Annotated in this window: 54 protein-coding genes and 2 pseudogenes (1 of these 56 cut by a window edge); 30 read left to right on the plus strand and 26 right to left on the minus strand. The window is 70.7% G+C overall.

The window, feature by feature from the left end; all coding sequences use genetic code 11:
• Positions 1-2 precede the first annotated feature (2 nt).
• From ACXJKD_RS12255 to ACXJKD_RS12265, 3 genes and pseudogenes are all read left to right on the plus strand, one after another.
• Positions 3-74 (plus strand): annotated as a pseudogene (locus tag ACXJKD_RS12255) (DUF7507 domain-containing protein); the annotation flags it as partial.
• A gap of 66 nt (positions 75-140) precedes the next feature.
• Positions 141-983, plus strand: coding sequence for a DUF7507 domain-containing protein (locus tag ACXJKD_RS12260; protein WP_457255188.1), 843 nt, complete (start codon positions 141-143; stop codon positions 981-983).
• 205 nt (positions 984-1,188) lie between these two features.
• On the plus strand, positions 1,189-1,470 hold the full coding sequence (locus ACXJKD_RS12265) for a hypothetical protein (RefSeq protein WP_457254863.1): 282 nt from the start codon (positions 1,189-1,191) through the stop codon (positions 1,468-1,470).
• Positions 1,471-1,590: 120 nt separating this feature from the next.
• Here ACXJKD_RS12265 and ACXJKD_RS12270 read toward each other — a convergent pair whose 3' ends face one another.
• The 6 genes from ACXJKD_RS12270 to ACXJKD_RS12295 form a co-directional block, all read right to left on the minus strand.
• Positions 1,591-2,169, minus strand: a complete 579-nt coding sequence (locus ACXJKD_RS12270; RefSeq protein ID WP_457254864.1) for a hypothetical protein — start codon at positions 2,167-2,169, stop codon at positions 1,591-1,593.
• Positions 2,170-2,173: 4 nt separating this feature from the next.
• The gene (locus ACXJKD_RS12275) at positions 2,174-3,526 is read right to left on the minus strand and encodes a glycosyltransferase family 2 protein (RefSeq protein WP_457254865.1); all 1,353 of its coding nucleotides are present in this window, start codon (positions 3,524-3,526) and stop codon (positions 2,174-2,176) included.
• On the minus strand, positions 3,523-3,705 hold the full coding sequence (locus ACXJKD_RS12280) for a hypothetical protein (protein ID WP_457254867.1): 183 nt from the start codon (positions 3,703-3,705) through the stop codon (positions 3,523-3,525). The genes ACXJKD_RS12275 and ACXJKD_RS12280 overlap by 4 nt, the downstream gene beginning before the upstream one ends.
• A gap of 17 nt (positions 3,706-3,722) precedes the next feature.
• The gene (gene wecB, locus ACXJKD_RS12285; RefSeq protein WP_457254868.1) at positions 3,723-4,826 is read right to left on the minus strand and encodes a non-hydrolyzing UDP-N-acetylglucosamine 2-epimerase; all 1,104 of its coding nucleotides are present in this window, start codon (positions 4,824-4,826) and stop codon (positions 3,723-3,725) included.
• A 32-nt stretch (positions 4,827-4,858) separates the two neighbouring features.
• Positions 4,859-6,265: a GEVED domain-containing protein gene (locus ACXJKD_RS12290; RefSeq protein ID WP_457254869.1), complete on the minus strand. Its 1,407-nt coding sequence runs from the start codon at positions 6,263-6,265 to the stop codon at positions 4,859-4,861.
• Between the two features lie 203 nt (positions 6,266-6,468).
• Positions 6,469-7,098: an RNA polymerase sigma factor gene (locus tag ACXJKD_RS12295; RefSeq protein WP_457254871.1), complete on the minus strand. Its 630-nt coding sequence runs from the start codon at positions 7,096-7,098 to the stop codon at positions 6,469-6,471.
• A gap of 262 nt (positions 7,099-7,360) precedes the next feature.
• On the opposite strand from ACXJKD_RS12295, the gene ACXJKD_RS12300 reads away from it, so the two are divergent.
• A complete protein-coding gene (locus tag ACXJKD_RS12300) occupies positions 7,361-8,404 on the plus strand; it encodes a fatty acid desaturase family protein (RefSeq protein WP_457254872.1) in 1,044 nt (347 codons plus the stop codon).
• Here ACXJKD_RS12300 and ACXJKD_RS12305 read toward each other — a convergent pair.
• Positions 8,388-9,503, minus strand: a complete 1,116-nt coding sequence (locus ACXJKD_RS12305; protein WP_457254874.1) for a DNA glycosylase AlkZ-like family protein — start codon at positions 9,501-9,503, stop codon at positions 8,388-8,390. The two genes, ACXJKD_RS12300 and ACXJKD_RS12305, sit on opposite strands and share 17 nt — an antisense overlap.
• A 10-nt stretch (positions 9,504-9,513) precedes the next feature.
• Positions 9,514-10,242: a hypothetical protein gene (locus ACXJKD_RS12310; RefSeq protein ID WP_457254875.1), complete on the minus strand. Its 729-nt coding sequence runs from the start codon at positions 10,240-10,242 to the stop codon at positions 9,514-9,516.
• On the opposite strand from ACXJKD_RS12310, the gene ACXJKD_RS12315 reads away from it, so the two are divergent.
• From ACXJKD_RS12315 to ACXJKD_RS12330, 4 genes are all read left to right on the plus strand, one after another.
• On the plus strand, positions 10,229-10,495 hold the full coding sequence (locus ACXJKD_RS12315) for a hypothetical protein (RefSeq protein ID WP_457254876.1): 267 nt from the start codon (positions 10,229-10,231) through the stop codon (positions 10,493-10,495). The two genes, ACXJKD_RS12310 and ACXJKD_RS12315, sit on opposite strands and share 14 nt — an antisense overlap.
• A 91-nt stretch (positions 10,496-10,586) precedes the next feature.
• Positions 10,587-11,885, plus strand: a complete 1,299-nt coding sequence (locus ACXJKD_RS12320) for a flavin-containing monooxygenase (protein ID WP_457254877.1) — start codon at positions 10,587-10,589, stop codon at positions 11,883-11,885.
• Positions 11,886-11,897: 12 nt separating this feature from the next.
• On the plus strand, positions 11,898-12,458 hold the full coding sequence (locus ACXJKD_RS12325; RefSeq protein ID WP_457254878.1) for a DinB family protein: 561 nt from the start codon (positions 11,898-11,900) through the stop codon (positions 12,456-12,458).
• Between the two features lie 180 nt (positions 12,459-12,638).
• The gene (locus tag ACXJKD_RS12330; RefSeq protein ID WP_457254879.1) at positions 12,639-13,655 is read left to right on the plus strand and encodes a GTP pyrophosphokinase; all 1,017 of its coding nucleotides are present in this window, start codon (positions 12,639-12,641) and stop codon (positions 13,653-13,655) included.
• A 25-nt stretch (positions 13,656-13,680) separates the two neighbouring features.
• Here the strand turns inward: ACXJKD_RS12330 and ACXJKD_RS12335 are convergent, their stop codons facing one another.
• The gene (locus ACXJKD_RS12335) at positions 13,681-14,994 is read right to left on the minus strand and encodes a hypothetical protein (RefSeq protein ID WP_457254881.1); all 1,314 of its coding nucleotides are present in this window, start codon (positions 14,992-14,994) and stop codon (positions 13,681-13,683) included.
• 143 nt (positions 14,995-15,137) lie between these two features.
• On the opposite strand from ACXJKD_RS12335, the gene ACXJKD_RS12340 reads away from it, so the two are divergent.
• Entirely contained in the window at positions 15,138-15,563 is a 426-nt protein-coding gene (locus tag ACXJKD_RS12340; RefSeq protein WP_457254882.1) for a VOC family protein, read from the plus strand.
• A 31-nt stretch (positions 15,564-15,594) separates the two neighbouring features.
• On the opposite strand, the gene ACXJKD_RS12345 is transcribed toward ACXJKD_RS12340, so the two are convergent.
• The 5 genes from ACXJKD_RS12345 to ACXJKD_RS12365 all read right to left on the minus strand — a co-directional run bounded on the left by ACXJKD_RS12345 (position 15,595) and on the right by ACXJKD_RS12365 (position 20,656).
• Complete coding sequence (locus ACXJKD_RS12345; protein WP_457254883.1) at positions 15,595-17,250, minus strand: glycoside hydrolase family 13 protein; 1,656 nt, start codon at positions 17,248-17,250, stop codon at positions 15,595-15,597.
• 139 nt (positions 17,251-17,389) lie between these two features.
• The gene (locus ACXJKD_RS12350) at positions 17,390-18,877 is read right to left on the minus strand and encodes a DHA2 family efflux MFS transporter permease subunit (protein WP_457254885.1); all 1,488 of its coding nucleotides are present in this window, start codon (positions 18,875-18,877) and stop codon (positions 17,390-17,392) included.
• A 187-nt stretch (positions 18,878-19,064) separates the two neighbouring features.
• Positions 19,065-19,535 carry a VOC family protein gene (locus tag ACXJKD_RS12355; RefSeq protein WP_457254886.1) on the minus strand — a complete coding sequence of 157 codons (471 nt, stop codon included), beginning with the start codon at positions 19,533-19,535 and terminating at the stop codon, positions 19,065-19,067.
• 114 nt (positions 19,536-19,649) lie between these two features.
• Positions 19,650-20,180, minus strand: a complete 531-nt coding sequence (locus ACXJKD_RS12360; RefSeq protein WP_457254888.1) for a hypothetical protein — start codon at positions 20,178-20,180, stop codon at positions 19,650-19,652.
• Positions 20,177-20,656, minus strand: coding sequence for a hypothetical protein (locus ACXJKD_RS12365; RefSeq protein ID WP_457254889.1), 480 nt, complete (start codon positions 20,654-20,656; stop codon positions 20,177-20,179). The genes ACXJKD_RS12360 and ACXJKD_RS12365 overlap by 4 nt, the downstream gene beginning before the upstream one ends.
• A gap of 320 nt (positions 20,657-20,976) precedes the next feature.
• Between ACXJKD_RS12365 and ACXJKD_RS12370 the strand changes: the two genes are divergently transcribed.
• Entirely contained in the window at positions 20,977-21,897 is a 921-nt protein-coding gene (locus ACXJKD_RS12370) for an amidohydrolase family protein (RefSeq protein ID WP_457254890.1), read from the plus strand.
• The gene (locus ACXJKD_RS12375; RefSeq protein ID WP_457254891.1) at positions 21,890-22,792 is read left to right on the plus strand and encodes a hypothetical protein; all 903 of its coding nucleotides are present in this window, start codon (positions 21,890-21,892) and stop codon (positions 22,790-22,792) included. The genes ACXJKD_RS12370 and ACXJKD_RS12375 overlap by 8 nt, the downstream gene beginning before the upstream one ends.
• Positions 22,793-22,810: 18 nt before the next feature.
• Here ACXJKD_RS12375 and ACXJKD_RS12380 read toward each other — a convergent pair whose 3' ends face one another.
• Complete coding sequence (locus ACXJKD_RS12380; RefSeq protein ID WP_457254892.1) at positions 22,811-23,308, minus strand: DUF427 domain-containing protein; 498 nt, start codon at positions 23,306-23,308, stop codon at positions 22,811-22,813.
• 98 nt (positions 23,309-23,406) lie between these two features.
• Here ACXJKD_RS12380 and ACXJKD_RS12385 point away from each other — a divergent pair, with 98 nt between their 5' ends.
• From ACXJKD_RS12385 to ACXJKD_RS12395, 3 genes are all read left to right on the plus strand, one after another.
• On the plus strand, positions 23,407-23,757 hold the full coding sequence (locus tag ACXJKD_RS12385) for a UBP-type zinc finger domain-containing protein (protein WP_457254894.1): 351 nt from the start codon (positions 23,407-23,409) through the stop codon (positions 23,755-23,757).
• A gap of 125 nt (positions 23,758-23,882) precedes the next feature.
• Complete coding sequence (locus ACXJKD_RS12390) at positions 23,883-24,995, plus strand: lysylphosphatidylglycerol synthase transmembrane domain-containing protein (RefSeq protein ID WP_457254895.1); 1,113 nt, start codon at positions 23,883-23,885, stop codon at positions 24,993-24,995.
• A 49-nt stretch (positions 24,996-25,044) separates the two neighbouring features.
• Complete coding sequence (locus tag ACXJKD_RS12395) at positions 25,045-25,341, plus strand: hypothetical protein (protein WP_457254896.1); 297 nt, start codon at positions 25,045-25,047, stop codon at positions 25,339-25,341.
• A 94-nt stretch (positions 25,342-25,435) separates the two neighbouring features.
• Here ACXJKD_RS12395 and ACXJKD_RS12400 read toward each other — a convergent pair whose 3' ends face one another.
• From ACXJKD_RS12400 to ACXJKD_RS12420, 5 genes are all read right to left on the minus strand, one after another.
• On the minus strand, positions 25,436-27,721 hold the full coding sequence (locus tag ACXJKD_RS12400; RefSeq protein WP_457254897.1) for a heavy metal translocating P-type ATPase: 2,286 nt from the start codon (positions 27,719-27,721) through the stop codon (positions 25,436-25,438).
• A complete protein-coding gene (locus tag ACXJKD_RS12405; RefSeq protein WP_457254898.1) occupies positions 27,718-28,659 on the minus strand; it encodes a hypothetical protein in 942 nt (313 codons plus the stop codon). The genes ACXJKD_RS12400 and ACXJKD_RS12405 overlap by 4 nt, the downstream gene beginning before the upstream one ends.
• Positions 28,656-28,874, minus strand: a complete 219-nt coding sequence (locus tag ACXJKD_RS12410; RefSeq protein WP_457254899.1) for a heavy-metal-associated domain-containing protein — start codon at positions 28,872-28,874, stop codon at positions 28,656-28,658. Before ACXJKD_RS12410 ends, ACXJKD_RS12405 begins: the two co-directional genes overlap by 4 nt.
• Before the next feature lie 46 nt (positions 28,875-28,920).
• The gene (locus ACXJKD_RS12415) at positions 28,921-29,220 is read right to left on the minus strand and encodes a metal-sensitive transcriptional regulator (protein WP_457254900.1); all 300 of its coding nucleotides are present in this window, start codon (positions 29,218-29,220) and stop codon (positions 28,921-28,923) included.
• 166 nt (positions 29,221-29,386) lie between these two features.
• Positions 29,387-30,655 carry an NAD(P)/FAD-dependent oxidoreductase gene (locus ACXJKD_RS12420; RefSeq protein ID WP_457254901.1) on the minus strand — a complete coding sequence of 423 codons (1,269 nt, stop codon included), beginning with the start codon at positions 30,653-30,655 and terminating at the stop codon, positions 29,387-29,389.
• 102 nt (positions 30,656-30,757) lie between these two features.
• On the opposite strand from ACXJKD_RS12420, the gene ACXJKD_RS12425 reads away from it, so the two are divergent.
• Complete coding sequence (locus tag ACXJKD_RS12425) at positions 30,758-32,314, plus strand: PucR family transcriptional regulator (protein WP_457254902.1); 1,557 nt, start codon at positions 30,758-30,760, stop codon at positions 32,312-32,314.
• Here ACXJKD_RS12425 and ACXJKD_RS12430 read toward each other — a convergent pair.
• Both ACXJKD_RS12430 and ACXJKD_RS12435 read right to left on the minus strand, forming a co-directional pair.
• Positions 32,299-32,787, minus strand: coding sequence for a cupin domain-containing protein (locus tag ACXJKD_RS12430; RefSeq protein ID WP_457254903.1), 489 nt, complete (start codon positions 32,785-32,787; stop codon positions 32,299-32,301). The genes ACXJKD_RS12425 and ACXJKD_RS12430 overlap by 16 nt on opposite strands.
• 68 nt (positions 32,788-32,855) lie before the next feature.
• Complete coding sequence (locus ACXJKD_RS12435; protein ID WP_457254904.1) at positions 32,856-33,311, minus strand: MarR family winged helix-turn-helix transcriptional regulator; 456 nt, start codon at positions 33,309-33,311, stop codon at positions 32,856-32,858.
• 142 nt (positions 33,312-33,453) lie between these two features.
• Here ACXJKD_RS12435 and ACXJKD_RS12440 point away from each other — a divergent pair, with 142 nt between their 5' ends.
• Complete coding sequence (locus tag ACXJKD_RS12440; protein WP_457254905.1) at positions 33,454-34,638, plus strand: MFS transporter; 1,185 nt, start codon at positions 33,454-33,456, stop codon at positions 34,636-34,638.
• A gap of 71 nt (positions 34,639-34,709) precedes the next feature.
• Here the strand turns inward: ACXJKD_RS12440 and ACXJKD_RS12445 are convergent, their stop codons facing one another.
• A complete protein-coding gene (locus ACXJKD_RS12445; protein ID WP_457254906.1) occupies positions 34,710-36,128 on the minus strand; it encodes an FGGY family carbohydrate kinase in 1,419 nt (472 codons plus the stop codon).
• A 120-nt stretch (positions 36,129-36,248) separates the two neighbouring features.
• On the opposite strand from ACXJKD_RS12445, the gene ACXJKD_RS12450 reads away from it, so the two are divergent.
• From ACXJKD_RS12450 to ACXJKD_RS12500, 11 genes are all read left to right on the plus strand, one after another.
• Positions 36,249-37,190 (plus strand): sugar-binding transcriptional regulator, encoded by a 942-nt coding sequence (locus ACXJKD_RS12450; RefSeq protein WP_457254908.1) that lies wholly within the window; start codon positions 36,249-36,251, stop codon positions 37,188-37,190.
• A gap of 146 nt (positions 37,191-37,336) precedes the next feature.
• Positions 37,337-38,359 carry a LacI family DNA-binding transcriptional regulator gene (locus tag ACXJKD_RS12455; RefSeq protein ID WP_457254909.1) on the plus strand — a complete coding sequence of 341 codons (1,023 nt, stop codon included), beginning with the start codon at positions 37,337-37,339 and terminating at the stop codon, positions 38,357-38,359.
• Positions 38,360-38,451: 92 nt separating this feature from the next.
• Positions 38,452-39,723, plus strand: coding sequence for a sugar ABC transporter substrate-binding protein (locus ACXJKD_RS12460; RefSeq protein ID WP_457254910.1), 1,272 nt, complete (start codon positions 38,452-38,454; stop codon positions 39,721-39,723).
• Between the two features lie 2 nt (positions 39,724-39,725).
• Positions 39,726-40,682, plus strand: coding sequence for a carbohydrate ABC transporter permease (locus ACXJKD_RS12465; RefSeq protein WP_457254911.1), 957 nt, complete (start codon positions 39,726-39,728; stop codon positions 40,680-40,682).
• A 10-nt stretch (positions 40,683-40,692) separates the two neighbouring features.
• On the plus strand, positions 40,693-41,520 hold the full coding sequence (locus tag ACXJKD_RS12470; protein WP_457254913.1) for a carbohydrate ABC transporter permease: 828 nt from the start codon (positions 40,693-40,695) through the stop codon (positions 41,518-41,520).
• A gap of 81 nt (positions 41,521-41,601) precedes the next feature.
• Positions 41,602-43,239: a glucoamylase family protein gene (locus ACXJKD_RS12475; RefSeq protein WP_457254914.1), complete on the plus strand. Its 1,638-nt coding sequence runs from the start codon at positions 41,602-41,604 to the stop codon at positions 43,237-43,239.
• A gap of 112 nt (positions 43,240-43,351) precedes the next feature.
• Positions 43,352-45,202 (plus strand): glycoside hydrolase family 3 protein, encoded by a 1,851-nt coding sequence (locus ACXJKD_RS12480; RefSeq protein WP_457254915.1) that lies wholly within the window; start codon positions 43,352-43,354, stop codon positions 45,200-45,202.
• Between the two features lie 25 nt (positions 45,203-45,227).
• Positions 45,228-46,424, plus strand: a complete 1,197-nt coding sequence (locus tag ACXJKD_RS12485; RefSeq protein WP_457254916.1) for an ROK family transcriptional regulator — start codon at positions 45,228-45,230, stop codon at positions 46,422-46,424.
• Between the two features lie 92 nt (positions 46,425-46,516).
• Positions 46,517-47,608 (plus strand): substrate-binding domain-containing protein, encoded by a 1,092-nt coding sequence (locus ACXJKD_RS12490; protein ID WP_457254918.1) that lies wholly within the window; start codon positions 46,517-46,519, stop codon positions 47,606-47,608.
• A 147-nt stretch (positions 47,609-47,755) separates the two neighbouring features.
• Positions 47,756-48,607, plus strand: coding sequence for an ATP-binding cassette domain-containing protein (locus ACXJKD_RS12495; protein WP_457254919.1), 852 nt, complete (start codon positions 47,756-47,758; stop codon positions 48,605-48,607).
• Positions 48,604-49,881: a sugar ABC transporter permease gene (locus tag ACXJKD_RS12500; RefSeq protein WP_457254920.1), complete on the plus strand. Its 1,278-nt coding sequence runs from the start codon at positions 48,604-48,606 to the stop codon at positions 49,879-49,881. The genes ACXJKD_RS12495 and ACXJKD_RS12500 overlap by 4 nt, the downstream gene beginning before the upstream one ends.
• A 167-nt stretch (positions 49,882-50,048) precedes the next feature.
• Here the strand turns inward: ACXJKD_RS12500 and ACXJKD_RS12505 are convergent, their stop codons facing one another.
• On the minus strand, positions 50,049-51,092 hold the full coding sequence (locus ACXJKD_RS12505) for an SGNH/GDSL hydrolase family protein (RefSeq protein ID WP_457254922.1): 1,044 nt from the start codon (positions 51,090-51,092) through the stop codon (positions 50,049-50,051).
• Between the two features lie 301 nt (positions 51,093-51,393).
• Between ACXJKD_RS12505 and ACXJKD_RS12510 the strand changes: the two genes are divergently transcribed.
• The 3 genes from ACXJKD_RS12510 to ACXJKD_RS12520 are packed head-to-tail and all read left to right on the plus strand — an operon-like array spanning position 51,394 to position 53,879.
• The gene (locus tag ACXJKD_RS12510; protein ID WP_457254923.1) at positions 51,394-51,711 is read left to right on the plus strand and encodes a hypothetical protein; all 318 of its coding nucleotides are present in this window, start codon (positions 51,394-51,396) and stop codon (positions 51,709-51,711) included.
• Between the two features lie 27 nt (positions 51,712-51,738).
• Positions 51,739-52,980, plus strand: a complete 1,242-nt coding sequence (locus ACXJKD_RS12515; RefSeq protein WP_457254925.1) for a cupin domain-containing protein — start codon at positions 51,739-51,741, stop codon at positions 52,978-52,980.
• On the plus strand, positions 52,977-53,879 hold the full coding sequence (locus tag ACXJKD_RS12520) for a sucrase ferredoxin (protein ID WP_457254926.1): 903 nt from the start codon (positions 52,977-52,979) through the stop codon (positions 53,877-53,879). The genes ACXJKD_RS12515 and ACXJKD_RS12520 overlap by 4 nt, the downstream gene beginning before the upstream one ends.
• 92 nt (positions 53,880-53,971) lie before the next feature.
• On the opposite strand, the pseudogene ACXJKD_RS12525 reads toward ACXJKD_RS12520, so the two are convergent.
• Together ACXJKD_RS12525 and ACXJKD_RS12530 are read right to left on the minus strand one after the other, a co-directional pair.
• Positions 53,972-54,634: pseudogene (locus tag ACXJKD_RS12525) on the minus strand (DUF5701 family protein); the annotation flags it as partial.
• Positions 54,635-54,652: 18 nt separating this feature from the next.
• On the minus strand, positions 54,653-55,939 hold the 3' portion of the coding sequence (locus ACXJKD_RS12530; RefSeq protein WP_457254927.1) for a metallophosphoesterase family protein. 366 nt of this gene lie beyond the right edge of the window; the window shows 1,287 of its 1,653 coding nt (coding positions 367-1,653); the start codon falls outside the window, past its right edge; it ends in the stop codon at positions 54,653-54,655.

Consider the following 55,939-nt stretch of genomic DNA (forward strand, 5'->3'; position numbering starts at 1 on the left):
TGGTGACCCAGGCCGACGTGGACACCGGCGCGGTCCGCAACACCGCGACCGCGGCCGGGACCCCACCCACCGGCCCGCCGGTGGTCACCCCACCCTCGACCACCATCACCCCCACCCCCACCGGGTCGGGCCTGACCCTGGTGAAGTCCGCCACGATCAGCACCGACACCAACAACGACGGCCTGGCCGGCGTCGGTGACCAGGTCACGTTCTCCTTCACCGTGGCCAACACCGGCGACGTCACCCTGACCTCGGTCGGCGTGGCCGACCAGCTGGTCGCCCCGGCCGGCCCGGCCGTGACGGTCACCTGCCCGGGCACCACCCTGGCCCCGGGCGCCACCATGGTGTGTTCGAGCAGCCCGTATGTGGTGACCCAGGCTGATGTGGATGCGGGCGCGGTGCGGAACAGTGCGACCGCGTCCGGGACCCCGCCGACCGGCGGCCCGGTGACGACTCCGCCCTCGACGACCGTCACGACGGCTCCTGGGCCTGGGATCAGCATCGTGAAGTCTGCTGATCTCCGCGATCGGGATGGCGATCGCTTGGCCGACGCCGGCGAGCCGATCGTCTATCACTTCGCCGTGAAGAACATCGGGGCAACAACACTGCGTGCTGTGATGATCAACGATGACCGGCTGGTCAGGATGGGCCTCACAGTGACTTGCCCGGCCACCACCCTGGCCCCGGGCGCCACGATGGTGTGTACATCCTCGGCGTATGTGGTGACCCAGGCTGATGTGGACGCGGGCGCAGTGCTCAATGTGGCAACGGCCACGGCTACCAGCCCCGACGACACGGTCGTGACGTCGCCACCGTCGAGCACCAGAACGCCTACCGACCGAGGGCCTGTTCGGGACATCCTTGCCTTCACCGGCGCTAATGCGCCCCAGATCCTGCTGTACGCGATGCTGCTTCTGGGCCTGGGCGTGCTTCTGCTCATCGGACGACGAGCAATGGCTTCACCAATCCACGAGACGAAGTGAAAGAGAAATGATCGCGATGAGTACCACGACGGCCGGCACGCTTCCCCGACTGTTGACCAGGACAAGCACGAGCGTCGCAGTCTGCCTCATGGCTGCCGGTCTGGTGACGGGATGCACTGGCAGCGACGGTGGGTCAAGGACGACGACTCCCACCCCGACGGGCAGCACAATGACAGGGAAGGTTTCCGAGGGGACCGGAACAGTCGTGGGCGCCCGGAGGGAGCTCGAAGACTTCACGTGTTCGGCCGACTCCAAGGGTCAGTGGGCCGCCAAGGGCACCGTGACCAACACGGGCGACTCGAAGCAGCGCTACACCGTTCAGGTGCTGGTCGCGAACGCCAAGACGTCGACCGTCATCGGGAGCGCCGACAAGTCATTCGAGCTGGCACCGAAGAAGTCCACGGAGTTCACGCTTGCGAAGGTTGTCGTCTCCACCGCCAAGGGCCTCGCGTGCACGCCGGTGGTCACCAAGGAGCCGGCGAAGTAGTCGGTCTGGTGCCGGTCACGGATCGACCCGTCCTACTTCGGCCTCCAGCTCTCGTTCAGTCATGCAGGTCTCCTATTCATCAGAGACCCGGACTGTCAACAACCTCCGTCAGTTTTACAACTAGCTCCTGCGGTGTCGTCCGACGTGCGCGTCTCGTCGGGATCGGACTGGCCGGGATCGGACCGAGCGGGAGCCGGTGAGGATCCTGACGGAGAGCATGAGGGTGGCGGCGAAACCCATGATCGCGAAGATCGACCCCACGAGGTAGTGGCTGATCTCGAATCCCGGGTGGATGCCCCACGTGGAGGTTGCCCAGGCGATACCGCTGAGCCGCACGAGGTTGACCCCGGCCAGGACGACGGCGCCGATGGACGCTGCCGCCATCACCCGAGGGATCCGCACGGTGCTCTTTCCCGCGACGGCAGCCATGATCGTCAGGAACGGCGCGATGAGCACGGACGTGGAGCACCCGGGGGTGATCTGGAGACCGAGAGCGGAGCGCGTGCCCAAGCCGAAGGTGACGACATCCTGCGTGGCGGCCACTCCGCCGCCGGTCACCCACGCGACCAGGGGTTGGGCTGCCCAGGCCTCCACGGCACGGAACTGCCCGTTGGCAGCGACGATGACGACCACGACCGCGAGAAGCCCGAGTGCCGGTATCCAGCGCGTTGTTCGCGAGTCGCTCACGGTGGAGGACACGCCGTCACGCATCGACCGCCACCGGACCTGCCAGCACCGGCTCGGCGTTCCGGCGGGTCTTGGCCCACCCGGTTCGGCCAGTCACGAGGCGTCCGAAGGCGCGCGCCGTGGTCGGGTACGTGTAGGTGAGGAAGAGGGCGTACTCGAGCCCGAGCCACACCGCCCGGAGCCGGCCCATGCCCGGATCGGCGACGCGTCGGTACAGCGGTCCCCACACCGCGAAGGGCGCGATGCCCGTGACGGCCGTGAGGACGGCCAGGAACCAGTAGTCGGTGGCGAAGGTGAGCGGACCCGCTGGGTAGGTCAGGCACTTGACGGACAGCAGGATGTACATCGCCGGCCAGTAGAGCACTCCGAACAGCTGGGTCCAGGGGGCGACGAGGAAGTAGGCGGCCTCCAGGGCCCCGGCGGTGCTCAGGTGCCTGGACTGCAGGATCCGGCCGAGGTAGAGCCGGGAGCACTGCATCCCGCCCTGGGCCCAGCGGGCCCGTTGGGCGATCAGGCGGCGGCCGCTCTCGACGGCCTCCTGGTAGACCTCCGCGGAGAAGACGAACCTGTTCTTGTACCCAGCCAGGAGGATGTGCAGCCCCAACTCGTAGTCCTCGAGGAGCGCGCCATGCCACGGGGTGCCATCGCCATCCCGGAGGACGTCGAGGACGCTCAGCCGGCTGAACTGGCCGTTGCCCCCCAGCCCCACGGTGCCCGTCTTCTCCCGCAGCATCTGCATGGCGGAGATGGTGCCCACGAACTCGAGGTCCTGCATACGGACCAGGAAGCGGGCGAACCACCCGCCCAGCGCGGAGGAGGCGACACCATCACCCCGCGTGTGCCGGTTGGACATGCGCACCGAGATCTGGACCCCGCCGACGTCGGGGTCGCCGAAGACCCCAGGACCGGCAACCAGGTCCAGCACGTCGGGAGCCAGCGCCCCGTCGGCATCCACGACGCCGACGATGACCCTCGTCCTGTCGCTGTCGACGGGCAGCCAGGTGCTCAGTGCCGAGTAGGCCGCGTTGAGCGCGTCGCCCTTGCCCGTCCGGGCTTCGGGGCGACGTCGCTGCACGAGGTGGACCCGTGGGTCGGCGGACAGGGCGCGGACGATGCGTGCCGTGCTGTCCTCACTGTCGTCGTCGATCACCCAGACGTGGGCCGCGGGGAACTCGAGCAACCGACGGATCGTCGGCTCGATGACGGCCTCCTCGTCCCGGGCCGGGACGAAGACGTGCCACTGGTATGCGGTGGAGTCACCCGGGACGTCAGGGCCTCGCCGCAGATAGGGGAGGACGATGGTGGCGACATACCCGGTGAACACCACGACCGAGAACAGCGAGAGGCCTTGCAGGAGGGTCCCTATCACTGTCGCAGCCCGCGGCGCCGGTATCCGAGGAGGAGCAGGATGGCAGCTCCACCCAGCAGCAGGCTGAGTCCCAGCCCGATCGTCAGGGGCAGGCCGTCAGTGCCGGTCATGGCCAGGCTGCCGCCGGTGGAGGCCACGCCGAGTCCGGCGCCTGAGATCTTGATTCCGCTTCCGTACATGCTTTTCCGCTACTTCCTCATGCTGACGTGAGCGACGGCGCCAAGTGCGACGTCCCCTGCTGGGTGGAAAGGCGAATGACCTCGACGACCCGCTTCGCAGAGCCCGCATCCCCGAACGGGCTCGGCAGGCCGGCGAGGCGGTCGAGCCACCCGTCGAGGTCGCCCCACCGGGCCCGAACCGCCGCGCCGATGTCGGGCCCCGGCCGCACGAGGACGGCGAAGTCGGCGAGCGCCTCGGGTCGTTCGGTCGACCGCCTCACCACGACCAGCGGACGCTTGAGCACGGTGCACTCCTCCTGGACTCCGCCGGAGTCAGACACCAGGACCGCAGCGTGCGCGGCCAGGGCCAGGAACTGACGCGAGCCGACCGGCGCGATGACGCCGAGAGCGCCGAGCTCGCGCTCGGCGCCAGCCCGCCGCGCTGCCGCCTGCGTGCGCGGGTGCAGAGGCAGGACCACGCGGCAAGGCAGCTGCGCCAGCTCCGTGAGGATGGTGCGCAGCACTGCGGGGTCGTCCGTGTTCTCAGGTCGGTGGATGGTGGCCAACACGTACGAATTCGGTTGCAGTCCAAGGGTTTCGACGATCTCCAAGGTCTCCCGGGGTTCGCCCAGCTGGTCAATCACTGCCTCGACCACCGTGTTGCCCGTCAGGTGGATGCGATGGTCCGGGATCCCCTCGCGTCGCAGGTTGGCCACGTTGTCGGTGGTCGCAGCACACAACGCGTCCGCGAGGTGGTCCACCATCACCCGGTTGTGCTCCTCGGGCATCGCCCGGTCGTAGCTGCGCAATCCCGCCTCGACATGCACCAGAGGCACGGACAACGCGTTGGCCGTCAGGGCCCCGGCGAGGGTCGAGTTGGTGTCGCCCTGCACGACCACAGCCGACAGCTCGCGCCCCGCGAGGGCGCGGTCCAGGCCGAGCAGCATGACTGACAGCTGCTCGGCCCGGCCAAGGCCCCCTGCATCGAGGTGGACGTCCGGACTGTCCAGCCCGTGCTCGGCGAGGAACACCCCCGACATCGACTCGTCATAGTGCTGCCCCGTGTGCACGACCAGGGCGACGTCGCGCAGCTGGCGGATCACCGGGGCGAGCTTGATGATCTCGGGCCGCGTGCCCAGCACGACCGCGACGCTGCGCGGCGCCAACCCGGTCATCAGGCAGCGGCGCCGTGCTGCCGCCGGGACCGGCGCAGCGCCACGACCCCCAGGGCCCCGAGCGGAACCATCGCGAGGAGGACCCGCGGGTCAGCCACCGGGATCGGCTGCGAAGGGAGGACCTCGAACAGGTAGTCCTCGACCTCGCCGGCGTCCGACGCCCCGATCGGTGACTGCGTCGCTGCGGCGTCGTACCCGACCCTGAACCGCGCGTAGGTGTTGCCGGCCTCCAGGCCGGTGATTCCCGACCACGTCAGGTTCGCAGACGTGGCGCCGGCAGCGAAAGCAGCACAGGCCCGCTCGGCCGGGTTGTCGAACGTCCCGTTGTGGTTGAAGTCGATCCACCCGCAGACGGTGCCCGCCTTGCTGGCCCCGCTGAGGGCCACCGTGGTCGAGTACGCCGTGTTGCCCACCGTCAGGGGGCCCAGCACCACGCCGTCGTCGGCCTGGTCACCGTTGGCGGACGCACCCGCGTTCGGCGAGACCGAGCCGTTCGCGACGGTGGCGTTGTCCTCGGAGACGCCCGACCCCAGCCTGACGTCGGACAGCACCGCTCGTGCGGCGTTGCCCTCGTCGTACGACGACGGAGCGTCCCCGAAGTCCTCAGGGACCGTGAAGGTCATCACGAACCCGTCGGCATTGTGCTCCGGGTCGCTCAGGTCGTTGTTCGTGTACGCCGGGACCGCACTCGTCGTGCGCGTGAACACGGCGCTCACGGTGAACGTCACCGACGTCACCAAGCCGTTGAGCCGGACAGATCCGCAGGCAGCGGTGTCCTGCGCGTCATACTCGTCGACGGCGCCCGTGACCTGGGCGGTGGTGTTGCACTTGTAGCTCGTGCTGTGGTTGTCGGCCGTGATCGTGTTGCCGGACACGGCGAGGTTGCCGCCCGACAGATCCGTCATCATGACCCCCGCAGTCGTCAGGGTCAACACGTCATGCAGCTGCGACTGGCTCAGGGCGCTGGACCCGTCGTGGGTGAACACATCGCCGCCGATACCTGCCACGTTCAGGATCGGGTTCCGGACCGGCTGGCTGAAGGTGATGGTGATCGTGCCCAGCCCCGAGCAGGTGCCCACCGCGGGGCAGCTGTTCACGGCATCCGTGATCACCTCCACGCCCGGGGTCGTGGACGTGAGCCCTGCCGAGTAGTCGCCGGCCACGTAGCCGCGACTACCCAAGGTGACGTCGTTGGTCACCTGCGTGAGACCGGTGCTGGTCACGCTCGCGGTCAGCCCGGAACCGGGCATGGTGAGCGTGCCGGTCCCGCCACTGACCACCGCCGCAGCCGTGGGCACCTCAACGGCCTGGGCCGGTGCGCTGACGGCGACTCCCAGCGCCACGGCAGCCATCGCAGCGCCCACGGCGCCGACACGTACTCGTTGCTTGAACGTTCCAATTCGCATGCAGTGCTTCCCCTGGCTCGTGGTGACCGGTGGCCATCGACCGTGGTGATCGGTGGCCCCAACAGAACGTCGGAGGGTCCTGACCACGTGCTTCAGGCCTTCCGACATGGATCTAGAGTCGGGAGGCGGCGATCGGTGACGCGGCGGTCAGCCCGAACGCCTGCGGTGACCCGGACGAGACCGCAGCGCGTCCGGGACCGAAGTCAGTGGAGCGTGTCGGCTTCGGACAGGTCGTCGAGCGCTTTGCGCATGCCTTGTCGGGCGCGGCGGGCGACCTGGCGGGTCGCGTTGACGCTGACGCCGAGGTGGGCGGCCACCGAGGGGTAGGGCTCGTTCTCGACGTAGATCTTGCGCAGCACGACCTGCCACCGGTCCGGGAGGGTGGACAACGCCTCGTTCAGGCGGGTGTTGAACAGGCGCTCGAGAGTGGCCTCCTCGGGGCCGGGGTCGCGCTCCGCGATCCGGGCCGCCAGATCCGGGTTGGCGAGCGCCGCGTGCTCGATGTCTGACACCCAGCGCAGGGCTCGGTCCCTCTTCAACGCACTCAGGTGCAGGTTCAACACCACGGCGCGCAGGTACGCGGCGAACGCCTCCTGGGGCCCGCGCCCCATAGCCAGCTGCGCCCACGTGCGGGCGAACGCCTCGGCGACCAGGTCCTCGGCCTGGTGCTCGCGACCGGCCAGGCGACGCGCGTAGCGCCGCACCGAAAGCACGTGGCCGACATACAGCGCCGCGAACGCCGCCGGGTCGCCGGCGCGAGCCTCGTCCAGCAGCTGCGCGACAGCGACGGTGGGGGTGGCATCGTCTCCGGAGTGGACTGGCGGATCGGGCATGGGCTTCCCTTCGCCCTGCCTGCTGCCGCGACCAGTATCGCCCAGCGGCATCGACGTGTCACCACGCCTGCGGACTCTTCGAAGGGTTGACCACACCCTGTGAGGTGGTGAACCCGCCCACGACTTGGGCAGGCTGGCCGGACCAGACCGGCCGGTCCGGATCGGGCTCTCGCTGGCCCCGCTGCCAGTCGCGATCGCGAGTAGAGTCGAACCAGAAGGCTGCCCTGGACCCGGTGGCGCACCACCATTCCAGGAGTCTGGCATGAGCACCCTTCCCACTCCCGTCGGTCCTGCCTCGCTCGCCCCGCGGCCGCTCTACCCCGAAGTCGTGGGGGCGGTGCGTGCCGCCGGCCTCCTGGACCGACGCCTCGGCCCCTACCTGGTCCACTTCGCCGTCAACACCCTCGGTCTGCTGGTCGTGCTGGCCGCCCTGGTGGTGTGGCACGACTCGTGGTGGCTCATGCCGTGGGCCGTGGTGCTGGCGGTGGTGTCGGTGCAGATCGGCTTCCTCGGGCACGACATCGCCCACCGCCAGGTCTCCCGCCGGGCGAGGACGGCCGCCCTCCTCGGCCTGCTCCACGCGAACCTGTTGAGTGGGCTCAGCTACGGCTGGTGGGTCGACAAGCACAACGCCCACCACGCGCACCCCAACGACCTCGAGACCGACCCCGACGTCCGCGCGGGGGTGCTGATCTTCGACGTCAGCCAGGCACGCGAGCGACGCGGACTGGGCGCCATGGTCACGCGCCACCAGGCCTGGCTGTTCTTCCCGCTGCTGACGTTCGAGGCGGTGAACCTCTATCTCGCCGGCCTGCGGTCGCTGGCCCGGCCGGGTCTCCAGCACCGCTGGGCCGAGGTGGCGCTCATCGGCGTCCACACCGCGGCATACCTCTCGCTCGTGGTCACCACGATGACCTGGGCGCAGGGACTGGTCTTCGTCGCGATCCACCAGGGCGTGCGGGGGATCTACCTCGGGGTCTCGTTCGCGCCCAACCACAAGGGGATGCCGGTGCTGTCGAGGGCCGACGAGGCGGATCCGTTCCTGCGCCAGGTGCTGACCTCGCGCAACATCCGGGGCGGTCCCGTCGTCGACTGGGCGCTGGGCGGACTCAACTACCAGATCGAGCACCACCTCTTCCCGAGCATGCCGCGGGCGAACCTCCCGAGCGCCCAGCGCATCGTGCGTGCCGTGTGTGAGCTCCACGCGGTCCCCTACGTCGAGGCGTCAGCACGCTCCTCGTATGCCGACGTGTTGCGTCATCTCCACGCCGTCGGGGCCCCGCTCCGGGTCAGTGGGCGAGGCTGAGACCGAGCCAGTCGGCGAGGTCGGCGACCTCGTGGTCGACGGCCCTGCGTTGGGCCGTGGACCACGGTTCGTCCTCGTGCACCGCGGTCACCCGCAGCACCCCAGCCGCGAGGTCGGCGGTGGCGTCGAGCTTCCCGACCAACCGGTCGCCGTGCAGGATCGGCATGGCCCAGTAGCCCCATCGCCGCTTGGCGACCGGCTTGTACATCTCCAGCTGGTAGTCGTAGTCGAAGAGCTCGGTCATCCGCTTGCGGTCGAAGACCAGCCGGTCGAGGGGTGACAACAGCACGGTGCGACCGCGGAACGGCTCACCGAGGCGGTCGAGCTGGGTGGGGTCGACCCGCCACTCGCCCCGCAGGCCCTCGACGACGGCGACCTCTCCCACCGGCCCGACGTCGTGGGGTTCGCCGTAGCTCTCGACTGCCTTGGCCCTGGCCACCCCGAGCGCGGCCAGCCGACGACGGGCCCGTTCGGTCAGGGCTTCGTCGAGCGGGACCGCCGGCACCGCGTCGCCGTCGGGGTAGACCCTCGCAGCCAGGTCCCACTGCCGCTCGCGTCCCTCGCGGCTGGCGACGGCGACCTCGCCGCGCGCCTCCATGAAGTCGAGCATCCGCTGGGTGTTCTTGTTGTTGGTCCAGCCCGTCGACCGCCACGGGACGACGCACGAGTCCGGCAGCCGTCGCGCGGACAGGGGTGCCTCCGACTCGAGCTGGTCGAGGATGTCGAGGCGGCACTCGTCGTTCGCCGACACCCACTCGGCGAGGTCCATCTGCCAGTCGCGCAGCGGTTCCGCTCCCGGCCACGCCTGCATCTCTGCGCGGTACAGCGCGATGTCCTCCGCCGGCCGCAGGAAGCCCCTCAGCTCCACGACGACGCGTTGCTGGAACAGGTCGTCGAGGTCACCGAGCTCGTAGTCGCGACCCAGCCGGCTCCAGCAGACGAGGTCGGCGCTGGGCGCGACCGCCGCCGTGAGGTCGACCTGCACAGCGCCCAGGCGCCGCACCACGTCGAGCACGTCGGTCGGTCGCGGCTCGTCGAGGAGCTGGGCGCGGACCGCGATTCGTCGCGCATCGGCACGCGACAGCCGGAGCTCGCCCACGGGTGAACCGTCAGCCGCGGCCGGACTCGATGGCCAGCCGCCGGTCGAGGACCTTCGCGAGGTAGTTCATCTGCTCCACGTGGGCCGAGTCGCCGTCGGTCTGGCGCACCGCGGGGCCGACGGCGTCGGTGATGATCGCCACGGCATACCCGTCGACGATGCCCATCTGCCGCGTCACCGTGTCGGCGCGCAGCCAACCACCCTTGAACGGCCCGGCGCCGATCGTGCCCAGACCCCACCGGTGCGCCGCGATCGGCCGCATCGACGAGAGGATGTAGGCGCTGGCGGCCTTCGACACCACCCGTCCCGAGCTGAGCGCAGCCATGAACCGCACCTGCTCGCGGATGGTCCACTGCATCCCGCCCTGGGAGGCGTCAGGGGCGACGGTGCGGGTGTCGCCGATGGACCGCAGGACCGTGGTGATGGCGGCCCCCGGGCTGCCGGGGATGTCGTCGCGCAGGGCGATGACGGCGTTCATGTCGGAGGCGGTGAGGGCGGCCGTGACCCATCGCTTCTGCTGGGCGCTGGCGTTGGCCGGGTCGCCGTCACACGCGGTGTCGAGGAACGCGGCGACGACGAGCACCTTGGACGTCGACCAGGCCTTGTAGCTCGACACCGAGCCCTCGACCGTGACGTTGCCCGGGTTGCTCAGCGGGGCGAAGGCGAAGGCGTCGTCGGTGTCGCCCTCGAGGCTGGTGCGCGGCTTGGCGGCAGACGGCTTCGGGGTGGGCTCGGGCACGGGCTTCACCGGCTTCGACGCAGTTGATGGGCGCAGTGTTGGTGAACGCGGCGTCGTCGTGGTGGTGGTCGTGGTCGACGCCGCCGTGCTGCTGGTCGCCGCCGTGGTCGCGGACGTCGGGCTGGCGGCCCGAGGGGTCTGCGCCGCGCCTGCGCAGGCGCTCAGCGCGAGACAGGCTGTGGCCAACCAGACGGTATGCCGCATGGTCACCGAGGGTAACCCGCGCTCGCGTCCTCCCGCTTTCCGGAGATAATCGCGCGGTGCCCTACCTCGTGAAGCAGAGCCATCGGGCTCGACCCGTGCGAAGGCCGATCCCGCCGGACCCGAGACTGCCCCGCGCGTGCGTGATCGGTGCCGGATCCTCCGGTCTGGCCGCGGCGAAGGCGCTCTACACCGCACGAATCCCCTTCGACTGCTTCGAACGTGGCAGCGTGATCGGCGGCAACTGGGTCTACGACAACCCGAACGGACTGTCGGCCTGCTACGAGACGTTGGAGATCAACACCTCCGGCCCGCGGATGGCCTTCTCCGACTTCCCCATGCCGGACGACTACCCGCCCTACGCGCGCCACGACCAGGTCGCCGCCTACTTCAACGCCTATGTCGACCACTTCGGCTTCCGCGACCGGATCACCTTCCACACCACGGTGACCGACGTCGCGCGCGGACCCGGCGCCACCTGGCTGGTCACCACCAGCGGACCCGACGGAGACCACGTGCGGGAGTACGACGCCGTCCTGGTCGCGAACGGCCACCACTGGGACCCGCGCTGGCCCCACCCGCCCTACCCCGGGGTGTTCGACGGCGAGCAGATCCACGCGCACGACTACCGCTCGGGGGCACAGCTGGCCGGTCGGGACGTCGTCGTCGTGGGGTCGGGCAACTCGGCGCTCGACATCTCCGTCGAGGCCGGCAAGGTGGCCCGGTCGGCCAACCTGTCGCAGCGCCGGGGACAGTGGGTGCTGCGCAAGTTCGCGCTGGGTCGTCCGAGCGACCAGGTCGCGCTGCCCGGCTGGCTTCCCTGGTGGGCCACAGCGCTGCGGCTGCGGATCGGGGCGCTGCTGTCCGGCAACGTCGCGAAGCTCGGCCTGCCGCAGCCCCACCACAAGCCCGGTCAGTCCCATCCAGTGCAGTCCGAGGGGATCCGTGACGCCCTCCGCACCGGCCGGGTCACCCCGCGCCGGGCGATCGAGCGGCTCGACGGCGACCACATCGTCTTCGCTGACGGCAGCCGGGTGCCGGCCGACCTGATCGTCTGGGCGACCGGCTACCAGGTGAGCTTCCCGTTCCTCGACCCCGCGCTGGTGTCGGCCAAGGACAACGACCTGCCGCTGTGGAAGCGCACCATCCACCCTGACCTGCCCGGGCTCTTCTTCATCGGGCTGGTGCAACCCGTCGGCGCCGTCATGCCGCTGGCCCAGGCGCAGGGGGAGTGGGTCGCCCAGCTCCTCACCGGTCGCTACGCGCCACCGCCGGACTCCGAGGTCCGGCGTCAGATGCGCGCCGACCACGAGCGCAACAAGCGGCAGTTCTACTCCTCGGTGCGGCACACCATGGAGGTCGACTTCGACCACTACCTGTGGGACCTGCGTCGGGAGCTGCGGCGAGGGTTCGACCGGGCGAGGTCAGCGGCACGAGCCTGACAAGATCGACCCATGGCTTCCAAGGCGCAGCAGTACCCGGACATGTGGGTCGACCCCGCGGACGACCCTCGTGAGTCGGCGACCTCCACGGCGACCGACGAGCGCAGCGTGCTCCTGGAGTACCTCCAGCACTTCCGCCTCACCTTCGAGATGAAGTGCGACGGGCTGGACGCCGAGCAGATGGCGCGCCGGTCGGTCGAGCCGTCGACCATGTCGCTGCTGGGGCTCCTGCGCCACCTCGCCGCGGTCGAGCAGACCTGGTTCCGGATCACCATGGCGAACGAGGACGTGCCCCGGCTCTGGGGCAAGGACGAGGACCGCGACGCCGACTTCGACCAGGCCGTGGCTGACGACGCCGTCGTCGCCGAGGCGTGGGAGGCGTGGCGCCGCGAGGTGGCGTATGCCGTGGAGTTCGTCGAGCGCGCGGAGTCCCTCGAGCTGCTCAGCACCCACGCGACGCGTGGGCCGATCACGTTGCGGGAGCTGCTGGTCCACCTGATCGAGGAGTACGCCCGGCACTGCGGTCACGCCGACCTCATCCGCGAGCGCATCGACGGGCGCACGGGACAGTAGGTCCGCCGCGACCGTCGCGGTGGTGTTTCTCGACGCTATGCCGTGCCCCTCAGGGCGGGGCAAGGGCGGCCCACCCTGAGGGGCACGGCATAGCGTCCGCGCAGCGCCTCTCCGCCTCTGGCGAGGCGCGCCGCTGCCTGCATGGCGGAACGTACTCCCGGAAGCCATAGCCTGTGCAGCGTGAGCAACGAGGCCGCAGCACCCGAACCGACCACCGTGCACGACGCGGTGCAGCGGTATGCCGCGATGCAGCCGGACCTGCGCGTGCCCACCGAACAGTTCGTCTCGCTCGTCACCTCGCTGCTCGACGACGCGGGCATCAACTACGTCAGCGTCACCGGCCGCACCAAGTCGGTGGCCTCGTTCGCCGCCAAGGCGTCCCGGACCCTCGACGGCGAGCCGGTCTACTCCGACCCACTGACCGAGATCACCGACCAGCTCGGCGTGCGCGTGGTGACCTACCTGCACGGCGACGTCGACGCGGTGGCCGGCCTGCTCTCCGACCAGTTCAGCGTCCTCGACGACCGTGACATGGGTCGCGAGACGGCCCGGCAGGGCCGGTTCGGCTACTCCAGCCGCCACCTGCTCGTGGCGGTCGACCCCGTGAAGGGCGTGCCCGCGGCATACGAGACGTTGAAGGGCCGCAGCGCCTCGGTGCAGGTGCGCACGATCCTCCAGCACGCGTGGGCCGAGTTCGAGCACGACGTGCGCTACAAGGGGACCATCCCCGAGGAGCACGTGCCCGACCTCGACCGGCGGTTCACCCTGGCGGCGGGGTTGCTCGAGCTGGCCGACCGTGAGTTCTCCGAGATCCGCGACACCCTCCAGGCGACGATGCGTGGCCAGCGGCTCACGATCGACGAGGACGACCCCCGCATCAGCGCCTCCGACCTCGCGACGTTCCTCGCGGGGCAGTTCCAGGACGCGGGCTGGTCGCGCACCGACCACTACGCGTGGATCTCCGGACTGCTGCTCGAGCTCGGCATCACCTCGCTCGACGAGCTGGGCGGGTTGCTCTCGTCGATCGACCTCGAGGGCATCAACGCGCGGATGGGCTACCGCTACCCGGCCGGCGCGGTGCGTCGTCTCGACGACGCGCTGCTCGCGGTCTACGGATCGCGCTACCTCGCCCTGCACGGCAACGCGCACCGCGAGGCCGCCCTGCGAGCCAGGCTCGACAAGCTCCGCGCGGTCTGAGCGCGGCCGACCAGCCGGTAGCCCACTACAGGCTCGCGAGCAGGGCGCGCGCCTCCTCCAGGCGGCTGCGCTCGCGCTCCAGCAACGCGCGACGGTCGGCTGCCTTGTCGGCCTGCTCGGCGACCCGGCGGGCGGCGAGCACGTCGAGCTCGACGGTGGTCCACTCCTCGCACGCCCGGAGGATCTGCGGCCCGTCGCGCCGCCACACCTCCTTCTGGGTCTCGAGGTCGGTCAGCAGCAGACGCGCGGCCTCGAGGTCCCTGCCGTACTCGGTCGAGAGCCGTTCGTGGGCCACGGTCCCCACGGTGCCCTGTTCGCGCCCGACGTCGAGCCGGCGCTGGTAGGCCTCGAGGTCGGCCACCGCCGAGCGGGCCCGGGCCAGGTCGTGGACCAGCTCGGGGAGCAGCACCGAGGCGGCCACCCGGAGGCGCACGATCCGCGTCTCGTCCGCGGCGAGGTGCCCGGCCAGGCCACTCAGCTCGGCCGTCTCCAGCTCGAGGAACAGCTCCAGCAGACCCACCTCCTGCGCGAGTCGCGCCACCTGTGCCGGCAGCTGTCGCACCCGGTCGCGGACGTCGAGGAACGGGCGCATGACCCACTCGCGCAGGTCGGAGGACCGGTCGGTGGTGCGGTGCTGCACGTCCTTGATCCGTCGCTGCAGGGTGCCACCCAGCCCGGTCAGCCCGGTCAGCCCGGCAGGTGCCTCGGGCGGCGCTGCCTCGCCGGTGGCGGTCCCCGCCTCGGCCTCGACGGCGTGGACGTCGACCTGCAGGATCGCGTCGACGACCTGCCCGAGCTGGGCCACCCGACCGAGCACCGTCTTCCACGCTGCCGTTCGCCAGCGCACGTCGGCCAGGACCTTGAGGTCCTTGCGGATCCGGGTCGCATCGATCGCCCCGTCGGGGGACTGTCGCTGCTTCTCCGCGAGGTCGCTGATCCGCTCCAGCTCGGCCAGGTAGGCCTGGAACTCACCCGAGGCCGAGGTCACGAACGCGGCCCAGGTGCTCAGCGGCACCCCGGTCTGCTGCTTGACGTACTGGCTGGCCAGCCCTTTCACCGCGCGCATGGCACCCACGATCGGCAGCCCCACCAGCCCGAAACCGCTCATCGCCTGGGCCCCACCGCCGCTGCCGCCCTGGGTCACCATGGCCAGGGCGTCCTCGAGCGCCTCCAGGGTCTCGGCGACCTCCGCGCAGTCGGCCTGCACCGCCGCCACCGTGCGGCGCAGCGCGAGGAAGCTGGTCTGCACCACCACCGCGTCGCGGACCGCCACCGGTGCGAGTGCCTGTGGTTGCCCCCCGGTGGGCGCGCTGGCGGGTGTCGGGCTCCCCATAGCCATGTTTCTCATTGTCCACCCGCGCTCGAGCCTGTCCTCGCTCATTGGGGTGAGGAGCGCCGGCCGCCAGCTCCGAGCACCTGACGCCGTCACCGGCCGGGTCTATCGTGCGAGTCATCCACTCGACGACGACCCAGGAGCACGCGATGGCCTCTCGCCTCAACCCCTACATCCAGTTCAAGGACAACGCTCGTGAAGCGCTCGACTTCTACCAGGGAGTCTTCGGCGGCGACCTCACCGTGAGCACCTTCGGTGAGTACGGCGACCCCAGCCAGCCCGGCGCCGACGGCATCATGCACGGCCAGCTCGAGACCCCGAGCGGCTACACGATCATGGCCGCCGACACCCCGCCGGGGATGGACTACAACCCCGGCAGCACCATCGCCGTCAGCCTCTCCGGTGACGACCCCGACGAGCTGCACGGCTACTGGGACAAGCTCTCCAACGGCGGCCAGGTCCAGGTACCGCTCGAGCAGCAGATGTGGGGCGACGAGTTCGGGATGTGCGCCGACCAGTTCGGGATCGGCTGGATGGTCAACATCGCCGGCGCCCGCCCCGACTCAGACGGCTGATCCACTCCAGACTGCTGGCGACCGGCCCGCGTCAGGGCCGGAGCCAGGCCGTCGCGTCGGGCGGCAGCTGGCCGTCCTCGAGCGGGCTGCTCGACCGCAGCACGCGGTCGGCCGGCACGTCGACGCCTTCCGAGGAGAGGTTGACGACACAGCGCAGGGCGGCGTCGCGGTCGAAGTCGAGGACGTTCGGCGCCGACTCGCGCCACGCCAGCCCGGCGGCATACAGGCCGGGGGTCTCGCGGCGCAGGCGCAGCACGTCGCGGTAGAGGGTCAGCATCGACGCGGGGTCGCCGTCCTGCGCCTCGACCGTGAGGTCGCGCCACGACTCGGGCTGCGGCAGCCACGGCGTCACGCCGTCGGGGGAGAAGCCGAACGGCGGCTCCTGCCCACTCCAGGGCAGCGGCACCCGGCAACCGTCCCGGCCGCGCATCTCGCCGCCGCTGCGCAGGAACATCGGGTCCTGGAGCACCTCGTCGGGCAGGTCGTCGACGTTGGGGAGCCCCAGCTCCTCGCCCTGGTAGACGTACGCGCCGCCGGGCAGCGCGAGCATGAGCATCGCCGCGGCCCGAGCCCGACGGGTGCCGAGGGCCAGGTCGGAGACCTCGCCCGCGCCGTCGGAGATGAAGTACGAGCTCGTCGTCGTGCGGCCGTAGCGCGTGACCGGACGGGTCTCGTCGTGGCTGGTCAGCACCCACGTCGACGGCACCCCGATCGGCGCGAACGACGACAGCGTCGCGTCGATGACGTCGCGCAGCGGCCCGGCCTCCCAGGGTCCCTTGAGGTAGGGGAAGTTGAAGGCGGTGTGCATCTCGTCGGGGCGCAGGTAGGCGGCCAGCCGTTCCGGCGTGCTGACGACGGCCTCGGCGACGAAGGCGCGGTCGCCGTCGTAGGTGTCGGCGATCGCGCGCCAGCGGCGGAAGATGTCGTGCACGGTGTCGACGTCCCAGTGCGGGTTGTCGTCCCAGTCGACGGTGCGGAACTGCAGCACCCCGCCGTAGTCCGCATCGGGCAGTCCCGCCTTCTTCGACATCGCGGGCGCCGCGTCGATCCGCAGCCCGTCGACGCCACGGTCGAACCAGAACCGCAACACGTCGTCGAAGTCGTCCAGCACCGCCTCGTTGCTCCAGTCGAGGTCGGGCTGCTCGGGCGCGAAGAGGTGCAGGTACCACTGACCCGGTGTGCCATCCGGCTCGGTGATCCGCGACCAGGCCGGCCCCCCGAACGCGCTGATCCAGTTGTTGGGCGGCTCCTCGCCGGACTCGCCCCGCCCGTCGCGGAAGAAGTAGCGGGCCCGCTCGGCCGATCCCGGAGCGGCGGCCAGCGCGTCGAGGAACCACGGGTGCTGGTCGGACGTGTGGTTGGGGACCAGGTCGATGATGACCCGCAGGCCCAGCTCGCGAGCCTCGCGCAGGAGCGCGTCGGCATCCTCGAGGGTGCCGAACATCGGGTGTATGCCGCGGAAGTCGCTCACGTCGTATCCCCCGTCCGCCATCGGCGAGGGGAACCACGGCGAGATCCACAGACCGTCGACGCCGAGGTCGGCGAGGTAGGGGAGCTTGGCCCGGAGGCCGGGCAGGTCGCCCTCGCCGTCACCGTTCCCGTCGGCGAAGCTGCGCGGGTACACCTGGTACATGACTGCGGAGCGCCACCATGCTTCCGGCGGGCTCGGCTGCTGGTCGAGTGCCACAGGCCGAACCTAGTGCCCTGCAGCGACTTCCGACAGGGTGATCGTCACCGGGCACGCGCATCGGCGCCCAACCCGGTGGGCCGGACGCCGATGGGCGGGATGCCGAAGTCCTCGCGGACCCGGCGCAGGAGATCCACGGTTAGTGGACCACCACCGGAGGCACTCCCTGCTCGTCGAGCAGGTGCGACACCTCGCGCTTGCGGGGCAGGAAGTAGGCCGGGATCAGGGTCAGGCTCACCAGGATCGCCGCCCACCAGTAGGTGTGCGCGAACGCCGCCGCGGCCGCGACCGGCGCCTGCGCGGGGCTGGTCGGCGGGTTGTCCTTGAGGGCGTTCGTGAGGACGACCGAGAAGAGCGCCACGCCCACCGAGCTGGCGATCTGCTGGGTGATGTTGAGCAGCGTCGACCCTCGGGCGACTTCGTGGTGGGTCAGCGTCTTCAGGGCAGTGGTGAAGATCGGCATCATCGTGCCGCCCATGCCCAGCCCCATCACGAACAGCACCGGGATGAGGAAGCCCCAGTGCGAGGAGTCCGCCTCGATCTGGGTCAGCGCGAACATGCCGCCGATGATGAGCACCAGCCCGAACGGCACGATCCGCCCGACCGGGAACTTGTCGACCAAGGTGCCGGCGATCGGCATGGTGATCATCGCGCCGACACCCTGGGGAGCGACCAGCCAGCCCGCGTTGAGCGGCGACTCGCCCTGCACCTGCTGGAGGAACTGCGGCACGAGCAGCAGCCCACCGAAGAACGACGCCGCGAAGATGAACATCGTGATCGTCGAGACGGTGAGGTTGCGGTTCTTGAACAGTCGCAGGTCGAGCAGCGGGTGCTTGGGCCGGAAGCTGTAGAGCACGAACGTCACCATCAGCGCCAGGCCGACGAAGCCCGGCACGAGCACCTTGGCGTGGCCGATGCCGCCCTCGCCGGGGATCGACGAGACGCCGTAGAGGAACAACGCCAGGCCCGGGCTCATCATGAGCATGCCCACGAAGTCGAACGACTCGGACGGCTGCGGGTTGTCCTTGGCCAGCGCGAACTGGGCGTAGACCAACGCGATGAGACCGATCGGCGCGTTGATCAGGAAGATGTAGTGCCAGCTGAAGTGGTCGATCAGCCAGCCACCGAGGATGGGTCCGAAGATCGGGCCGAGCAGCATCGGCACCCCGAGGATGGCCATCAGCCGGCCCATCCGGGCGGGTCCGGCGGCGCGGGTCATGATCGTCATGCCGAGCGGCATGAGCATGCCGCCGCCGAGGCCCTGCAGGACGCGGAACCCGATCAGCATGCCGATCGACGTGGCCGCGGCGCACAGCACCGAGCCGAGGGTGAACAGCAGGATCGCCAGCATGTAGAGGCGCTTGGTGCCGAACCGGTCGGCCGCCCAGCCGGACAGCGGGATCACCGTGGCGAGCGCGAGCGTGTAGCCGGTCACCGTCCACGCGACGCTGGAGTAGGCGAGCGGCTCGCCGCCGAAGGCCGTCTGGAACGTGCGCAGCGCGACGTTGACGACGGTGATGTCGAGGATCGACATGATCGCCCCGAGGACCACGACGCCGGCCACCTTGAGGACGGCAGCGTCGATCTTCTCGGGGTATTCCACGGGTGTCGTGGCAGGTGCAGACACTGGGAGTCCTCTCGGAACTGGGCCTGAGCGCACTCAGGCGTGTTGTCACAAGCGTGTGGTCGCGCCCCCCGCTCCGTTGCGTGACGCACAAAAAGCCTAGCCCCGCGGACCGACAGTCGACACGTGCATTTTCCTCGCCTGGTGACCGGGTGAGCGGTGGCTGGGTATCGCCGCAGGTGGGAGCCGGTCAGGCGTCGCCGGCGGCCTCGAGCGCGGCGATGTCGAGCTTCTTCATCGCCATCATCGCGGCGAACACGCGAGCGGCCCGGTCGGGATCGGTGGAGAAGATCGCGTCCCAGTCCTGCGGCACGATCTGCCACGACAACCCGAACTTGTCCTTGAGCCAGCCGCACGGCCCTTCCTCGCCGCCGTCCGCCGTCAGGGTGTCCCAGTAGTGGTCGATCTCGGCCTGGTCCTGGCAGTCGACGGTGATCGAGATGGCCTCGTCGAAGGTGAACTGTGGTCCGCCGTTGAGCCCGACGTACGGCACCCCGTCGAGCTCGAACGCGACGGTCAGCACCTCCCCAGCGCGCTCACCGCTGTCGTCGGGGTAGCGGGAGACGGTCCCGATGCTCGAGTTCGGGAACACCGAGGTGTAGAAGTTCGCGGCGTCCTCCGCCTGGCGGTCGAACCAGAGACAGACGTACTGGCGTGGCATGGCGTGCTCCTCGTGGTCGGGGATGGCTGGTGTGGGATAGACCGCCGCTGGAGCCGGAACTCATCGCGCGGGCGACCGCGAGCGATGCCGTAGCGTCGTTACCGTTTCCGAGATCTACACGCCGCCGTTGATTGCGGCGATGTCGTGGGAGTCGTACGACTCAGGTGAGATGCCGCTGTGCATGCAGGAGTTGTTGTCCGTGTCGTTGGCGTAGGCCCGGTGAGCGATGCTGCCGGTGTGTCCAAACTCGTGACATCCCAGCGATCTCAGCCACGAGTTTGACTGTGAGCCGTAAGTGCTTTCGTTGAACTGAACGATGTAGATGTCGCAGCGCCCCGCGAGGGTCTTGTCGTCGCAGAAGGCGTGCGCGTACCAACCGGTTGCACCGTAGGTGTAGTCCTGGACCCAGATGTCGTCGCCGGTKCAGTACTGAGTGTCTATGTCGGTGCGGTCGAGCTGGGCGAAACCTTGATTGCGGGCGATGACGGTCTTGGGAACGATGCTCGGCGATTTGACGCACTGTGTTGTGTTGTCGGGGTCGGGTAAAAGGTCTTGGTGGGATGCATGTGCGGGCGCGGAGAGTCCGACGATGAAGGCGCCGGCCAGGACAACGCTCCACCTCAGTCGCAAGGTGCGGCGCTTCACTGGGCGTCTCCGTCGCCGTTGGCTGGCCCAGGCGGGTTGGGGATCTTCGCCAGATTGACGGCCTGTGCGGTCTCGGCAATTTCCGTGGCGTACTGCTCGATGCCCTTTGCCTTCACCCCTTGCACGGCCTTGAGGCCCTCATCGCCCCCGGGCACCAACTCCGAGTCCTGGATGAGGACGCGTGCTTGGGGACCTAGATATCCGTACTTTCCCGGAACGTCGGCCTGCAGGAAGAAGTACCCCTCGTCCCCGACCTTGCTCCACGGGAGATCGACGTTCTGGGCGGACTTGCCGTTGACCCATCCCGTCTCCTGCACAATGACCGTGGTCGGCGTCCCGCCCCGTGAGAAGAGGATCTTCGTCACGGCGATGGTGACATCTCGATACTTGACCTTCTCCTGCCCGTCACCCACCTCGCGGCCCGGTGCCACGTCGGAGACGGTGCCCACCACGACGAGATCGGACTCGACCAGCATCGACCGGGTGCTGGAGAACACGGGAGAGCTGACGAGTAGTCCACGGTCGGGCGACTCGGGTAGCGACCCGGAGCACCCCGACAGCAAGCCAGCGGCAGCCAGCCCGGCCATGCTTGCTACGTGGCCTGCCCGCGACGGGCTTCGCCTCAGATGTGCACTCATGTCAACGCCCCTTGCTTGGCGGCAAATGCGGGATCCTCGCGGCAGTGAGACGTATGAGGCGCCGGAACGTGACGGCCCCGGGCTGCACTCCCCCGGCGGTCCGTCCGCGTACGGACAGAGATCGGAGCCTGGCCTGGGTATGCCGTAGCGTCGCCACCGTGGCCCCGTCACCTTCGTCGCTGCTCACGGCGCCGCGCTCCGACGCCGACCTCCCGGCATACTGGCGCGCCCTGGGGCTCCCCGGCCTGGCCGACGTCCACGTGCACTTCCTGCCCGAGCCGATGCTCGCGAAGGTGTGGGGCTACTTCGACCAGGCGCAGGAGCACTACGGCCAGCCCTGGCCGATCCACTACCGCGACGACGAGGCGACCCGCATCGCGACGCTGCGCGCGCTGGGGGTCCGCGCCATCCCCGCGCTGGCCTACCCCCACAAGGCCGGCATGGCTCAGTGGCTCAACGACTGGTGCGCCGAGTTCGCGGCGCGCGTCGACGGCGCGGTGCACTGCGCCACGCTCTTCCCCGAGCCCGGTGTCGGCGAGCAGGTGGAGCGCTCACTGGAGTCGGGGGCACAGCTGTTCAAGATGCACGTCCAGGTCGGCGGCTACACCCCGGACGACCCGCTGCTCGACCCGGCCTGGGACGCTTTGGAGCGAGCTGGTGCGCCGGTCGTGCTGCACGCGGGGTCGGCTCCCAAGGAGGGCGCGTACACCGGGCCCAAGGCCGTCGCGGCGGTCCTCGACCGCCACCCACAGCTGACGGTGGTGGTGGCCCACCTCGGCATGGGGGAGTACGACGCGTTCGCCGACCTCGTCGAGGCCTTCCCGCGGGTGCACCTCGACACGACGATGGCCGGCACCGACTTCAGCAACCGGTTCGCCCCCCTGTCGCCGTCCTACGTCGAACGGCTCGGCGCCCTCGGCGACCGGGTCGTCCTCGGTTCGGACTTCCCCAACATCCCCTACCCCTACGCCCACCAGATCGAGGCGCTGCACCGCCTGGGACTTGGCGACGAGTGGATGCGAAAAGTATTGTGGCACAACGGTGCCCGACTCCTCGGGCTGGAGGTCGACGATGCCTGACGTCCAAGAGACGGGGGCGCTCGCCGCAGCCCTGCGCAGCCTGTATGCCGTACCGCCCGAGGAGTTCATGGCCGAGCGCAAGCGCCTGGTCGCCGCCGAGAAGGCGGACGGCGACCCCGCCGTGGCCAAGGAGATCGGCACCCTGCGCAAGCCGAGCATCGCTGCCTGGGCGGTCAACCTGGTGGCCCGCGAGGCGCCGGACCTCGTCGACGGCCTCGCCGACCTGGGCGGGCGGATGCGCGCTGCCCAGGGTCGGCTCGACACCGGCACCCTGACGTCGTTGCGCCCGGAGCGCGACCAGCTGCTCGAGGAGGTGGTGCGCACGACGGTGCAGTTCGTCCAGGACGCGGGACGCACCTGCAGCGCGGCGGCCCAGCAGGAGGTCCGGGCGACGGCGATCGCCGCCCTCGCCGACGAGCAGGCGATGGCAGCCGTGGCGTCCGGCCAGCTCGCGAGGACGTTGTCCTACAGCGGTTTCGGCGAGGTGGACCTCGCCGAGGCGGTCGTCCGCACCACGTCGGGCGCGATCCTCTCCGTGGTGCAGGGAAGCGGTGGTTCCGGCAGGCCTGCGCGGGGCGACCGACACGACCACGACCACGACGACGGGGCCGACGAGGCCGACGCGGACCAGCCGGACGAGGAGCGGCTCGAGGCAGCGCTCGAGACGGCCGAGAAGCAGCTGGCGGCGGCCGAGGCCGAGGTGACTCGCGCCCGTGAGCGCGCGGAGGAGACCCGCGAACGGCTCGGGGTCGTCGAGCGCCAGCTGACCAAGGCGCGCGAGGCCGACGAGCGGGCCCTCGAGGCGGTCACCGACGCGGTCCGGGCGCGCAAGGCCGCCGAGGCCGCGCGGCATACCGCGCGGGAGGCACTCGACCGCGCACAGGCGGACGACTGACCGCCCGAGCCGACCGGTTCACCAGCCGTGCGAGCCGGGCCCCCCCTTGAACGGGCCCACGACGCGATCGGTGATCCAGCCGCCGTAGAGGCCGCCCTCCTGCGGGCGCACGACCTCGCCGTCGACGACACAGCGGTCGACCAGGCCGGGCAGCACGGCCACGGCATCCCTGATCACGATGAAGCCGGACGACGGGTCGGCGTAGAACCACCCCGCGCGTGGCGCCACGACGCCGCCCGCGACCAGGTCGAGGTAGGAGGCCCCGCCCTTCCACTCGCACCACGAGGACCCGGCAGCAGGGCGCAGCGACCCGTCGACGAACGCCTCGCGCGGCAGGTAGTAGGTCGGCGGGTGGCTGGTCTCCAGCACCCTCCACGACGTGGTCGAGAGCGCGATCCGCGCACCGCCGAGCCAGACCTCCAGGGTCTCGGTGCTCGACTCCACCCGTGGTGGACGGGGGTAGTCCCAGACCGACTCCTGGCCGGGGGAGGTGGGAGCTGGTGCGGGTCGGGGCATGCCCCCACGCTACGTCGCGACAGCGGGGAGCCGGGACATCCGCTCGGGACGCGACCCCTCGCGATCGCGGGTAACTTGGCCGGGACGGAGGTGGCCACATGGCGCAGCAGCAGGTGGGGATCGACCCGGAGGTCGAGCCGAGCGGGACCGGATGCGTGGAATGCCTTGCGGTGCAAGGGTGGTGGGTCCACCTGCGTCGGTGCGCGCAGTGCGGACACATCGGGTGCTGCGACTCCTCGCCGAGCCAGCACGCCAGCCACCACTTCGAGGAGACCGGCCATCCGGTGATGGCGAGCTTCGAGCCGGGGGAGGACTGGTTCTGGGACTTCAGCGCGCAGCGGGCCTTCCTCGGCCCGCGGCTGGCCGACCCGCAGAGCCACCCCGAGGACCAGCCCACGCCGGGTCCGGCGGGACAGGTCCCCGCCGACTGGCAGAGCCACCTCAACTAGCCGCAGGTACAGCCTCCGCACCCGTTCGCCTCAGGGTTGACCCTGAGAATGACTAGTCACACCGAGGGTCGATCTGGGTATCTGCCCCCATGTACGGCGGTGCCCTGAACCGGGACGGTTGACTCATGGCCCTCCACACCGAGCTGATCCCGCCGACGGCACTGACCGCACCAGTGCGGCCGGTCACCGCGCGGGCTCGGGTCGCCCGCCGCGCTCCTGGGGGAGGACGCGGCGGGCGGGGGGCCGCCAAGCTGCTCGTGACCGGGGCGCTCGCGACCGGCATCGTCGCGCTGGCGCTGCCGAAGGTCGCCGGCGCCGAGTGGGCTGACATCGCGACCGCGCTCAAGGGCCTGACCGTCGGCCAGCTCGCGATCCTGACCGTCCTCTGGCTGGCCGGGCTCTGGGTGCAGACCCCCGCGCTGACCGCCGCGCTCCCGGGGCTCTCGCACCGCCGGGCCCTGATGCTCAACCTCACCGGCTCCTTCGTCTCCAACCTGCTACCCCTCGGCGGCGCCGCCGGCACCGTGGCCAACTGGCGGATGGCCCGCTCGTGGGGCTTCGAGTCCCCGGCCTTCGCACGCTGGGCCGTCCTGACCAACCTCGTCGACACCCTCCTCAAGTTCGTCCTGCCCGGGCTCGCCCTCTGCTGGTTGGGCGTCGCCGGCGTCGAGGTGTCGAGCAGTGTCAGCACCGCTGCCTACGTCGGACTCGGGCTGCTCACCGGCAGCATGGCCGCGGTCTGGCTGGTGGCCCGTGACGACCGCGCGGTGCGGTGGCTCGGTCGGGTCGCCGACCGCGTCGTGGCCCGCGTCCACTTCCTCCCCACGGCCGACGAGGGGTATGCCGAGCGGGCCGCGTCGTTCCGCCGCGAGAGCGCCGGGCTCGTCGCCGCGGGCTGGGGGCGGATGGTCGGAGGCAAGCTCGCGTATGCCGCGCTGCAGGCCGTGCTCCTCTGGGCCTGCCTGCGCGTGGTCGGCGCCGACGTCCACCCCGCCATCGTCGGCGCGGCATTCGCGGTCGAGCGGATCCTGACCATGGTGGCCATCACGCCCGGGGCCACTGGCATCGTCGAGCTCGGGATGACCGGGGTGCTCGTGGCGTTCCACGGCGAGCCGGCCACTGCAGCCGCCGGCGTCCTGCTCTACCGCGCGTTCATCTTCGGCATGGAGATCCCGGTCGGTGGGCTGTCGATGCTCGCCTGGTCGCTGCGCCGCCGCGGCGCGGCCCTCGCCGCCTGACGGACCCGCTTGCCGTTGTTCGGAAGATCCGCCGGGCCCAGGCACGGCGGTGCCGCTCCCGCTCCACGACCTCGCGCACCTCGTCCTCGCTCAGCTCCCGCCGAGCGGCTTCCGTGGCGCCCAGCCCCACCGCAGCACCAGCGATCGGACCTTCAGCCAGGGGAGTCGTCGACTCGACGGGCACGGCTTCGGCATTCGCGATGGCGGCCAGCGCCGAGCGCACGACGGCGACCGTGTCGGTATCGCGCGCGCGCATCGCGGGCAGGAGGGAGGACTGCAGCAGGCCGCGCAGGTCGGAGCTCACCCCCCGATCCTGCCACCGGGGCTGACCGCGCCGCGGCGCTAGCTCATGCAAGAGGCGAGTTAGCGACGGCCGCCGCGGCGCTAACTCGCCTTTTGCATGAGATACCGACCGTCGGCCAGCCGCACTGGTCAGCGTCTCAGGGGGCGGTGGCCTTAAAGCCGCGCAGGCGCAGGCTGTTCGTGACAACGAACACCGACGACAGCGCCATGGCCGCCCCGGCGATCATCGGGCTGAGCAGCCCGAGCGCGGCCAGCGGGATCGCGGCGACGTTGTAGGCGAACGCCCAGAACAGGTTGCCGCGGATGATGCCCAGGGTGCGGCGGGCCAGCCGGATCGCGTCGGGTGCCGAGCGCAGGTCACCCCGGACCAGGGTGAGGTCACTGGCCTGGATCGCCACATCACTCCCCGTACCCATCGCCAGCCCCAGGTCGGCCTGCGCGAGAGCCGCCGCGTCGTTCACCCCGTCACCAACCATCGCGACCGTGCGCCCCTCTGCCTGCAGTCGCTGCACCACCTCGACCTTCTCCTGCGGGAGCACGTCGGCGACCACCTCGTCGATGCCGACCTGCGCCGCGACCGCGGCGGCAGCGGCCGCGTTGTCGCCGGTGAGGAGGATCGGGTGGAGACCCAGCGCCCGCAGCTGGGCGACTGCGGCGACAGAGCTCTCCTTCACCGTGTCGGAGACGACGAGCACGCCACGGGCCACCCCGTCCCACGCGACGACGACGGCGGTCGCGCCGCGCTGCTGAGCCGACTCCACGGCATACCTGAGGTCGTCGGGGAGGGAAACCGCAGCGTCGGTGAGCAGCCGTGCCCGTCCCACGACGACGGCGTGGCCGTCGATGGTCCCGCTGACACCGAGCCCCTCGCTGTTGGCGAAGCCTTCGACTCCGAGCAGCGCACCGGTCGCCCGAGCCCGGGCCGCTTCGGCGACGGCGCGCGCGACGGGGTGCTCGGAGGCGTCCTCGAGGGCACCAGCCAGCCGGAGCACCTTGGCCGGGTCCTCGCCGTCGGTGGCCACCACGTCGGCGAGCGCCATCCGACCGGTCGTGACGGTGCCCGTCTTGTCGAGCACCACGGTGTCGACCTGGCGGGTGGACTCCAGCACCTCGGGCCCCCGGATGAGCAGGCCGAGCTGCGCGCCGCGGCCGGTGCCGACCATGAGGGCGGTGGGCGTGGCCAGCCCGAGCGCGCACGGGCAGGCGATGATCAGCACGGCGACGGCCGCGGTGAAGGCGGCCGTCCAGCCGGCCCCGGTGCCGACCCAGAAGCCGAGGGTGGCCGCCGCGAGCAGGATCACCACGGGCACGAAGACGCCGGAGACCCGGTCGGCGAGCCGCTGCACCTGCGCCTTGCCGTTCTGTGCGTCCTCGACCAGCGTCGCCATCTGGGCGAGCTGGGTGTCGGCGCCGACCCGCGTGGCCCGGACGACCAGGCGGCCTCCGGCGTTCAGGGTGGCGCCGACGACCGCGTCGCCGGGACCGACCTCGACCGGCACGGACTCGCCTGTCACCATCGACGCGTCCACGGCCGACGTGCCGTGCTCGACCGTGCCGTCGGTGGCGATCTTCTCGCCCGGTCGCACCACGAAACGCAGGCCGACGACCAGCTGCTCGACGGGGATCCGCTCCTCGCGGGCGTCGTCCCCCTCACCACGCAGCACCGCCACGTCCTTGGCCCCGAGCTCGAGCAGGGCTCGCAACGCGGCGCTGGAGCTCCGCTTGGCGCGGGCCTCGGCGTAGCGCCCGGCCAGGAGGAAGGCGGTCACCCCGGCTGCTGCCTCGAGGTAGATGTTCCCGGCGCCGTCGGTGCGCTCGAGGGTGAACCGGAAGGGGTGCGTCATCCCCGGGACACCTGCCGTGCCGAGGAAGAGGGCGTAGAGCGACCAGCCGAACGCCGCCAGGGTGCCCACCGACACGAGGGTGTCCATCGTCGTCTGCCCGTGACGCAGGTTGGTCCAGGCGGCCCGGTGGAACGGCCAGCCGCCCCACACCACGACCGGGGCGGCCAGGACGAGGGAAGCCCACTGCCAGTAGTCGAACTGCCACGCCGGCACCATCGCCAGCACGACGACGGGCACGGCCAGCGCCACCGAGACGAGCAGCCGGTGACGGAGCTGCGCGGTGGGGTCGGCCTCGGCCTCAGGGACGGCGCCGCCGTCGGCGCGAGCGACGACCGGGAGAGACGCCGTGTAGCCGGTGCGCTCGACCGTCTCGAGGAGGTCGTCCGTCGAGACCGTGGCCGGGAAGCTGACCTTGGCCTTCTCGGTGGCGTAGTTGACCGTGGCCGTGACGCCCTCGATCTTGTTGAGCTTCTTCTCGATCCGGGTCGCGCAGGAGGCACAGGTCATGCCGCCGATGACGAGCTCGACCGCGCCGGTCGCTGGGACGGTGGTGGTGCCGTTCGGGGGTGCGTGGGTCATGGCGTCCTCCCGGCGTCGGACGTGAAGGCGGCAGTGTGGACCGCCCCATCGGCCTTGAAGTCGAGGAACAGGCGATAGCGCCCCGGCCCCGGTGCCTCGACCTGGAAGGCCAGACCGGCCGCGCCGCCTGCCAGGCTGCTGACTCCGGTGAGGGGGTGCGCGTGGGCATAGGCGAGGTCACCTTCGCGCAGCACCACGAGGTGGCCACCGGCGCCGAGGTAGGGCTCGAGGGCGACCGCCCGGCCGGAGGTACGACCGATCGTGAACGCCACGGGTTGGGCCTTCGCCGGGGACAGGGCGCCCGCGACCCGCAGGGTGAACCCATCCACCGAGGTGGTCGGGTCGGGACCGGGGAGCGCGGCGGGGGAGTAGTCACCGGGGACGGCGAGGTCGGTGCCGAGGACCAGTCCCTCGGTCTCGCCGTCGGGGTCGAAGTCAGCGAACATCCGCCACTGCCCGGGCCGGCTCAGGTCGACGTCGACCGACCAGGTGCCGTCGGGCGACATCGCGGGGTGCACGTGCTGGAAGCCGGACAGGTCGCGGCGCACGACGATGAGGTGGAGCTTCTTCTCGTGCGCCGTGGTGAAGGCGGTGACGGGTCGTCCGTCCGGACCCATGATCCGGAAGGTCACCCGCGCCGAGGTCGACGGCTCGATGGTCGTCGTGCCCGGGACGAGCTGGTAGCCCTGGGCCGTGGCGCTGAGCCCGGCCGGCACGGATGCTTCGGTCTGGGTTACGTCACCGTCCGGGGCGTGACCGTCGGGGTCGTGACCGTCGGGCCCGTTGCCGTCGCTCGTCATGTCGGCGTGCGGTGCGGCGGCGGCGGCCTGGTCGGCACCCGGCATACCGAGGTCCGCGAGTCGACCCACGCCGAAGGCCGCCCCGAACGCCACGGCGACCCCGGCGCCGAACGCGGCGACGCGGGTGACCGCGTTCACGGCGCCAGGCTGTAGTCGCCCGCCTCGTCGAGGGCCTCGGCGACCTCAGCAGGGGTGAGCTCGCGGGACGTCTCGACGGTGACGGCGGAGGTGCCGCCCGCGACGAGGTCGACCGTCACGCCGGACACGCCGTCGAGGGCGCTGAGCTCCTCGGTGACGGCGCTCGCGCAGTGACCGCAGGTGAGGCCGACGACGTCGAAGTTCTGGGTGCTCATGGGGTGCTCCTTGGTCTGGTGTCTCGCGGTGGCCGGTCAGTGCCGGTCAGGACCGGACGAGCCGGGCGATCGCGTCGGAGGCCTCGCGGACCTTGTCCTGGGCCTCGGGGCCGCCCCGGCGCGCGGCGTCGACCACGCAGTGCTCGAGGTGCTCCTCCAGCAGCTCCAGCGAGAACGACTGCAGCGCCTTGGTGGCGGCCGACACCTGGGTGAGGATGTCGATGCAGTACTTGTCCTCCTCGACCATCCGCTGGAGGCCGCGGACCTGTCCCTCGACGCGGCGCAGCCGTTTGAGGTGGCTGTCCTTCTGGTCGTGGTATCCGTGGTGCGTGTCGGTGTCGGCCATGCCAACACCATACCCCCCTATGGTATCCAGTCAAGCCCACGCCCCCTGCAAGCAACCTTTGCTAGCAAACAAAAATGGATGGCGGACAGGTTGCAACCTGTCCGCCATCCAGGAACCTTTGCTAGCAAAGGTTGCTCGAGAGGGGGTGCTGGGAGGAGAGGTCGGGTCAGCGCAGGGGGTCGAACGGCTTGAGCTGCTCGACCTGCTTGCCGGTGACCATGGTCTCGGCGAGGAGTCGACCGGTGACCGGGCCGAGGGTGATGCCCCACATGCCGTGTCCACCGGCGGCGAAGACGCGGGGCGACTTCGTGGCTCCGATGAGGGGGAGGCCGTCGACGGTGCAGGGGCGCGAGCCGACCCACTCGTCCTGGCGGTTGTCGAGGTCGGCGCCACGCAGCAGCGGGCGGGCGGCCTCGGCGATGGCCTGGATGCGGCGCTGGTCGAGCGCGGCCTCGGGCTTGCGGAACTCCATCATCCCGGCGACGCGCAGGCGGTCGCCGATCGGCGTGCAGGCGACGCGCTGGGCGGGGAAGTAGACCGGGCCGTTGGGCACGTGGTCGATCGCGACCGAGAAGGAGTAGCCGCGACCGGCCTGCACGACGTTCTTCACGCCGAACTGGCGCGCGAGCTTGCCGAGCCAGGCGCCCGTCGCGAGGACGGCGGCGTCGAACTCCTCGACCGAGCCCTCGGCGGTGGTGACCACCACGCCGGTGCCGGTGTCGCGGATGTCGGCGACGGTGGCGGCATCCATGATCTTGCCGCCACGGGCCCGCACCGAGTCGGCGAGGGCGTGCACGTAGGTGCCCGGGTCGATGAAGCGCTGGCCCTTGAGCAGGATCGCCGCGCCGATCTCGTCGGACAGGCTCGGCTCGATGGCGCGGGCCTGGTCGCCGGTGAGGGCGTCGAACTCGATGTCCTGGCCGGCGGCGTGGATGTGCTCGATCTCCTCGAGCAGGGTGACCCGCTCGGCCTCGGTGCGGTAGGACGCGAGGAACGACTTGGCCTCACGGGTCTCGGCCTGCACGCCACCGTCACGCAGGAGGTCGAAGCTCTCGAGCGACAGGTCGTTGACCGGCACGAGCGAGCCCATCGCCTTCTTCCACTGCTTCATCGTGGAGTTCTTGGTGAACCCGGTGACGAACTTGAGGAACTTGGGGTCGGTGCTCGGCGGCACGTAGACCGGCGAGCTCGGCGACAGCACGGCGCGCAGGCCGTACTTCAGGACCGCCGGCTCCGGCAGCGGCGTCGCGATGCCGGGGGTCAGCCACCCGGCGTTGCCCCACGACGAACCCGCGGCGACACCCTCGCGGTCGAGGACGGTCACCTCCACACCGTGCTCCTGGAGGAACCAGGCGGTCGACAGACCGACCATGCCGGCGCCGACGACGGCGACGCGCTGGGGGACGGGGAGACCTGCTGCGGTGATGGGAGCCATAGATCGAGAGTGACAGCGGGGCGGGTATGCCGCCTTGGGCCAACAGCATGAATCCTCCAGCATCACTTGTGCTGAGACCACAAACAGGAGCACCCTGAGCGGGTGCTCGCCGTCACCGACCTCGTGGCCACCCTCGGGGGCCTGCTGACCCTCGGGGTGCCGCACCCCGGTGCCGAGGTCGACGACCTGACTATCGCTGAACCCGGTCAGGGGATCGTCGGCCAGCCAGGTGACCTCGTCCTGGGCGTCGGGGTCGAGTCGGCCGAGTCGGCGGCCGACCTCGTGCGCCGCGCCGCCGAGGCGGGTGCGGGGGGCGTGGTGCTGCGGCGCGGCATCGCCCGGCGCCGGACCGTCCGCGACCGCGCCCGGCGCAGCGAGATCGCCCTCGTCGAGCTCGCGGAGCAGGCGTCGTGGGCCCACCTCGTCTGGCTGCTCCGGGGCGTGATCGACCGCGCCGCCGTGGGACCCGGACGGCGTGACGACGCCCCCGTGCAGGACGACCTGTTCGCGCTCGCCGACGCCGCGGCCGCCCTGGTCGCCGCCCCCGTCACCATCGAGGACGCCCAGTCGCGGGTGCTCGCCTACTCCTCCAAGCAGGACCTCACCGACCCGGCGCGCGTCTCGACCATCGTCGGCCGCCGGGTGCCCGACGAGGTGCTCGCGACGTTCCGGGCGCAGGGCGTCTTCCGCCGCCTCGCCCGCTCCGCCGAACCCGTCTTCGTGCCTGCGGCGCGTGGTACCAAGGCGCGCCTGGTCATCCCCGTGCGCGCGGGAGGTGAGTGGCTCGGCTCGATCTGGGCGGTGGTCGAGGAGCGCCCCCCGGCCGCCCTCGTGACCGAGCTCGTCCAGACCTCCTCGGTGGTGGCGCTGCACCTGCTCCGCCTGCGGGCCCAGGCCGACCTGTCCCGCAGGGTCGCCGCCGACCGCCTGCGCGGCGTGCTGTCCGGCAACACCAGCGGCGCCGCCGACTGGCTGCCGGCCGGACCGTGGCGCGTCGTCGCCCTCGGCGGCGAGGGCGACCCCGTGCGGCTGCTCGACCTCTGGGAGTCGGTGTGCCGACGCCACGCGTGGAACCAGCCCCTGCTCGCCGACCTCGACGGTCGTGGGTATGCCGTGGTGCGCGACAGCGACGAGATGTCACCCGGGACGTGGGCCTGGCTGGGCGGCGTGGTCGGGCAGGCCCGCGACGAGTCCCTGGCGCTGACCGCTCGAGCCGGCCGCACGGCATACGCACCGGGGGAGCTGGAGCGCTCGCGGGTGGAGGCGCAGGAGACCGACCGGGTGGTCAGCCTGCCTGGTCCGGGCCGGACGGGTGACGTGCCGGGCGCCGACGACTCGGTGGTGGCGCACGAGGAGGTCTGGGCCGAGGTCACCATCGCGCGGGCCGCGAGCACGCTGGTCGGCGATCCGCTCGGCCCGCTGGCGGTGCTGCGGGACCATGACGCCGAGCACCACAGCGACTACCTGCGGACCCTGGCTGCCTGGCTGGACCACCCGGGTGCGCCCACCAGCGCCGCGCACTCGATCCACGTGCACCCCAACACGATGCGCTACCGGATGGCCCGCATCGCCGACCTCGCGGGACTCGACCTCGACGATGCCACCGTGCGGCTCGCCGTCCGTCTCCAGATCGCGGCGGCGGGTCAGTCCACCCAGTAGTTGTCGTGGTAGCGCATGAACTCGTCGCGCTCCTGGTCGGTCATGGTCTCGCCGGCTGCGACGCGGGCCAGCCCCTCGAAGTACCCCTCGCGAGGAGCGCCGGGCGCGAAGTGCAGCAGCATCGACGCGGCGCCTGACTCGTTGCGGAAGCCGTGCAGGCCGCCCGGCGGCACGTGGACGTAGTCGCCCGACCTGGTCGTGTTCCAGCGGGTGCCGTCGAAGATCTTCACCTCGCCGGACAGGACGTAGAACGACTCGGCGATGGTCTTGTGGAAGTGCGAGTCGGGACCGGAGGGCGGTCCGGCGAACTCCCACCGGTAGAGCCCGAACAGCCGTCCGGTGGACTCGCCGCTCGACAGGTAGTGCACCCGGTTTCCGTTGGGGTAGATGACATCCGGCTCCGCGTCGCTCAGGCGGATGGTCGCGCTGACCTCGCCCGTGCTGCCGTCGTAGAGGGGCGGTGGATAGCTCATGCCTGCCATCCTGCCCGGGCCCGCACCACCGCGCGACGGGTGCGCCCGGGCGGGAGGTCGCGGTGGGGTCAGACGGCGACGGCGGCAGGGAGCCGGTGCAGGGCGTCGACGAGGGGAGCCAGCTCGGGCGTCTCCTCGGCCTGTCGGATCGTCTCCTCGAGCACCCGGTCGTGCGTCGGCCGGGCCGCCTCGAGGAGCTTGACCCCGGAGCGAGTGAGCTCGGTGTAGATGCCGCGTCGGTCGTCGGCGCAGAGGATCCGCCGGATCAGCTGCCGGTTCTCCAGCCGGTTGACCAGCCGGGTCGTCGCACTGTTGGAGAGCGCGGCCGCACGGGCCAGCTGTGACATCCGCAGGTGCCAGCCGTCCTGGCGCGACAGGGCGTCGAGCACGGTGAACTCGACCACCGACAGGTCGTGGGCGCTGGTGAGCTCGCGCTCGAGGGACGACTCGATCAGCCCGTGGAGCGCGGCGAGGGTCCGCCAGCCCTGGGCGCGGACCTCGACGGCATCGTCTGCGATTCCCATCCGGCCATCATAGCCCGCATTTGCAATAAGCCGCGCATGCAACTAACTTGCTGCATACGCCGGTTGTTGCATACGCGGCATACCCGCTCGGGAAACCTAGGAACCCCGGGCCCTGACACCTCGACGCACGGAAAGGCACCACATGCCCCTTGGACTCCTCGCCCTCGCCATCGGGGGCTTCGGCATCGGGCTCACCGAGTTCGTCATCGCGGGGCTGCTGCCCGAGGTGGCTGCGGACTACGGCGTCGACGAGGCCGCGGCGGGCTGGTTGATCTCCGGCTATGCGCTGAGCGTGGCGGTCGGGGCGATCGGCCTCACGGCGGCGGTCACGCGGTTCAACCGCAAGCACGTCCTCACCACCCTGATGGTGCTGTTCATCGCCGGCAACCTCGTCTCGGCGAACGCCCCCACCTACGAGGTGATGCTCCTCGGGCGGATCCTGGCGGCCCTGACCCATGGCGCGTTCTTCGGCATCGGCTCGGTCGTCGCCGCCCACCTGGTCGCACCGGAGAAGAAGGCCGGCGCGATCGCGATGATGTTCGCGGGGCTGACCACTGCGAACGTCCTGGGCGTCCCGTTCGGCACCCTGCTCGGGCAACAGCTCGGCTGGCGCTCGACCTTCTGGGCGATCAGCGTGGTCGGCGTCCTGGCGCTCGTCGGCATGGCCACCCTGGTGCCGTCGCAGCCGGTGCCGGCCGGTGACGCGGGGCTGCGTGGCGAGCTGGGCGCGTTCCGGTCCGGCCAGGTGTGGCTGTCGCTGCTGGTGACCGTGCTCGGCTTCGGCGGGATGTTCGGCGCGTTCACCTACATCGCCTACACCCTCACCGAGGTCTCCGGCTTCGCGTCCTCGACGGTGCCGTGGCTGCTGGTCCTCTTCGGGGTCGGCCTCTTCGTGGGCAACTGGGTAGGTGGCCGGGCCGCCGACCGTTCGGTCCCCGTCACCCTCACCGTGGTGCTCGCGGCGCTCACCGTCGTGATGGGCGGCTTCGCGCTCACCGCGTCCTCACCCGTGCTGGCCGTGGTGGGGCTCGTGCTCATGGGTGGCTTCGGGTTCGCCACCGTGCCGGGGCTCCAGATGCGGATCATGACGTATGCCGGCTCGGCGCCGACCCTGGCCAGCGGCGCCAACATCGCGGCGTTCAACGTCGGCAACGCCGCAGGTGCGTGGCTCGGCGGGCTCACCATCACCGCGGGCCTCGGCTATGCCTCGACCATCTGGGACGGCGCTGCGCTCAGTCTCGGGGCCCTCGTGGTGCTGGTCGGCGCCGAACGCCTGGTCCGTCGGGCTCCCTTCGCGCAACCTTTGCTAGCAAAGGAAACTGGCTGACGGACAGTTTGCAACCTGTCGGCGATCGAGCAACCTTTGCTAGCAAAGGTTGCTCGAGGAGGGGAGAGCGGTCAGGCGGGGTGGACGCGGGCCAGCAGGCCGGCATACCGGTCGAGGACGGCGGCGCCCACGTCACCGGGGGGCGGGTCGAGGGTCGCCTCGTAACGGACCTGCCACTGCGGCGGACGCTCGTCACCGACCAGCACCCAGGCAGCCTGGCGGGCGGCCCCCAGCCCGACGTACTCGCCGGGCTCCGGGATCGCGACGGGCACACCGAACAGTCCGGGAGCGACCGCGCGCACCGCGCCGGAGGCCGCCGCCCCACCGATGAGCACCACGCGCTCGACCGGCAGGCCGAGCCGACGCACGTCAGCCACGCCGGCGACGAGGTTGGCGAGCATCCCCTCCACCGCGGCGCGGGCGAGGTTCTCGGGGGTCGCGTTGGCACGGGTCAGGCCGCCGAGGGTGCCGGTGGCGTCGGGGAGGTTGGGGCTGCGCTCGCCGTCGAGGTAGGGGAGCAGCGTCAGCCCGCCGGCCCCGGGTGCCGCTGCGAGGGCGAGTCGGTCGAGCCCGGCGAGATCGGTGCCCAGCAGCTGGGCGGCAGCAGTCAGGACCCGTGCCGCGTTGAGGGTCGCCATCAACGGCAGGTGGCCACCGGACGCACTCGCGAACGACGCGATGAGGCCGTTGGGATCTGCCACCGGCCGGTCGGCATCGGCGAACACGGCGCCGCTGGTGCCGAGGGAGACGGCGACGTCGCCCGGTCGCAGCCCCAGCCCGAGCGCCGCCCCGGCGTTGTCGCCCGTGCCGGGTCCGACGACCATCCCGCGATCGGTGCGGCCCGCGACCTCGTGGGGACCCAGGACCGTCGGCACGCCGAAGACCCGTCCGAGCGCGAGCTCCTGGAGGTCGGGGAGGTAGGTGTCGGCGGTGCTGGAGAAGTAGCCGGTGCCTGAGGCATCTCCGCGATCGGTGGTGTAGCGCTCGAAACCGTTGCCCTGCTTGAGGATCTGAGCGGTGAGCCAGTCATGCGGCAGGACCACGTCGCGGACCCGTGCGGCGTTGTCTGGCTCGTGCTCGGCCAGCCACCGCACCTTGGTCACCGTGAAGCTGGGCACCAGGGCCGAGCCCGTCCGGCGCACCCACTCCTGCGGCCCGCCCAGCTCGTCGGTGAGGTCACGGGCGGCCTGCGCTGAGCGGGTGTCGTTCCACAGCAACGCATCCCGCACGACCGCGCCGGACTCGTCGAGGGCGCACATGCCGTGCTGCTGCCCGCCGACCGCGATGGCTGCGACGTCGTCGAGCAGCCTGTCGGCCGTCGCCGTGGTGAACGCGTCCCACCACCGGTCGGGGTGCACGGCCGTGCCGTCGGGGTGCGGCGCCCGACCGGAGCGCACGATCTCGCCGGTCGCAGCGTCGCAGACGACCACCTTGGTCGACTGGGTGGACGAGTCGACCCCGGCGACGAGGGTGCGAGGGGCGTCGGGCATGGAGGCCTCCGGGGGTCACGGGCCTGGTTGACTGTCGCTCAGACGAGCGCAATGATGCGCAAACGAGTTCGTCGAGCATGTCGGCGCACCCCGGACCCTGTCAATGGGAAGGACGGACACGTGGAGGACGACGGACCCGCCGAGCTCGTGATGCTCGCCGCGATCGCGCGTCGCCACTACCTCCAGAACCAGTCGAAGGTCGAGATTGCCGACGAGCTGGGGATCAGCCGCTTCAAGGTCGCACGGCTGCTGGAGGCCGCCCGGGAGCGTGGCCTGGTCAGGATCGAGATCGTGCGGCAGGGCTCGCTCGACGTCGACCTGTCGGCGCGACTCCAGCAGCGCTTCGGCCTCGCGCACGCCGTCGTCGTCGACACCGCCGATGCCGACCCGGGAGCCGTGCGCCACCAGCTGGGCCGGGCGGCGGCCGAGCTGCTGTCGGAGGTCCTCGTCGAGGGTGACGTGCTCGGCCTCCCCTGGTCGCGCAACGTCCACGCGATGGTCAGCGCGCTCACCAGCCTGCCCCGCGTCGACGTCGTCCAGCTGACCGGCGCGATCGCCCTCCCTGACCTCGACAGCAGCGCCGTCGACATCGTCCGGCGCGCAGCACGAGTGTCCGGCGGCAAGGCCTTTGTCTTCTATGCGCCATTCGTCCTCGACAGCAAGTCCAGCGCGGATGCGCTGCGGCGTCAGCCGGCCGTCGTGGACGGCCTGGCCCGCGCCTCGGCGGTGAGCAAGGCCGTCGTCGGCATCGGCGCCTGGCGGCCGGGCCAGTCGACGATCCACGACCTCCTCGACGCGGCCGAGCAGCGCGACCTCACGGCTCGGGGAGTCATCGGCGAGCTGGCTGGCATCTTCTTCGACGCGGGCGGAAAACCGTTGCGCCCCAAGGTCGCTGCCCGCCTCATCACCATGGATCCCGACGACCTGACGCGGGTCCCGGAGGTCATCGCGGTGGTCTCGGGGGCGTCGAAGTCGACGGCCGTGCGGGCCGCCCTCGAGGGTGGGCTGGTGCAAGGTCTCGTGGCCGACGCGACCCTGGCCGACGTGCTGCTCGCGGGCTGACTCGCCGCGTCCCGGCAGCCCTCGACGAGGGCCTTGACGGAGCCCTCGAAACTGGCAAATCGCCACACACCCCCTTGCGCCCCTCTCTCAGCCATGGCATGGTCGAAACAGATGTAAGCGCTTTCAACGATGAAAGAGGCAGACCTGTGGCGACCGGTGCGACGCACTCCAGCGGGACGACGATCTATTCCGTCGCCGAGCGTGCTGGTGTCTCGATCGCCTCCGTCTCCCGCGTCCTGCAGGGCTCCACCGCGGTCTCCGACAAGACCCGACAGCGCGTCCTGGACGCCGCCGAGGAGCTCAAGTACGTGCCCCTCGCCGCAGCGCGCAGCCTCGCGGTGCGCCACCACGAGGCGCACGGGCTCGTGCTTCCCGAGCTCTCCGGTCCCTACTACTCCGAGCTCCTGATGGGGTTCGAGTCGCGTGCGGCCGAACTCGGCCAGAGCGTCGTGCTCATGCTCGCCGAGGGCAAGGACAACCTCCCCGCCGCGGTCCGCAAGCTCGCCACCCGCGTCGATGGCCTCGCGATGCTGGGCTCGGCGGCCATCCCTGAGGACACCGTCACCGCACTCCACGGCTCCAAGCCCGTGGTGCTCATCGCCGGCGACCCGCACTCCGACATCGACACGGTCACCTCGGAGAACACCAACAGCGCCGAGGAGATCACCAGCCACGTCCTCGGACACGGCCGGACCGCCCTCCTCTTCGTCGGTGACCCGGACTCCGGCCCCGACGTCCGAGACCGGTATGCCGGTTTCGTCGCCGCCCATGCGGCGGCCGGCCTGACGGCCGCGGAGCCGGTGCGCATCTCGCTGCGCGAGGCGGACGGCACCGCCCTCGCCGACCGGATCCTGTCCGGTGACCTCACGACCGACGCCCTCGTCTGCGCCAACGACGAGCTGGCCCTCGCCGTGATGAAGCGGCTGCACGAGGGCGGCACGAGGGTGCCCGAGGACGTCGCCGTCGTCGGTTGGGACGACGTGATGACCGCCCGCTACGTCGAACCTGCGCTCACCACCGTCCGCCAGCCGGTCCGCGAGCTCGGTGCGCAGGCAGCCGAACGCCTGCACCGTCGCGTCACCGGTGGGCCCGTCGAGGACGGCCCGCTGGTGATCCCGACCCACCTGGTGATCCGGCGCTCGTGTGGCTGCACGGGCCCGCCCGGCTGACAGCACCACCCCGAGACCCCGGCGCGCCCCGACGCTGCGCGCTCCAGACCCACTTCCGCACGCCCCCGCCCCCGAGGAAAGAGAGAAACCCGATGAGACGCACTCCCGCCATAGCGGTTGCGACGATCGCCGCCGCAGCGCTCACCCTGACGGCCTGTGGCCGTGGTGACGCCGGCTCGACGGCCACCGAGACAGGCAAGGACGTCAGCGCAGGCAAGGCCACCGGCACCATCACGGTGTGGGCCATGGGAGCCGAGGGAGAGAACCTCCCGAAGCTCGCCAAGGAGTTCGAGGCAGCCAACCCCGGCGCCAAGGTGAACGTCACCGCGATCCCGTGGGACGCGGCATACCAGAAGTTCACCACCGCGATCACGGCCGGCACCACGCCGGACGCCGCGATGGTGGGCACCACCTGGATGGGTGAGTTCGCCGGCAACGACGCGCTCGACCCGACGCCGCCGGCGATCGACAAGTCCGTCTTCTTCGAGGGCGCCCAGAAGACCACCGAGGTCAACGGCACCTCGTTCGGTGTGCCGTGGTACGTCGAGACCCGTCTGGTCTACTACCGCACCGACCTCGCCAAGAAGGCCGGCTTCGCCACGCCGCCGACCGACTGGGACGGCCTGAAGTCGATGGCCAAGGCCATGCAGACCAAGGCGGGCGCCAAGTACGGCATGGGCTTCCAGGCCGGCGGTGTCGGCTCGTGGCAGTCGATCATGCCGTTCGGCTGGTCGAACGACGCCGACCTCACCAAGGACGGCGGCAAGGCCTACAACTTCGACAGCCCGCAGGTGCTCGAGGCCGTGAAGTACTACCAGAGCTACTTCACCGACGGGATCTCCGACAAGGCTGCGCCGGCGACGCCGACCACCGAGCCCGACTTCAAGAGCGGTCGCGTGCCGATGTTCGTCTCGGGCCCGTGGATGATGTCCGCGGTCGAGAAGGTCGGTGTGAAGAAGGACCAGTACGACGTCATGCCCATCCCGGCGAAGACCAAGTCGTCGTCGTTCGTGGGTGGATCCGACCTCGTGGTGTTCAAGAAGTCGAAGCAGCGCGACACCGCCTGGAAGTTCATCCAGTGGCTGAGCGACCCGAAGACCCAGGTCAAGTGGTACCAGATGTCCACCGACCTCCCCGCGGTGAAGTCCGCGTGGCAGGACCCGGCGCTGACCGCTGACAAGAAGCTGGCCACCTTCGGCAAGCAGCTCGAGACCGCCCAGGCCCCGCCGAGCTTCCCCACGTGGGAGCAGGTCGTCGCGAGCTTCGACACCGAGATGGAGAAGGTCACCAAGAAGGGCGCCGACCCCGCTGCGGCCCTGAAGACCGTGCAGCAGCAGGCTGACTCGATCGGAACCGGCCAGTAATCATGGCCACCACCACCGAGGTGACCCCTCGCGGGGAGACGGGCGAGACCCGCCCGTCCCCCCGCGGGGGTGGTGCCGCGAGGAAGGCACTGCGCCAAGCGCCGGCCGCCTGGATCCTGGCGCTGCCGTTCTGCCTGCTGTTCCTCGTCTTCACCGCGTGGCCGGTGGTCCAGTCGCTCTTCATGAGCCTCACCGACACCAAGTCACGTGACCTGCGCAGCCCGTTCGCGGTCAACGTCGTGGGCTTCGACAACTTCACGAAGGCTTTCTCCGACCCGGTCTTTCGCAAGTCGGCGCTCAACACCGCATACTTCGTCGTCATCGGGATGCCCCTGACCCTGGGTATCGCCCTGGCCGCGGCGGTCGCGCTCGACCGCGGGATCACCAAGTTCCGCTCGGCGTACCGCCTCGGCTTCTACCTGCCGGTCATCACCTCGATCGTCGCGGTGGCCGTGGTGTGGCGGTTCCTCCTCCAGGAGGAGTTCGGCCTCATCAACACGGTGCTCGGCTGGGTCGGGATCCCGGGGCCGAACTGGCTCGGCGACCCGAACTGGTCGATGCCCGGCCTGATCCTGATGGCAGCGTGGCGCAACTTCGGCACCGCGATGATCATCTTCCTGGCCGGTCTGCAGGGTGTGCCGTGGGTGCTCCACGAGGCAGCCTCGATCGACGGTGCGACTGCGTGGCAGCGGTTCCGGCACATCACCCTGCCGATGCTGCGCCCGACGCTGCTGTTCGTCTCGGTCACCACCTCGATCGGCTACCTCCAGTTCTTCGAGGAGCCGTTCGTGATGACCAACGGTGGCCCGCTCAACAGCACCATCTCGATGTCCATGTACACCTACAAGCAGTTCGGCTTCGGCAACTACGGCTATGCGGCCTCGATGAGCTACATCATCTTCGTCGTCATCGCGATCGTGGCTGCCATCCAGTTCCGCCTGCTGCGTGACAACACGTGAGGAGGTCGTCATGACTGGAATGAACGTTCGCGGCCGCGTGCTGCTCTACGGAGTGCTCACCGTGCTCCTCGTGGTCGTCATCGCACCCTTCGTGTGGATGATCCTGGGCAGCTTCAAGACCCAGGGTGAGCTCCTCCAGAGCCCGCCGACCTGGTGGCCGGAGACGGTCACCCTCGACAACTACACCCAGCTGTTCTCGCGGCTGAACTTCAAGCAGTACTTCTTCAACTCGACCGTCGTGGCCGTCTGCGTCACGGCCGGCAACCTGCTCTTCTGCTCGATGCTCGGCTACGCCCTGGCGATGCTCGACTTCAAGGGCAAGAAGATCCTGTTCGTCGTCGTGATGGGCACCCTGATGATCCCGGGGGTGGTGACCTTCGTGCCGCTGTTCGTCCTCGTGGCCAACATCGGCCTCATCGACACCCTGCCCGGACTGATCCTGCCGTTCCTGGCGGCGCCGTTCGGTGTCTTCCTGATGCGGCAGTTCTTCCTCGGTCTGCCCCGCGACCTGCTGGACGCAGGCCGGGTGGACGGCGCCGGGGAGCTGCGGATCTTCCGGCAGATCTTCCTGCCGCTGGCCGGACCGGCGCTGGCGACGCTCGGCATCCTGACCTTCCTCGGCAGCTGGAACAACTTCCTGTGGCCGCTGGTCGTCGCCCAGCAGGAGAAGACCTACACGCTTCCGGTGGCGCTCGCGCTCTACTCCACCGGCCAGAACTCGACGCAGTACGGCCTGCTCCTCGCCGGAGCCACCGTCGTCGTCGTCCCGGTGCTGGCGATCTTCCTGGTCTTCCAGCGTCGCGTGATCGAAGGAATTGCCACGACCGGGATCAAGTAGCCCCTTGGGCGTTCCCGCCCGCAGCAGGCAGCCCGTGCCCTTGGTACCAGCAAGGGAAACAACCTGATTGGAGCCTCACCCATGGCCACCTCCCAGCTCATCCTCCCCTCCGCCACGCGCCGACAGCTCCTCGTCGGGGCAACGGCGGTGGCCGCGACCGGCCTGACCGCCGGTCGCGCGTCGGCAGGGACCTTCGCCGCTCCTGCGGCACCTGCCGCACCGGCATACCTCGCGTCGACCACCTCGGCGGCTGCCCAGTCCACCCGCGTGCACGGCTGGGCCACGGACACCTGGCGCAGCCTGGTGGCCATGACCCACCCGAAGACCGGCCTGCCCGCCGACAACATCACGGAGTCGCTGGCCCCCGGCGACCGGTCCGGCTACACCTCGCCCACCAACATCGGCGGCTACCTCTGGTCGGCGGTGGTGGCCCGCGAGCTCGGCATCATCTCGAAGGCAGAGTGCACCAAGCGCCTCATCCAGACGTTGAACACCTTGCTGGGCATGGAGCACCACGAGCCGAGCGGCATGTACTACAACTGGTACGACGAGGCCACGGGCGAGAAGCTGACCACCTGGCCGACCGACGGCAACCGGGTCGACCCCTTCCTCTCCAGTGTCGACAACGGCTGGCTCGGGGCGGCACTCAGGGTCGTGATGACCTCCGACAAGGGCGCCGCGCCGCTGGCCAAGCGGTTGTTCAGCCGGATGCGCTGGGACAGCTTCTACGACCCGAACGCCTCCCGGAAGCCGGGCCTGATGCACGGTGGCTTCTTCGTCGTGCAGCCCCCCGGTCGCACGGATGGCTTCTACGGCAACCACATCGGCGTCGGCCCCGACGTCTGGCTCACCAACCACCACTACGACACCACCGTGTCCGAGACCCGCATCACGAGCTATCTCGGCATCCTGACCGGCCAGGTACCGAAGGAGCACTACTTCGCCATGTGGCGCACCTTCCCTGCGACCTGCGACTGGTCGTGGCCGGAGATGCAGCCGGTCGGGGAGAACCGCACCTACTTCGGCGTCGACGTCTACGAGGGCGCGTACACCTACCGCGGCATGCACGTCGTCCCCGGCTGGGGTGGCAGCATGTTCGAGGAGCTCATGCCCGACGTCTTCGTCCCGGAGTCCAGCTGGGCGCCGCGGTCGTGGGGGCTCAACCACACGCTGCACGTGCGCTCGCAGCGTGAGCACGGCCTGATCGAGGCCGGCTACGGCTACTGGGGCTTCTCGCCGTCGAGCAACCCGAACGGTGGCTACCGCGAGTTCGGGGTCGACCAGCTCGGCCTGAACCCGACCGGCTACCTCTCGGACATCGACCCCAACGACCCTTCCTTCGCCGGGACCAACTACGACGGCGGCTTCGGCGACTGCCGCGCGGGCACCAACCCGAACCCGGCCTACCGCGACGGTGTCGTCACGCCGCACGCGGCGTTCCTGGCGATGATGCACGAGCCCGACCAGGCCTTCACGAACCTCGCGAAGATCCAGGACGAGCTCAAGGCCTACGGCACGGGTGGCTTCTTCGACGCCGTCGCCGTCAAGTCGGGCAAGATCGCCAGGCGTTACCTGTCCCTCGACCAGGCCATGATCATGGGCGCCATCGGAAACGTCATGGCGGACAACGTGATTCGTCGTGCGTTCAGCACCGCCGACGTGGAGCGGGCGCTGCGCCCGGTCATCGGTGTGGAAGAGTTCGGAGCCGGAATCGCCTGACCCCGGACCCACCGCGCGCCCCGGGCAAGCCCCTGATGGCCAGGGGCGCGCGGTGCCGGAGGTGGCCGACCGAACGCCCGGTCGCCCACGGCCAGCCCACTGAGAGGACGCCATGCACCCGGTCAGGAAGACCAGCCCCGACGGGGTCGAGTACCGCGACCTCAACGGCAACGACCGCATGGATCCGTTCGAGGACCCGCGCCTGACGGTCGAGGAGCGGGTCGAGGACCTGCTGCCCCGGCTCTCCCTCGAGGAGAAAGTCGGGCTGATGTTCCAGACCGTCATCGAGGCCGGTGCCGACGGCACGGTCCTGGAGGGTCCGGGCGCCATCAGCAAGTCGGCGACCTCCGACGTGGTGCTGCGCAAGCACCTCACCCACTTCAACGTGCACGCCCTCGACGACGCGCGCCTGGCCGCGCGCTGGCACAACGCCCTCCAGGCGATCGCCGAGCAGTCGCCGCACGGCATACCGGTCACGGTCTCCACCGACCCGAGGCACGCCTTCATCGAGAACGCCGGCACGTCGTTCGCCGCGAAGTCGTTCTCCCAGTGGCCCGAACCCCTCGGCCTCGCCGCCCTGCGCGACCCTGAGCTGGTGCGGGAGTTCGGTGACATCGCCCGCCAGGAGTACTGCGCGGTGGGCATCCGGGCCGCCCTGCACCCCACCCTCGACCTCGCGACCGAGCCGCGGTGGGCTCGGCAGTCGGGCACCTTCGGCCAGGACCCCGACCTCGTCAGCGAGCTCGCGGTGGCCTACCTGCAGGGCTTCCAGCAGGAGTCGCTCGGGCCGGGCAGCGTCGCCTGCACCAGCAAGCACTTCCCCGGTGGCGGGCCGCAGAAGGACGGCGAGGACGCGCACTTCCCCTACGGCCGCGAGCAGGTCTACCCCGGCGGCCGGTTCGCCGACCACCTCAAGCCGTTCCCCCCGATCATCGCTGCTGGAACCGCGGCGATGATGCCCTACTACGGCATGCCGATCGCCCTGGAGATCGACGGCGAGCAGATCGAGGAAGTCGGCTTCGGCTACAACAAGCAGGTCGTCACGGGCCTGCTGCGCGGCACCCTCGGTTACGACGGGGTCGTGGTGACCGACTGGGAGCTGGTCAACGACAACCACGTTGGCGACCAGGTGCTCCCCGCCAGGGCGTGGGGGGTCGAGCACCTCGACCCCGCGGCGCGGATGGAGCTCATCCTCGAGGCCGGCGCCGACCAGTTCGGGGGCGAGGAGTGCGTCGAGCTGCTGCTCGACCTCGTCGCGCAGGGACGCGTCACCGAGGCGCGCATCGACGAGTCGGCCCGTCGGCTGCTCACCGTCAAGTTCCGTCTCGGTCTGTTCGACGACCCGTTCGTCGACGAGGACGTGGCCGCAGAGACGTTGGGGCGCAAGGACTTCCGCGCCACCGGGTATGCCGCACAGGCCAGGTCCGTGACCGTGCTCGCCAACGGCGAGCGCGAGGGTCTGCCGGTGCTCCCCCTGACCAAGGGCCTGCGCGTCTACGCGGAGAACGTGTCCCCCGAGGCCGTCGCGGCGCTCGGGGTCGCGGTCGACCGGCCCGAGGACGCCGAGGTGGCGCTGGTGCGGCTGCCCGCGCCCTTCGAGCCCCGCTCCGACCTCTTCCTCGAGTCGTGGTTCCACCAGGGCTCGCTCGACTTCCCGCCAGGTCTGGTCGCCCGGCTCGGGCGGATCGCCGCCCACTGCCCCCTCGTGATCGACGTCGTCCTCGACCGTCCGGCGGTCGTCACCCCGCTGCTGCCGCTGGCCAGCGCCTTGGTCGGCAGCTACGGCACCAACGACGAGGCCCTCGTGGACGCGCTCACCGGAGTGATCCCTCCGGAGGGCCGGCTGCCGTTCGACCTGCCGCGCTCGATGGAGCAGGTGCGTCGCCACGGTGAGGACGTCCCCGGGTACGACGACCCGCTGTTCGCCTTCGGACACGGCCTGTCGGTCATCTCTACCGTTTGACCGGCTCAGCCTTTATGTTTAGGCCGTGAATCCATCCCAGGCGGCTCCGGGCTCGCAGGCGTCCCTGCGTGAAGCCAACCGTCTGCGTGTCCTGGAGGCCCTGCGCGACCAGGGCGCGATGACGCAGGTGGAGATCGCCGGGTTCACCGGGCTGAGCCCCGCGACCGTCTCCAACATGGTCAAGGAGCTCGACAGCTCGGGGTCGGTCGAGCTCGAGCCGAGCATCCGGAACGGCCGGCGCGCCGTCCTGGTCTCGCTGGCGACCGGCAGCACCCTGATCGCAGGGATCGCCTTCGGTGACCGCGACGTGCGGGTCGCGATCGGCACCGGCCCTCGCGACATCATCGGCCGGCAGCGCATGCCCCTGCCCGCCGACCACGCCGCTGACGAGGGCATGGACCGCGCCTCACGGCTGCTCCTGGATCTCGTGGAGAAGGTCGGCAAGACGATGGCCGACGTGCGTGCGGTCGGCGTGGGCATCCCCGCTCCCGTCGACGCCGTGTCGGGCCAGGTGGGCAGCGAGAGCATCCTGCCCGGGTGGCGCGGCGTGGCCGTGGCGAAGGAGATGGAGGGGCGAATCCAGGCACCCGTGGCGGTGGACAACACGTCCAACCTGGCGGCCCTCGGCGAGCTGAGATGCGGTGTGCTGCAAGGAGTGCAGCACGCGGTCTACATCAAGCTGTCCTACGGCGTCGGTGCCGGCCTGATCCTCGACGGTGACGTGTTCCGGGGAGCCGCCGGCACGGCTGGCGAGATCGGCCACCTGACCATCGACGAGAACGGCCCGGTGTGCCGCTGCGGCAACCGCGGCTGCCTCGAGACCTACATTGGGGCCCGCGGGCTGCTCGACGCCCTGGCCTCCTCGCACGGCCCGCTGAGCCTGCGCGACGTCATCACCCGCGCCCTCGACGGTGACCCCGGCTGCCGTCGGGTTCTCGAGGACGCCGGGCGACACCTCGGCGTCGCGGTCGCCGGCCTGGTCAACCTGCTCAACCCGGAGGTCATCGTCCTGGGCGGCCAGCTGTCCAAGGTGGGCTCGATCATCATCAGCCCGATGCGTGCCTCGCTCGAGCGGTGCGCGATCCCGAGCGCCGCAGCCTCGGTCGTGGTGCGTGAGGGTGAGCTCGACGCCGACGCCGACGTCGTGGGGGCGCTGGTGTGCGCGGCGGCTCTGCTGCCGGCGAACGAAGCGGTGCTGGCCACTGCAGCGTCCATTTCTTGAATTCAACTCTTGACGTCAAGGGTGGGGAGCGATTAACTCAGGACACGCCCGCACCATCGTGGTTGTCGGCGCCTGACCAAGGGAGTTCAGCTATGCCCACCCGTTCCATTCGTCTCGCCGGGGCCGCTCTCGTGGCTGGCCTCGGCCTCGCGTCGCTCGCTGCGTGCGGCGACAGCGGTGACTCCGGCTCCGGCAGCAGCGGCTCGTCGTCGTCCGGTGGCGGCGCCAAGAAGATCGCCCTCCTGCTTCCCGAGTCGAAGACCACTCGCTACGAGACCTTCGACCGCCCGCTCTTCGAGGCCGCCGTCAAGGCCGGCTGCGCAGACTGCACGATCATCTACAGCAACGCCGACCAGGACCCCGCCAAGCAGCAGCAGCAGGCCGAGGCCGCGCTGACGCAGGGCGCCAACGTGCTCGTCCTCGACCCGGTCGACGGCAAGGCTGCCGCCGCGGTCGTCGCCAGCGCCAAGGGCCAGGGCGTCCCCGTCGTCGCCTACGACCGGTTCATCGCCGGCGCCGACTACTACGTCTCCTTCGACAACGAGACGGTCGGCAAGATCCAGGCCCAGACGCTGGTCGACACGATCAAGGCCGGTGGCAAGACCTCGGGCGACATCGTCATGATCAACGGCTCGCCGACCGACCCGAACGCCGCCAGCTTCAAGAAGGGCGCGCACAGCGTCCTCGACAGCAGCGGCTTCAAGGTCGCCGCCGAGTACGACACCCCGGACTGGAGCCCCGACAAGGCGCAGGCCTGGATGGAGGGCCAGATCTCGGCCGTCAAGGGCACCCTCGTGGGCGTCTACGCCGCGAACGACGGCACCGGTGGTGGCGCGATCGCAGCGCTCAAGGCCGGCGGCGTCAACCCGCTCCCGCCCGTCACCGGTCAGGACTCCGAGCTCGCCGCGATCCAGCGGATCCTCGCGGGCGACCAGGCCATGACCATCTACAAGCCGGTCCCGCCGGAGGCCGAGGCTGCTGCCAAGGCCGCCATCGCGCTGGCGAACAAGCAGAAGCCCGCCTCGACGGGTGACACCGACGGCGTGCCCTCGACCATCCTCGACCCGATCGCGGTCACCAAGGACAAGGTCAAGGACACGATCATCAAGGACAACGTCTACAAGGTCGCAGACATCTGCACCGGAGCCTTTGCCGCCGTCTGCACCAAGGCCGGCATCAGCTGACGTCACCCCAGCGGGTGGGAGCGGCGCCTCGGCGCTGTTCCCACCCGCTGACGCACGCGGCACACTGCTGAGCGGAGGCACTCCTCGGAGTCATCCCCGGCAGGTGCGCCACCGCACCGGGACCCACCGAACCACCGAAGGACTGACATGACAGCGACCCTCTCGCCGCCGACGACAGCCGTCCTGGCCCTGACCGGCATCTCCAAGCGCTTCGGTGCGGTGCAGGCACTCAAGGACATCGAGTTCGACGTCCACTCGGGCGAGGTCGTGGCCCTGGTGGGTGACAACGGCGCGGGCAAGTCGACGCTCGTCAAGACCATCGCCGGCGTCTACACCCCCGACGACGGGCAGATGACCTTCGACGGCAAGCCCGCCAGCGTCGCCAGCCCGGCCGAGGCGCAGCACCTCGGCATCGCGACGGTCTTCCAGGACCTCGCCCTGTGCGACAACCTCGACGTGGTCGCCAACCTGTTCCTCGGCCGCGAGCTCTACCGCGGCCGCGCCCTCGACGAGGTGACGATGGAGCAGGAGTCCTGGCGGCTGCTGCGCCAGCTCAGCGCCAAGATCCCGTCGGTGCGGATCCCGGTGGCCAGCGTCTCCGGTGGCCAGCGCCAGACGGTGGCCATCGCCCGGTCGCTGCTCGGGGCCCCCAAGGTCGTCATGCTCGACGAGCCCACGGCCGCCCTCGGTGTCGCCCAGACCGCCGAGGTGCTCAACCTCGTCGAGCGCCTGCGCGAGAACGGCCTCGGCGTCATCCTCATCAGCCACAACATGTCCGACGTGATGGCGGTCGCCGACCGCGTGAGCGTCCTGCGCCTCGGGCGCAACAACGGCACGTTCAACGTCGCCCAGACGACGAGCCAGGAGATCATCGCCGCGATCACCGGTGCGACGACGAACGCCGTCTCGCAGCGGGCCGCCCGCCGCGCGGTGACCCCCGAGCCCACCGGCGCCGATGCCGGTCCCGACACCGCAGCCACCTCGGAGGAGCAGTCATGAGCACCCCCACGCCCACCCCGGAGGCCCAGGCCGCGGACGCCACGGCTGCCCTGCCCGCCGACCTCCAGGACGAGCGCCTGATCGCCTCGCAGGGCGTCGGTGGCTTCCTGCGCGCGTTCCTGTCGCGACTGCGCAGCGGTGACCTCGGCTCGCTGCCGGTCGTCGTCGGCCTGGTCGTCATCTGGGGCGTCTTCGCGCTGCGCAACGACGCGTTCCTGTCCAGCCGCAACCTCGTCAACCTCACCCAGCAGAGCGTCCCGACGGGCATCATCGCGCTCGGCATCGTCCTGGTGCTCCTGCTCGGCGAGATCGACCTGTCGGTCGGCTCGATCAGCGGTCTGTCCGCGGCGATCCTGGCCGTCGGCTTCGTCGGCCACGGCTGGGCGCTGCCCCTCGCGATCATCGCGGCCCTACTCGCGGGAGCCGCCATCGGCGCGGTCTACGGCGTGCTCTACACGCGGTTCGGCGTGCCCAGCTTCGTCATCACGCTGGCCGGGCTCCTCGGCTTCCTCGGCCTGCAGCTCAAGGTGCTCGGCAAGGAGGGGTCGATCAACATCCCGTTCGACTCCGCGATCGTGCAGTTCTCGGCGCTGAAGTTCCTCCCCGACGCGACCGCCTACGGCATCGTCGTCGCCGCAGTCGTGATCTATGCGGCCCTGCGCCTGCGCTCCAACCAGCGGCGGGCCACTGCGGGACTCTCCACGACGCCGGTCGTGACTGTGGCCGTACGATCCGTCGCGCTCCTGGTGCTGCTGGGGATCCCGGTCTACGTCCTCAACCGCGACCGCGGTGTCTCCTACATGTTCGTGCTGTTCCTGGCCCTGGTCGTCATCTTCGACTTCGTCATCCGGCGCACGTCGTGGGGTCGCTCGGTGCTGGCCATCGGCGGCAACGTCGAGGCTGCCCGGCGGGCGGGTATCAACGTCAAGCGGATCTACGTCACGGTCTTCGTCTTCTGCTCGACGCTCGCCGCCCTCGGTGGCCTCCTGGCCGCGGGTCGCCTCGCCGCGGCCAACCAGAGCAGTGGTGGTGGCGACGTGAACCTCAACGCCATCGCGGCAGCCGTCATCGGCGGCACCTCGCTCTTCGGCGGTCGCGGGTCGGCCTACTCCGCCCTGCTCGGCATCCTGGTCATCCAGTCGATCTCCAACGGCCTGAGCCTGGTCAACCTCGGTTCGCCCGAGCGCTACATGATCACCGGTGGCGTCCTGCTGCTCGCCGTCATCGTCGACTCCCTGAGCCGTCGCAGCCGCGCCGCCCACGGTCGCGCCTGAGCGGTCCCGACCTCACGACGGAGGGGTATGCCGGGTGGTCACCACCCGGCATACCCCTCCTGTCGTCGTGTCACAGCTTTATCGGGTCTAGCAGGAAGGTTGACCTTCACCCGAGAACGTTTCTCGAGTGAAGGTCAACCTTGTCCCTAAACCCGATAAAGGGGGGATCAGCGGGTGGCGGGCTCCGCGGCCTGGCGCTGGGACCACGCCCGGTCGGCAGCATCGATGCTCGTCCTCGAGCGGAGGTCGACCCCGGCGCGCTGGGCGGCCGCCTTGGCCTCGGCCGTGCTCAGGTCGGGCGCCCGGAACTGCTCGGGACGGATCGACGCGTCGGCGGCGGCATAGCGCCGCTGCTGGGTCGCGAGACGGTCGGCCGACAGCGCGGCCTGGCGCAGCGTCGCGCTGCTGACCTTGAGCGCACTGCCCGTGAGTGGGGTGCTGACCAGCGGGGCATAGCCGTCGCGGTGCCCGGCGACGTTGGGGTGGTAGCTCTCGCCGACCGGGTTGGACAGGCCGTTGAGCCACTCGACGTCGTCGCAGACGGCATGCCCGATGAACCGGCTGGTCGGGTTGACGAAGGTGAAGCCCTTCGCCGCCGCCTGGGCGGAGGTCTTGCTGTTGAGCAGGTCGGCGGTCTGGTTGAGCCGGGTCTCCTCAGCCGGCGAGAACCAGGTGAAGGCGTTGCAGTCCTCACCCTGGAAGATGCGCGGGTAGCCCACGACGACGACCTTGGCGTTGGGTGCCTTCGCCTTGATCGAGGCGTAGAGCGTGGACAGCCGCGACGGGATGCTGGTGTTGATGAGGTTCTGTGCCCCGTCGATCGCACCGTTGCAGTCGCTCATCCAGCCGGGCTGCGCGCACTCGGTGAGGACGTCGGCGAAGCCAGCATCGTTGCCCCCCACCGAGATCGACACCTGTGTCGTCGCGGTCGTGAGCGCACTCAGCTGGGTGTTGGTCACGTCGGCGACCCTGGCGCCGGAGCAGGCGCGGAAGTTGAGGGTCAGTCCCTTGCTCGCCGAGATGAGCGAGGGGTACGCGTACACCGAGCGCTGGCACGTGGTGCCGTCGTTGATGTAGGTCCGGGTGCCCGTGCCCGAGGAGTACGAGTCGCCTAGGGCCACATACGAGTTCGCGGCCTGGGCAGGTGCTGCTGACACAGTGAGGGCGGTCGTGGCGCCGAGTGCCACGAGCGCGCCGAACGTGCGGGTCATCGCCATTGATTTCTCCCTGCAGTCCAGTGGATCGGTGGTGGCACAGTAGGGCTGGGAAATCGGGCGTGGCGTCCTGCGCCTGAACCCTTGCCAAGTCCATACCTCGGGTGGGGACGATCAGAGCCGCCGGTCCCGGGCCGCGCTGGGGTATGCCGCGAGGTGGGTTCGTCCTCCCGCAGCCCCGTGTGCGGGCCGTTGACCTGCGCAAACGTCGGGTTCTGAGTGGCGGCTCGGGGCTGGGTGGCATAGGAAGGGAGGAGCGGCGTGACACGGCGTCGCTCGACGACAGGGAGAACCAGTCATGACCGAGACCCCGCTGAACGAAGCAAGCGACGACGAGGGTGGTATCGGACCGTCCGACGGTGGTGCGGCGGGCATGCCGGGCAGCGCAGATGACGGTGGCGCCGATGGCGGTGCCGACGGCGGTGCCGATGGCGGCGCTGACGGTGGCGCGGGTGAGGGCCCGGCCGACGGTGGGGCGGACCCCGGAGGCCACGACGGCGGTGCCGATGGTGGCGCCGACGGCGGTGCTGACGGTGGCGCCGGTGAGGGCCCGGCCGACGGTGGCGCGAACCCCGGTGGCCACGACGGCGGTGCCGACGGTGGCGCTGACTCCTGAGAGCCACGACCGACGTCCGGTGAGCCGGTGACCACGACGTCATCGCACCGGGTGCCCGCCACGAGTGGTCGGCACCCGGTGCTGTCGCGCCTGCTGGCCGTCCCGCCGGCCGAGTTCGCCGAGCGCCACTGGTCGCGCGCACCCCTGCTCAGCAGGGCCGCGGACCTGCCCCGGTCGTTTGACGACCTGTTCTCCGCCGACGCCGTCGACGAGCTGGTCTCGGCGCGCGGCCTGCGGACTCCCTTCCTGCGGATGGCCAAGGAGGGCGCGACCCTCGAGGACCGCAGCTTCACCCGGGGCGGTGGGATCGGCGCAGCCATCGCCGACCAGGCCAGCGACGACGCCGTCCTGCAGCACTTCTCCGACGGCGCGACGCTGGTGCTCCAGGGTCTGCACCGCACCTGGCGACCGGTCGTCGACTTCTCCCAGGCCCTGGCCGCCGAGCTCGGGCACCCGGTGCAGGTGAACGCATACGTGACACCACCGGACAACACCGGCTTCAGTGACCACTACGACGTGCACGACGTCTTCGTCCTCCAGATCGCGGGGGAGAAGCGCTGGCGGATCCGCCCGCCGGTGCACGACCTGCCGCTCCGCGACGAGCCGTGGACCGGCCACCGGGCCGCGGTCGAGGAGGCCGCCCTCGGGGCTCCGTTGATGGAGGAGACCTTCGCGCCCGGCGACTGCCTCTACCTGCCGCGCGGCTACCTGCACTCGGCGACCGCGTTGGGCGGCACGAGCATCCACCTCACCATCGGGGTCCACGCGTGGACCCGCCGGCACGTCGCCGACGAGCTGGTGCGCGCCGCCGTGTCGCGGGCGAGCCGTTCCGCCCAGCTGCGCGAAGCCCTTGCCATCGGGACCGACCTGGTCGGCGACGGCCCGGCGAGTGACGACGTGGAGGTGGTGCGGGCGGCCCTCCTCGAGGCCTTGGCGGAGGTCGACGCCAACGACCTCGCGACCGGGTTGGCCGGTGCCGCGCGAGCAGCCCAGCGGCCGGCCCCGCTCGCACCGCTGGCGCAGGCCGACGCCGCGAACGCGCTCACCCCACAGACGCGGGTGGCCCTGCGGGCCCACGTCGCGGCGACCCTCGTCCCGGCCGCCGGTGGTCGCACCGTCCTGCGCAGCCGGGTCGGGTCGCAGACGGTCGAGCGCCCCGACCTCGCCTCGGTCGAGCAGCTGCTCGACACGGGCTCGGCCTCCGCGGCCGAGCTCGGCCTCGAGCTCACCCGCGCGCTGCTCCGCGCCGGCGTCGTCGTCCCTGCATGACCACGCCCCAGTGCTCGACGTCCGCGCGGCGTCGGGGCGACCCGATGCTGGGCACCGCCGCCCCCGCCAGGCGATGGCTGCTGATCGAGCACCCCGGTGGGTGGGCGCCGGCCGCCCTCGACAGCCCCGGCATAGACGACGCCGTCGCGGAACAGCTGCACCGGACGGCACTGGCCGTCGGCGGCCGCGTCGTGCTGGTCCGCCGCCCGGGCCGGGCCGCGGTGGCGGGACCACCGGAGCAGCGTCGCTGGACCGTGCTCGACCTCGACGGTCGACAGCAGTGGGGCACCTGGCGACACTCCGACGACCTGGTCGCCGCCGGGGCGGCCCTGCTCCACGGGCCGGCCGACTCCGTCGCGGGACGTCCGCCCGACCCGCTGTTCCTGGTCTGCACGCACGGCCGCCACGACGTCTGCTGCGCCGTCAGGGGTCGCCCTGTCGCCCAGGCCCTCGCGGTCCGCTGGCCGCAGCAGACCTGGGAGTGCACGCACATCGGCGGTGACCGGTTCGCCGCGAACCTGCTCGTCGTCCCCGACGGCACCGTCTACGGCGGCCTCGACGCGGCGACCGCGATGGATGTCGTGCAGTCACACCTCTCGGGATCGGTGGACCTCGACCACCTGCGCGGGTTCTCGGCCCACCGGCCGCCGGTACAGGCCGCCCTCGCGGCGGTGCTGCGGGCGCACGGCCCGGCCGGTGTCGGCGACGTGACCCCCGGCGACGTGGTCGCCGACGGCGAGCTCTGGCGCGTCGAGGTCCTGGGTCGCGGCGCGGTGCCTGCGCGGTCCGTCGTGACGGTGCGCCGCAGCACCCAGCCCCCGGCGCGGCTCACCTGCCGCGCCGAGGCCGACGCCGCGGCATACCTGTGGACGGCCGTGGTCGCCGACCCGGTCGGCTGAGGGCCGACTGCGCCGCCGGTCAGGCGACGCGGGGCGCCGCAGGACGCCGAACCGAGCCAGGTGTGGGGGTTGCCCTCCCAGCACCAGCCCAGCCGCGGGTGCCCCTTGCTCACCCAGAGCGCGGCGACCCGCTTGCTCGCATCACGCGCGCCAGGCAGGAAGAAGGCGTTGCGCTCCTTGAGGATCCCGGGCCACAGCGCCAGCAGGCTGACGCCCTCGTCGACGGTGAGCGGTGAGCGGCCCTCGGCCGCGATGAGTGGCACGGCGTCCTTGGCCCGCACGTCGAGGGTCGCCTTCCCGGTGTCGACGTCCGTGACGAGGTATGCCGCGTGGTCGGGGACGTCCACACCCTCGATCGGGCGGTAGCCGGCAAGGTCGTCCGCGGTGTACTCGGTCCAGCCGGTCGTGGCCTTCCAGTGCACCGTCGGGAGGGCCCGGTCAGGGGTGACGAGGCGGGACGTCACGACGACTGCGAACGGGATGCGTTCAGCAGCGGTGGGCTCGGCCCGGAAAGCCTTGTCCCGCAACGGTTCCAGCCGGTCGACGAAGGCCTGTTCGCTGAGTCCCGCGAGGGCCGGGTATCCGGCGTCGACGTAGGCGCGGACCTGTCGGTCGAACTCGGTCGCAGCCTGGTCTCGGCTCGTCGGGTCGATCTCCCTGTCGATCTCCCTGTCGATCTCCCTGTCGGTCGCTCGGGAGGTGTCCGTCGGGCGGTGGGTGTCGGTCGGCGTAGGGGTCACGGTTCCTCCGGTCACGGTGCGGGTGGCCGTGGTTCAACGGGGGGCGACGGTCACGCGTTCCCGGCTCTGCTCCAGGTCCGCGCTGCAGGTGCGGGGCGCGGCCGCCGCTCCGGTCGCGCCGGCCTCACTTGCGGGCGCCGCCGCGGCGGGTGCGGCGTCCTCGATCCGCGACCCGTTGATCAGGGTCACGTCGTCATAGGCCGGACGCCCTTCGATGACGTTGCGGAACTGGTAGCGGGTCAGCGACGCGAGCCTGCAGTCGGTCCCGAAGGTCGCGATGTCGAAGGCCGACGGTTGGCCGGTGAGCTCGCCGACGTCGCCGCTGGCACCGCCATTCGCCGAACCGGTCCCGTCGCCCGCGATGAAGTGGCTGAACGGGCCGCCGCCGGTGAAGGTGCCCACGCCGATCCGGGACCCCTGGAGCTGGCTGGCGTGCAGGTGCCCGTTCACGCGGATCCCCGCGCGCTTCACGTCCTCGGCCGCGGCCGGCTCGTGGGAGACGACGATGTCAGGCACCGGTTCGTCGGTCATCGCCGTGTTGTAGCGGGCCGCCGCCGGCTTCTGCTTGGCGGCGTTGTTCGTGTTGTCGTCACCGAACCACCGGGGGTCGTTGAAACCGGCGATGCGCAGGCCGTGGATGCTCTCGACCACATAGGTCTCGTCGTCCGGCTCGAGCAGCACGACGTTGCGCACCGCCGCGAGCCGGTCGAGCAGCTCGTGGTCGACGTCGGATCGTCCGTCGTGGTTGCCCTTGACGAAGAGGTAGGGGACGCCGAGCGAGGAGATGCCCTGGAAGAGGCCGGCGGCGTCGGCCTCGGTCGCGCTGCCGAAGTTGACCAGGTCGCCCGAGTCGATGACCGCGTCGATCCGCTCCTGCTGGACGATCGTCTTCATCAGGGCGTACTGGTTGGCCCCGTGGATGTCCGAGACGAGGAGGATCCGCGCGGCGACCGGTTGGTCGAGGGCCTGGGGCGCGTACTTGTCCTGGAGCGCCGCGGAGAGGGCCAGGAGGTTCTTGAGGTAGGGCGTCACCTGCTCGGCGCGGGTCTCGACCCCCTCCAGCAGGTCGGCGTTGCGCTGCACCGTGCCGAGGATGCCGGTGGTGGTGAAGCTGTCCAGCCGCTCCGGCTGGTAGGACAGCCCGATCACGCCGAACGTGGCCACGCACGAGGCGACCCACACGGAGGCGACCGCAGCGGTCCACCGCAGGTCGGGGCGTCGGCGCCGCCACGCGGCATACCCACCGAGGCAGAGGAGGGCGACGACCAGGGCGCCCGCCGCGAACCGCCAGGCGAGGGCGATCACGCCGCCGCGCGCCGC

The organism is Pedococcus sp. P5_B7, assembly GCF_054049895.1.

Excerpts from the sequence above, each read along its gene's own strand:
- ACXJKD_RS12280 (WP_457254867.1), bottom strand. The coding sequence starts at position 3,705 with ATGTACGGAAGCGGAATCAAGATCTCAGGCGCCGGACTCGGCGTGGCC.
- ACXJKD_RS12290 (WP_457254869.1), bottom strand. The coding sequence starts at position 6,265 with ATGCGAATTGGAACGTTCAAGCAACGAGTACGTGTCGGCGCCGTGGGC.
- ACXJKD_RS12295 (WP_457254871.1), bottom strand. The coding sequence starts at position 7,098 with ATGCCCGATCCGCCAGTCCACTCCGGAGACGATGCCACCCCCACCGTC.
- ACXJKD_RS12300 (WP_457254872.1), top strand. The coding sequence starts at position 7,361 with ATGAGCACCCTTCCCACTCCCGTCGGTCCTGCCTCGCTCGCCCCGCGG.
- ACXJKD_RS12325 (WP_457254878.1), top strand. The coding sequence starts at position 11,898 with ATGGCTTCCAAGGCGCAGCAGTACCCGGACATGTGGGTCGACCCCGCG.
- ACXJKD_RS12335 (WP_457254881.1), bottom strand. The coding sequence starts at position 14,994 with ATGGCTATGGGGAGCCCGACACCCGCCAGCGCGCCCACCGGGGGGCAA.
- ACXJKD_RS12340 (WP_457254882.1), top strand. The coding sequence starts at position 15,138 with ATGGCCTCTCGCCTCAACCCCTACATCCAGTTCAAGGACAACGCTCGT.
- ACXJKD_RS12355 (WP_457254886.1), bottom strand. The coding sequence starts at position 19,535 with ATGCCACGCCAGTACGTCTGTCTCTGGTTCGACCGCCAGGCGGAGGAC.
- ACXJKD_RS12365 (WP_457254889.1), bottom strand. The coding sequence starts at position 20,656 with ATGCTGGTCGAGTCCGATCTCGTCGTGGTGGGCACCGTCTCCGACGTG.
- ACXJKD_RS12375 (WP_457254891.1), top strand. The coding sequence starts at position 21,890 with ATGCCTGACGTCCAAGAGACGGGGGCGCTCGCCGCAGCCCTGCGCAGC.
- ACXJKD_RS12380 (WP_457254892.1), bottom strand. The coding sequence starts at position 23,308 with ATGCCCCGACCCGCACCAGCTCCCACCTCCCCCGGCCAGGAGTCGGTC.
- ACXJKD_RS12385 (WP_457254894.1), top strand. The coding sequence starts at position 23,407 with ATGGCGCAGCAGCAGGTGGGGATCGACCCGGAGGTCGAGCCGAGCGGG.
- ACXJKD_RS12390 (WP_457254895.1), top strand. The coding sequence starts at position 23,883 with ATGGCCCTCCACACCGAGCTGATCCCGCCGACGGCACTGACCGCACCA.
- ACXJKD_RS12400 (WP_457254897.1), bottom strand. The coding sequence starts at position 27,721 with ATGACCCACGCACCCCCGAACGGCACCACCACCGTCCCAGCGACCGGC.
- ACXJKD_RS12410 (WP_457254899.1), bottom strand. The coding sequence starts at position 28,874 with ATGAGCACCCAGAACTTCGACGTCGTCGGCCTCACCTGCGGTCACTGC.
- ACXJKD_RS12415 (WP_457254900.1), bottom strand. The coding sequence starts at position 29,220 with ATGGCCGACACCGACACGCACCACGGATACCACGACCAGAAGGACAGC.
- ACXJKD_RS12420 (WP_457254901.1), bottom strand. The coding sequence starts at position 30,655 with ATGGCTCCCATCACCGCAGCAGGTCTCCCCGTCCCCCAGCGCGTCGCC.
- ACXJKD_RS12430 (WP_457254903.1), bottom strand. The coding sequence starts at position 32,787 with ATGAGCTATCCACCGCCCCTCTACGACGGCAGCACGGGCGAGGTCAGC.
- ACXJKD_RS12435 (WP_457254904.1), bottom strand. The coding sequence starts at position 33,311 with ATGGGAATCGCAGACGATGCCGTCGAGGTCCGCGCCCAGGGCTGGCGG.
- ACXJKD_RS12440 (WP_457254905.1), top strand. The coding sequence starts at position 33,454 with ATGCCCCTTGGACTCCTCGCCCTCGCCATCGGGGGCTTCGGCATCGGG.
- ACXJKD_RS12445 (WP_457254906.1), bottom strand. The coding sequence starts at position 36,128 with ATGCCCGACGCCCCTCGCACCCTCGTCGCCGGGGTCGACTCGTCCACC.
- ACXJKD_RS12460 (WP_457254910.1), top strand. The coding sequence starts at position 38,452 with ATGAGACGCACTCCCGCCATAGCGGTTGCGACGATCGCCGCCGCAGCG.
- ACXJKD_RS12465 (WP_457254911.1), top strand. The coding sequence starts at position 39,726 with ATGGCCACCACCACCGAGGTGACCCCTCGCGGGGAGACGGGCGAGACC.
- ACXJKD_RS12470 (WP_457254913.1), top strand. The coding sequence starts at position 40,693 with ATGACTGGAATGAACGTTCGCGGCCGCGTGCTGCTCTACGGAGTGCTC.
- ACXJKD_RS12475 (WP_457254914.1), top strand. The coding sequence starts at position 41,602 with ATGGCCACCTCCCAGCTCATCCTCCCCTCCGCCACGCGCCGACAGCTC.
- ACXJKD_RS12480 (WP_457254915.1), top strand. The coding sequence starts at position 43,352 with ATGCACCCGGTCAGGAAGACCAGCCCCGACGGGGTCGAGTACCGCGAC.
- ACXJKD_RS12490 (WP_457254918.1), top strand. The coding sequence starts at position 46,517 with ATGCCCACCCGTTCCATTCGTCTCGCCGGGGCCGCTCTCGTGGCTGGC.
- ACXJKD_RS12495 (WP_457254919.1), top strand. The coding sequence starts at position 47,756 with ATGACAGCGACCCTCTCGCCGCCGACGACAGCCGTCCTGGCCCTGACC.
- ACXJKD_RS12500 (WP_457254920.1), top strand. The coding sequence starts at position 48,604 with ATGAGCACCCCCACGCCCACCCCGGAGGCCCAGGCCGCGGACGCCACG.
- ACXJKD_RS12505 (WP_457254922.1), bottom strand. The coding sequence starts at position 51,092 with ATGACCCGCACGTTCGGCGCGCTCGTGGCACTCGGCGCCACGACCGCC.
- ACXJKD_RS12510 (WP_457254923.1), top strand. The coding sequence starts at position 51,394 with ATGACCGAGACCCCGCTGAACGAAGCAAGCGACGACGAGGGTGGTATC.
- ACXJKD_RS12520 (WP_457254926.1), top strand. The coding sequence starts at position 52,977 with ATGACCACGCCCCAGTGCTCGACGTCCGCGCGGCGTCGGGGCGACCCG.